This window comes from Actinoplanes subtropicus (genome assembly GCF_000721705.1).
Taxonomy (GTDB): domain Bacteria; phylum Actinomycetota; class Actinomycetes; order Mycobacteriales; family Micromonosporaceae; genus Actinoplanes; species Actinoplanes subtropicus.
Map to the genome: position 1 here is coordinate 1 of NZ_JOJL01000051.1, position 49,027 is coordinate 49,027.

The window sequence follows — 49,027 nt, forward strand, 5'->3', positions numbered from 1 at the left end:
CGCAAACCGGTCAACCAACCCATACCAACCGGCCATCGAGTGCTGCAACGGGTCGACATCGATGCTCATCGAGCAGGTCACTCAGGAAGAAACGCACCCTCCAGCGACGCGTCCTCGATCTACATCCGTATGCCAGCCGACCTCAAGCGGGCGGTCGACGACCACGCCAGGGGCCGGGGCAGCACGGTGACCGCCGCGGCGGTGGATCTGCTCGGCCGGGGCCTGCAAGCGGTCACCGACGAGAAATCGGTGGCCGACCTGGAAACCGCGCTCGCCCGCGCCGTAAAGAGAAGGCGGTCGCGGAGGCCGAATTGGTCACCGCTCGGGCGCAGCTGGCCACCCTCGGCACCTTCGTCGAGCGGGCCAGCGAGCAGGTTGGTACCTGCCCGAGCTGCGGCAAGCCAATCACCGGCCGCGACCTGTTCGCGGTCAGCCGATGCCCGTCCTGCCGCGCGCCGCTGACCGAGCTGCTCGCGCCGAGGACCACCGGCCCCGGCGGGCTCGACCCGCGGGAGATGTTGCTGATCGCCGGCGCGCTCGGCGCGTTGATCGGCCTGTACGTGTCCAGCAGGAAATAGGAGGAACCAGATGAGTAAGAAGCGAGCCCTGACCCTGATCACGCTGGCCGGCGTGCTCTATCACCTCGCCGCGTTCGTCAAGGACGGCGAGCAGTGGCTGACCAATGCGCGGCAGGCCCGGGACAACCCCTCCTTGGACACCCTGGCGACCCTGGTACTAGCCACCGGCATTGTGGTCATCGACTTCGGACGGATCTGACCGCGAGCTATCGCCACAGCGCCGCCACACCGCGGTGATCGGCGGATGCCTCCGCCTCTCGCCTCTCGGGTCAACTGGGATCGGTTCCGGACTGAATAGCCGGAGTCGGCACCGTGCTGGCCTTCGCCGGATTCGCCGTCGCTTTCCTCTGGGAGGCCAAGAAGCGTCGCCAAGACGATCCGCAACGGTGGTACCGGGACGACTGGCTTGACGGGGCGCCAAAGGGACGGTCGGAGACGAAGCCCAGGCGAAAGCAATACCTCACCGGGCCGGAATGACGTTGCGGGGTGCGGCTCGGGTTCTCCACAGGTCGTTCACAAATACGGCGCCTTGTCTGCACGGGTGATCAATAGGCTGCCGCTCGGAGGTTGGCCGGTGGGTCACGGGGGCACACCGGCGGCCTTGTCTTCGCGGGGTTAGATGCGGAGGGAGGTGGCGGTGGTGGAGGCAGCGGAGCGACGGGTGCTCGTCGTCGAGGATGAGCGGACCATTGCCGATGCGGTTGCGGCGCGGCTGCGGGCCGAGGGCTTCGTGGTGGAGGTGGCCGGGGACGGGCCGGCGGCGGTGGCGGCGGTGAAGCGGGTGCCGCCCGATCTCGTCGTGTTGGATGTCATGCTGCCGGGGTTCGACGGGCTCGAGGTGTGCCGGCGGATTCAGGCAGAGCGGCCGGTTCCTATCCTTATGCTGACCGCCCGCGACGACGAGACCGACCTGCTGGTGGGGCTGGCCGTGGGCGCGGACGACTACATGGTCAAGCCGTTCTCGATGCGGGAGCTCGCCGCCCGGGTGCACGCCCTGCTGCGCCGGGTCGCTAAGGGTGCGCCGGTGCCGGCCGGGCCGCCTACGCTGCGGTTCGGCGACCTGGAGATCAATCAGGCGGAGCGGCGGGTGCTGCGGGCCGGCGTGGAGGCGCATCTGACGCCGACCGAGTTCGACCTGCTGGTGCATCTGGCGGCGCATCCGCGGACGGTGCTGCCCCGGGAGCGGCTGCTCGCCGACGTGTGGGGCTGGGCCGACGCGTCCGGCACCCGGACGGTGGACAGCCACATCAAGGGCCTTCGGCGGAAGCTGGGTCCGGATCTCATCCGTACGGTGCATGGCGTGGGTTATGCCCTGGAGGTGGAGCGATGATGGGCGTCCGGATTCCGCTGCCCCGGCCGCTCGACCCGGTGCGGTCGATCAAAATCAAGATCGGGATGATCCTGATCGGGGCGGGCGCGGCCGGGATGGGCTGGTTCACGCTCTGGCTGCACTGGTTCCCGATCTGGACCTCGGTGACCGCGATGCTGGTGGCGCTGAGCACGCTGCAGATCCTGGCGCACGGCATGACCTCGCCGCTGCGCGAGATGACCGCGGCGGCCAAGGCGATGGCGCAGGGCGACTACTCCCGGCGGGTGCGGGCCACCTCCCGCGACGAGGTGGGCCAGCTCGCCGAGGCGTTCAACCACATGGCGGCCGACCTGCAGGCGGCCGACCGGCAGCGGCGTGAGCTGATCGCGAACGTCTCGCATGAGCTGCGTACGCCGATCACCGCGCTGCAGGGGCTGCTGGAGAACATCGTCGACGGCGTGGCCAGCGCTGAGCCGGAGATGATGCAGACCGCGCTGAGCCAGACCGAGCGCCTCGGGCGGCTGGTCACCGAGCTGCTCGACCTGTCCCGGGTGGACGCCGGCGTGGTGCAGCTCGCCCGTACACCCATCGAAGTTGCTTCGTTCTTCGACGACGTGGTCGCGGAGGCCCGGGTGAACGCGGCCGGCGCCGGACGGGACGTGCGTTTCGAGGTGTCCGCGCCGGCGGTCGTGGTGCCCGGCGACCGGGAGCGGCTGCACCAGGTCTTCGCGAACCTGCTGGACAACGCGGCCCGGCACAGCCCGCCGGGCGGCACCGTGCTGGTGCGCGCCGAGCGCCGCGACGATCATCTGCTGCTCGCGGTCGCCGACGAGGGCGAGGGCATTCCGCCGGCCGAGCGGCACCGGGTCTTCGAGCGGTTCACCCGCGGCGAGCGGCCGGGCGGCGGCGGGACCGGGCTGGGCCTGGCGATCGCCCGCTGGGTGGTGCAACTGCACCGCGGCACGATCGCGGTCGTCGACCCGGACGGGGCCCATCGCGGCTGCCACATCCACGTGACGCTGCCGCTTCAGCAGGCCGCCTGAGCTAGCCCGTATCGCCCGATGGGCGGCACAACCCTGCCCAAAGATAGCCGGAAATATGGAGGTAAAACGTGTCCGCTCCGCCGGTTCTTGCAAGACCTCCGGTCTACCCGCCCCAGCTGCACGGGCCTTGGCACTCGACCGCGCCCTGGGGACGCTACTGGCCGGGCGCCCACCGACCACCCTCCGCCGGCGGGATGCTGGCGATCGCCGGGGCCGCCGTGGTGGCCGCGATCAGCCTGCCGCTCGATCGGGCCGGCGTCGGCTGGCTGGTCGCCACGATGGCCGGCGTCGGCGCGCTGGTCCTCGCCGGCGCGATGCCCGCCGCCGCGCATCCGGACGAACCAAAACCGCTGGTCGTACGCCGAACCGCGCGCCCCGGCCCGGACCGCTACGCGTGGGCGGCGGCGACCGTCGCGCTGATCGGGGTCGGCACGATCCGCTCGGCCGGGTGGCTCTTCCTGCTCTGCCTCGCGACCGCCACCCTCACCGGCGCGCTCGCCCTGGCCGGCGGGCACTCGCTGCGCAGCATCGCGGCCGGCTACACGATGCCGGTGTTCGCCGCCTTCCGCGCGCTGCCCTGGCTGGCCCGGACCGCGGCGCGGGTGCGCAAGCCGGTCGAGGCCGCCGCGAACGTCCGGGTCGCCGCCACGGTCGCGGTCTCTATCACGCTGCTGGTCGTCTTCGGCGCGCTGTTCGCCTCGGCCGACGCCGCGTTCGCCGGGACCCTCCAGCGTCTCTCGCCGAAGGTCGACCTGCCGACCACGGTCCGCTGGGTCTTCGTCTTCGCCGTCGCGGCTTCCGGGCTGGGCGGCGCCGCGTTCCTGCGCGCCGGGCCGCCCGATCTGTCCAGGTTGGACGCGACCGAGGGCCGCAAGGTCAGCCGATTCGAGTGGGCCGTCCCGCTCGGCCTGCTCGTGCTGCTGTTCGCCGGCTTCGTCGCGGTGCAGCTCACCGTGCTCTTCGGCGGCAACCGGCACGTGCTGCGGACCGACGGGCTCACCTACGCCGAATACGCCCGATCGGGCTTCTGGCAGCTCTCCTTCGTCACCGCGCTGACCCTGATCGTGCTGGCCGGCGCCGCCCGCTGGGCGCCCCGCGCGGAGCCCGCCGACCGTACGCTGATCCGCTTGGTTCTTGGTTCGCTGGCCGCCTTGACGCTGGTCATCGTGGGTTCGGCGCTGCATCGGATGAACCTCTACGCCGACACCTACGGCCTCACCCGGCTGCGCCTGCTGGTGGCCTGCTGCGAGGCCTGGTTCGGCCTCGTGCTGCTTCTCATTCTTATTGCGGGCGTACGCGTGAAAGCTCCCTGGCTTCCCCGAGTGGCGATCGCGGCGGGGGTCCTGGCGCTGCTCGGCCTGGCTGCCGCGAACCCGGACCGGTTGATCGCCGAACACAACATCCGGCAGGCCCGTACGGTCGACCTCGACTACCTGAGCACGCTCTCGCCGGACGTGGTGCCCGGGCTGGCCGGGCTGCCGCCGAACCGCCGGGCCTGCGTGCTCGGCCGGCTCGGCACCGACCTGATGATCGATCCCGATGACTGGCGCGGCTGGAACCTCGGTCGCGAGCAGGCCCGCAAGGTCATCGCCCAAGATCTATCCGACCCCGCCTTCCGCTGTACTTGACATCCCCCCGGAGACCGGGAGACTCCGGGCATGGGCGGGGACGGGACTCCGGAGCGTACGCGGGTGGTGCTGGGTGAGGTCGCCGCCCGGCGCCGCCCCACCGACCGCAGCCACGCGGACCTCGCGGAGCAGACGCCGGTGGGTGAGGCGCTGGTGAAAGGCCTGGTCCGCGCCCAGCTCTCGCTCGCTCTCCGGCTCGCGCTGGTGGTGGTGACCGGGCTGGGCGCGCTGCCGATGCTGTTCGTGGCCGCCCCCACGGTCGGCGCGGTCAAGCTGCTCGGGGTCAACCTTCCGTGGTTGCTGCTCGGCGTGTTGTCGTTCCCGTTCCTGGTCGGCGTGGGCTGGGCGTATGTGCGCTGGGCCGAACGCAACGAACAGGACTTCATCGCGCTGATCCGGAAACCCGAGCAGTGAACCCGTACCTCGTCCCGGGTCTGATCCTGGTCGTCGTGGTGACTGTCGGCATCGGCGCGTACGGCCTGCGCTTCGCCCGTACCACCTCGGATTTCCTGGTCGCGTCGCGGGCGGTCAGCCCGGCCTGGAACGCCGCCGCGATCAGCGGCGAGTATCTGTCGGCCGCCTCCTTCCTGGGCGTGGCCGGGCTGATCTTGCGGTACGGCGTGGACGTCCTCTGGTACCCGGTCGGGTTCGCCGCCGGATATCTGGCGCTGCTGCTGTTCGTGGCCGCGCCGCTGCGTCGCTCGGGCGCCTTCACCCTGCCCGATTTCTGCCAGGTGCGGCTCAGTTCGACCGCGCTGCGGCGGCTGGCCAGCGTGTTCGTGGTCTTCATCGGCTGCCTGTACCTGGTGCCGCAGTTGCAGGGCGCCGGGCTGACCTTCACCACGGTGACCGGCGGCTCGTACGTGTGGGGTGCGCTGCTGGTCGGCGTGGTGGTGACGGCCAACGTGGCGCTCGGCGGGATGCGGGCGATCACGTTCGTGCAGGCGTTCCAGTACTGGCTCAAGTTGACGGCCCTCGCCGTACCCGTCATCTTCCTGGTCTTGCAGTGGCAGTCGGATGGGCGGCCGTCCGTCGCTCCGCCGGCCGGCGCGGTCTTCCCGGCGGCCACCTCGGTGGTGGTCGAGCAGGACGCGACCGTCGACGGCGTCGAGGTGCACAAGGGCGAGGAGTTGTACTACGACGAGGGCGACCGGGTGCCGCAGGTCAGCACGGTCGACGCGCACTTCGGGCCGGAGTGGCTGCTGCCCGGCGGCGAGCGGACGCTGTTCGCCACGTACTCGCTGATCCTGGCGACGTTCCTGGGCACGATGGGGTTGCCACACGTGCTCGTGCGCTTCTATACGAACCCGGACGGGGCTTCGGCTCGGCGTACGACATTGGTGGTCTTGGCCTTGGTCGGTCTTTTCTATCTGTTGCCGACGCTGTACGGCGTGCTCGGCCGGGTCTACACGCCGCAACTGCTGATGACCGGGCACACCGACGCGGTCGTGCTCACCCTGCCCGAGGCGGCCCTCGGCGGCGGTCACCTCGGCCGGCTGCTCGGCGCGCTGGTCACCGCGGGCGCCCTCGCCGCCTTCCTCTCCACCTCGTCGGGGCTGCTCACCAGCGTCGCCGGGGTGGTCTTCACCGACGTGCTGCGGGCCGGGCGCGGCGGCTCGGTCCGCGACTTCCGGATGGCCACCCTGCTGGCCGCGGTCGTGCCGGTCACGCTCTCGGTGTACGTCTCCAACATGGACGTTTCCCGGGTTGTCGGGCTGGCCTTCGCGGTGGCGGCGTCCAGCTTCTGCCCGCTGCTCGTGCTGGGCATCTGGTGGCGCGGGCTGACCGACCTCGGGGCGGCGGCCGGGATTCTGATCGGCGGCGGGGCGGCGATGGTGGCGGTGCTGATCACCGTGCTCGGGCCGCCGCTGGACGGCTGGGCGGCGCAGTTGATCGGTCAGCCGGCGGCGTGGACGGTGCCGCTGGCGTTCCTGGTGATGGTGATCGGGTCGCTGCTGACCAGCCGAAGGGTGCCGCACGACGTGGGCGCGACCATGCTCCGGCTGCACGCTCCGGAGTCGCTCCGCATTTAAGGTTGTTTAAGGTACGACCCCGGTCTCCTTAAGGTGGGCGCCGCGTATGACCCGGCAACCACCTAGCGAAGGAGCGGGTCATGAGGCGGTACCGGCGGAATTCGATGAGCGGGCGTACGCGGAAGATGCTGATCGGCGGGGTCGCGCTGGCGATCGCCGGCGGGGCGGTCGCGGTCGGCACCGGGGTGAGCAGCGCCGCGGAGAACTGCGTCGGTCTCGACCAGGCGCTGCGTAACAATCTGCAGTTCATCGCGGGGCAGCGAGCGAATCCGGATGCGCTGTCGGATGCCCGGATCGCGAACCGGCAGGCGGTCGTCGACCTGATCAACCAGCGTCGGGCGGTGGCTGGATGTACGGCCGATGTGGCCGCTTCCGTTCCCGGCGCGGCGGCTGGTTCGGCGGCGGGTTCACCGACAAAACCAGCAAAGCCGCCCAAGACGACCGCCCCGGCTGCTCCTCCGGCCGCCGGCACCGGCGCCGGCCAGGTCGTCTGCAAGGGTTCGACGGTCACGCTGTCGGGCGAGTCGGGCGCGCCCTTCGCGTCCAGCGGCACCTTCCCGATCGGCACCGTCCTCAAGGTCACGAACCTGGACAACAGGAAGAGCACCACCGTGAAGGTCCAGACGACCTCGGGCAGCTGCGTCCTGCTCAACAACGCCGCGTTCGAGCAGGTCCGCGAGCCGGGGAAGTTCCTGATCCGGCACGCCGTCATCGAAAAGATCGGTTGAGGGGGTAGCCCGGGCCACTCCCACGACGGGGGTGGTCCGGGCTGGATGTTGCCCGCTACCGTCGGGTCATGACGGCGCCGGCGCAACGCCAGGGTGAGCAGGCCGCGGCCATGTCGCTGCGCGGCCTGGTCAAACACTTCGACACCAAGCTCGCGGTCAGCCAGGTCAACCTGGACGTGCCGGCCGGCTCGTTCTACGGCCTCCTCGGCCCCAACGGGGCCGGCAAGACCACGACGCTCTCCATGGCCGTCGGCCTCCTGCGGCCGGATGCGGGTCAGGCATTCCTGCTGGGGTACGACGCGTGGGCGGACCCCGCGGCCGCCAAGGCACGGGTCGGCGTGCTGCCCGACGGCGTGCGGCTCTTCGACCGGCTCACCGGCCCCGAGCTGCTGGCCTACCACGGGCTGCTGCGCGGCATGGAGCAGGCGACGGTCGACCAGCGCGCCCGCGAGCTGCTCGAGGTGCTCGAGCTGGGCGTCGGCAACCGCACCCTGGTGGTCGACTACTCGGCCGGCATGAAGAAGAAGATGGGCCTGGCCTGCGCGTTGCTGCACGCGCCGCGGCTGCTCGTGCTGGACGAGCCGTTCGAGGCGGTCGACCCGGTCTCGGCGGCCCTGATCCGCGACATCCTCCAGCGGTACGTGGCCGGCGGCGGCACGGTCGTCTTCTCCAGTCATGTGATGGAGGTGGTCGAGCGGCTCTGCGACCACGTCGCGATCCTCTCCGACGGGGTGCTGCGGCTGAACGGGCCGCTCGACCGGGTGCGCGGCGATCGCTCGCTGGAGGAGGTGTTCGTCCAGGTCGTCGGCGGCCGGGTGGCGACCGGCTCCGAGCTGGCCTGGCTATGACTCCCGGGGTCCTCCCGTTCGTCCGGCTCAAACTGCGCCTGCTCGCCAACGGCCTGCGCGGCAGGCCGGCGCGCATCGCGCTGTTCCTCCTCGGGGTCGTGCTCTCCGGCGTCTTCGCGATCATCGGGTACGCGATCTTCGCGATCCCCGGCGTGGCGCACCGCCCGGGCGCGGCGGCGATCCTCCTCCCGCTCGGCGGCGCGGTCATCGTCCTCGGCTGGCTGTTCCTGCCGCTGGTCTTCTTCGGCGTCGACGAGTCGCTCGACCCGGCCCGCTTCGCGCTGCTCCCGTTGCGCCGCCGCGCGCTTCTGCGTGGGCTCTTCGCGGCCGCGCTCACCGGGCTGCCCGCGCTGGCCACGCTGGCCGCGACGGCCGGCATGGTGGAGACCGCGGCCCAGCTCGGCGGTCCCGCCGCCGCCGTGGGCGAGCTGGTCGGCGTGGTCGCCGGCTTGCTCCTGTGTGTGGCGGTGAGCCGGGCGGTGACCAGCGCGTTCGCGACCGGTCTCCGCTCGCGCCGGTCCCGCGATCTGGCGGCGATCGTGCTGGCCATGTTCGCGGCGGCGATCGGGCCGCTCCAGCTCGTGGTGCTGGCCGGCGCCCAGCGAGCCGATTGGGGCGCGGTCGGGACGGTGGCCGAGGTGGTGGGGTGGACACCGGTCGGAGCCCCGTACGAAATCGGTCTGGAAATCGCCGCGGGGCGTTGGTGGGCCGCCCTGCTGAAGTTGCTGATCGCCCTGGTCGCCATCGGCGGCCTGCTCCGGTGGTGGAGCGCCACCCTGGAGAACGCGATGATCGGCACGGTCGGCTCGGAAACGCGGCGGACGGCCACCGATCGCCACCCGGTCGCCCTGCTGCTGTTACCCCGGCTGCCGCGCACCCGCTTCGGCGCGCTGGTGTCCCGCGAGGTGCGCTACTGGTGGCGCGAGACCCGGCGGCGGGCCAGCCTGATCACGTTCACCATGGTCGGCCTGTTCATGCCGGTCGGCCTCTCGGTCAGCGACAGCTCGCCCGGTGCGCTGGTCATCTTCATGGGCGCGATGGCGGCGCTCGGGCTCGCCAACCAGTTCGGCTTCGACGGCAGCGCGTACGCCGCGAATGTCACCGCCGGCGTCCCCGGGCGCGTCGAGATCGGCTCCCGTGCGGCGGCGCACGCGATCTTCACGCTGCCGCTCCTGGAGGTGGTGTCCATTGTGGTGGGCGCCCTGTACGGCGACCCGGGGCGGATACCCTCGACGTTCGGCCTGCTGATCGCCTCGTACGGCGTCGGCCTGGGGTTGGTCTTGCCGGTCTCGGTGCGGGCGGCGTACGCGTTCCCGGCGTCGAGCAACCCGTTCGCGATGCCGTCGGGCGGCAGCCAGGCGAAGGGGTTGATCGCCTTCGGCGTCCTGCTCGGCTCGATCGTGGTCAGTCTGCCGCTCCAGATCGTGGCGCTGCTCCTCGGGCCGGTGTGGATGTGGATCGGCCTGCCGGTCGGTGTGGCGTACGGCACGGCGGCCTATCTCATCGGCTGGAACATGGCCGCCGACCTGCTGGACAAGCGGGCGCCGGAGCTGCTGGCGGCGGTCACCCCGAACCGCTGACCCCCACGAGGGCACGAAGATCCGGTAGCGTCCCCCGTCGTTCAATGTCTACGGGGAGATCTTGACGTGAAGATGCATCTTCGTGCCCATGGGATGGCTTTGCTGGCCGCCGGAGCGCTGACCACCGCTTCCCACGACTCCCGGCCGGCCTGGAGCCGCCGGCCGGAGGGTGAGCACCCGCGGAATCAGCGCCCGCGGAAACGGGCCGAGCGCGCCCGCGGCGGCCGCGCCAACCGGGCCCGAGGCTGCTAGTTCGACGCACCCTCCCAGAACGGAGATCCCATTTTGCGAACCAGCAAGCTGAACCTCATGCGCGGCGCGGTGTCCGCACTCGCGGCCTCCGTGGTCGCGGTGGTCGCGTTGCCGGCGGCGGCCATGGCCGACGACAACTACTACAAGACCTGCGGGGACAGCAACGTCATCTGCCAGACCGGCGTGACGGCCGGCCTCGTGGAGGGCGAGTGCAAGACGACGAGCGCCGCCTTGGCGTCCACGTCAGTCTGCGTCGACTACAGCGGCGACAACGTCTACGTCCGGGACGGCAAGGCCGACGGCTACGCCGCGATGGCGTACGTCTGGTCTGCGGACGGCGTCGAGATTCGCTACTGCCGGAACAATCAGGGCTACGGCACCTGGGTCAAGTGCAACTTCAACTGGGTCGAGGCAACCGACCACACCGTGGGCGGCGGGTGGAAGGTGAGCTCAACCGCAATGGAACTCGAGCAACTGTGGACCTGGTACGGCAAGTAACAGCCGACGACCCCCGCTGGTCTGCGTCCGCGCAGGTCGGCGGGGGACGTTACTTTTCCTGGTCGAGGCCCATGCGGCCAAGGGTTGGGGTCGTCGCGAGTCATCCCTCCGGTCGCCTGATCGGAAGGTTCGGTCCGATCACCCTAGTTCCCCGCCGGTTTCAGGTTGATGATGATGCCCTGATCGGCGCACGCGGACTGCAGGCCGGTCATCTGCTGCGTGAGCGGCTGAAGATAAATCAGGGCGCCCATCTGGTCCTCCTCCTTGCCGTCAAGCGTCTGCGACATCTGCCAGACCACATCCATCAGCTTCGTACCGTGGTCGCGGATGTCGTCGTAGCGGGAATCCTCGAAGACTTTCCGCGCCTGCCGGTACTGCGCCTCGGTCATCTTCTGGTTGCTGGCACTGTCGGTGCCGGCCACTGTCTTCGATCCGTCTCGCAAACCCTCGCAGGCTTTGATCCCCGAATCCTTGAAGATCAGGTTCTTGTCATATGCGGTGTACAACCCGCCGACGAGAACCAGGACCGCCGCGGCCAGCACCAGCCACGGCCAGCGGGCCTTCTTCGCAGGCGCCGGTGACGGAGCCGACTGCTGCCACAACTCAGGCGCCTGCTGTTGCCAGCCGACGCCATAGTGCTGGGCCGGCGGTCCGGACACAACCGGAGGCTGCTGCTGCGGGTACTGGTGGCCGTACACGTGGCCCTGCGACGGCCGCTGGCCCTGAGGTCCGGAGCCCCAGCTGTGCGGATTCGGGTCGTACGACATGGGGTGGACTCCACGGGCCGGTCACCTGGGCTGGTTACACGGCCGGCCACCAGCCCAGGAGGACCGGCCGCGTGCTCTACCCAACGACACTCGGTGTCCCCGCGCAGTCACCCAACCGGGCGGCATCGATCACCGACTGTCTCGGCGGATGTCACCGTTCGATGCCCCATTCCGGATCGTCGAGGGCGGGTGTCGCTCCATCTGTGGCCTGACCTGCGGAGGGCGTGGGATTCGAACCCACGATGAGTTTCCCCATACCGGTTTTCAAGACCGGACGCTGCAAGGCCCTGACCTGCACGAACATCGCGGATGGCTTGAGCATTGTCGCGCAATGGTCGTAGCCCGGCGGTTCGGGTGCGCAGCATCGAAGCCGAAGCGATCAGTCGTGTCCCAACAGCCTCCGGGGCATGAAGGCTGGTTGTCTTGTCGTCAGCCCGAGCTGGTGCTTCTTGGCGCAGTCCGCGCAGTCACCTCAAGCCTCTTGCTCTAGTTGAGCAGTCGCACGGCCAAGCCGTTCGGACACGATGGCGGCTACCTACGTCGTTGTTGCAGTCGACAGTGGAGGGATGGCCTAGTCCGGAGTCTTCTCGATACGATGCGTCAACGAGTCGGCTGGGGAGGTATCGTGCCGTACAAGGAACTTCGGCCGTCACAGGTCATCCTCGATCCGGAGAATCCACGGCTGCCCGACGGGACCTCAAGTGATCGAGAGGCGATCAACCAGCTCCTCGATGAGGGTGACGATGCTCTAATCAGCTTGGCTAGAGACATGGCCAAGACGGGTCAGACGAATCCGGCGGAGCTTCCGATCGCGATCAAGCAAGGCAGCAAGTATCTAATCCTTGAAGGGAATCGTCGGTTCGCTGCTTTAAAGCTGTTAGGCGATCCCATGCTTGCCGATAATGAAGAATACCGTGCCGCTTTTCGGCGAGCAGCACTTCTGGGCACCCCACCGAAGTCCGTATTTACCCTAATCATGACCAGTCGAGAAGAAGCCGAACATTGGATCGTTCTTCGACACACTGGGGAGAATAACGGGCGTGGGGTTAGGCGTTGGAGCGCTCCGCAGACTGCGACTCATCGCAGGCGAGCAAACCGCCCAGTCGATAGTGGCACGATACGGTCCATTGTAATGGCTGATGAGGTGGAAGAAGCTTACAGCCAGAATGACGAACTCACAGAGCTCATTCGCCAGACCCGTCGAGGTAAGCTAACCAATATCGGCAGATTCTTTTCTCCTGAAGTCCTGAATCGTCTTCACTTCTCAATCGAAGTAGACGAAGATAGCCCTTCGCGCGAACGCATGCTCCTCGTTCGGCATAGTCGCGAGCAGCTGGAGCCGTTCTTTCGTTGGGCTTTCACATTTATTCGAGACAACTCAGTGGATGCCTATAAAAATGCAAGAATTAGAGAAACTCTACTAGATGGTGTGCCCGACCTGCTGCCATCGGATACCGAGGCACGAAGGTATCCGTTCCGCCTCGCTGAAACCGCTGGCACGGCAACTAGCATGTCTGATCAGTCAGCCGCCAACGTGAGTTCATCACCTTCGACAACTTCGGTTAATTCTGGAGCGTCCCCTAACCCGAGTTCGCCGCCTGCTCCGGGATCCAGTACCCCAGCCGGCAGCGGCCAAACGGCGACATCTGGCAATGGGGCACCGGTCGGAAGCGTAGGTCGCAAACACGAGGCTAAGCCCGAGAAGTACCTGTTCCATGACCTTAGGCTTCCTAATCATCCTCAGCGGATACAGAAAGTTCTAAAAGAGTGCCGAGACCTCGTTATCGAGGATTTTTCAAGCGTTGCCTGCGTGATGGCACGAGTAGTTGTTGAGTTGTCGGTATCTTCGCCGGAGGCATTACGCCTTTCGGGTACCACTGAGAGCGACAGTCTTAAGAACAAGATCATTGCTATGCTAAAATTCCTTGATCCAGACATCGAGAGTAATCCGAAGAGAGACAGGGAATTGGCGCAGGCCTTTCTCGAAGCCTCAGAGTTGGGTATCCCGTACTTGAATGGCTTCGTCCATAATCCGAACGTTGTGCCCGATCCGCATCTTGCTCGCCGATTCAGTGCGGCTTTCCGGCCGATGCTAGAACGGATCGACGCACAGCTGTGAAGACGGAATTTATTTCGCCCCTGCGATATCCAGGCGGGAAAGCGAAGCTTGGGCCTTTCTTCGCTCGAGTTTTGTCAAGTCAACCTGATGTAATTGACTCCTACGCTGAACCGTATGCAGGCGGAGCGGGTGCCGGACTGTACCTACTAGCTGAGGGTCATATCCAAAGCCTCATTATCAATGACCTAAATCCAGGGATTGTAGCGTTCTGGCGTGCGGTGCTGTTTGATACGGACGCGTTCATAGATCGCATCCTGGAGGCGGAGGTCAGTGTCGAGGCTTGGCACATACACAGGGAGTCGTACCTAAGTCCTGCTGGACGTAGCGATATCGATCTCGGATTTGCAACCTTTTTCCTCAATCGCTGCAATCGATCGGGCATCCTGACTGCACGCCCAATTGGTGGACTCGATCAAACCGGAAAGTGGAAGATTGACGCTCGATTCAACAAGGCTAACTTGGCCGCGCGAATTCGGCGCCTTCAGACTCTCAGCGACAAGATTTCCGTGACGGAGAAATCTGCGTTGGACTTTTTGTCGAGTATCTCCCGGCGCATTAAGCCTGTCTTGCTTTACGTCGATCCACCATATCTAGTTAAGGGCGAGGAACTCTATATGAGTTCTCATTCTTGGAGTGATCACGAGAAGCTCGCTGCGAGTCTCGCCAAAACTCGGCACCCATGGGTCTTGACATACGACACAGATGACAGGGTAAGAAGCCTGTATCCGGCCAGCCGATGTCTCGCTTACAGCATCTCACACACCGCGCAAACGCAAAGAATAGGACAGGAATTTATGCTGTTCAGCGCGGGCCTACGGGTTGGCGATACTGCGGTTTCGTCGAGTCGGTTTGGCACGTGGGTTTCTTAGATAAGTCGCTGCTTCGAGCTAGAAATCGTGCGCGCGCCATCCGCCTCAACAGCCAAGACCATCCCGTCGCCCTCGACCCGCTCACCGTGGGAGTGGGCCGGGTCTGCTCGGCTTGCCCCGGGCCGAGGGTGACGGGTGCGCGGTCATCCCGAAGCCGGAGCGCCCCCGCCGGAGGCGCAGTAGCCGCAACCATGAGCTAAGTCCGCGAGTCCCATGCCTGCCCTTTCTACGTCGAGAGGTGGCCTGCATGTATAGGCTTGTCCATGGACGTACAAAGGTGGTTTAGTCGACAGGTTCGCTTTCTTGTAGGTCGTTTGGCTGCGAGAAGGCGATCTCGTGCGCTCTGTTCTCCTCGATGCCCCACTCGCCGGCGAGGACATCGCGGACATCCTCAGGCTGGCACCGGAGGGCGAAGTCGTCACCTACGGCAACAACGTCCGAGATCCCCACGATCTGATCGCCGATCAGCACGCTCAATTGAGCTCTCTTGGGAAGTTGGGATAGTTGATTGACCAGGTTTTGCCTGCGCATCGCATGACCTTTCCGAGTAGTTTTCGGCTCCTCTGTCATCGGGGCGTGTTGGTGCTGGTCGTTAGCGGCGGTGACCGGATCTGGTACATGCACGTCCTTACTTGTCCAAGTACGTAGTTAGCGGTTCGTTGTCGATGGCGCTCGTTTACGTTGAGAATGTGATCGAGCCGGACGGGCCAGTTCCGCCATATCTCCAACTCGTCGAGATCCTCGCCGAACGGATCGAGCGTGGCGCCTGGCAGCCGAATCGACCCATTCCAAGCGAGCTGCAGCTCGTTCAAGAGTTCGGCATTGCGCGTGGAACGGTCCGACGCGCGGTCGCGGTTCTCCGGGAGCGCGGGTTGGTCTTCACGGTGCCCCAACGAGGCACCTACGTTTCGCCCTCACCCGCCGCCCCGGCTGAGTGACTCCTGTTCGTCTGCCTGTTCGCACCTCCTGACCAGGGCTTCGGCGAGTGGCCCCATGCTGGTGATGACTAGGTCGGCGCTTCGGAAGGCTTCGACCTTGTGCGGGCGGTTGGCGTAGGCGATGACTCGTACTCCGGCTGCCCTCGCTCCGTCGATGTCCGACAGCGAGTCGCCGACTAGAACGGCTCTGGACGGCAGTACGTCGAGCGCCTTGACGGCGCGCGAGATCGGCTCCGGGTTGGGTTTCATCCGTGCCGGATCGGCGTACGCGCGGCCGATCACCTGGGCAAAGTGCCCGGTGAGCCGGTGCGCAGTGAGGTAGGCGGTCACCGCGCCGGCCGAGTTATTGCTGACCACCGCCACGGGGAGCCCGGCCTGCCGAGCGGCCACGATGACTTCGCGACCGTACGGCGTGGGAGCCGCTGTCTTGACCGCGCGGCGCTCTGCCTCGCAGAGAGCATCCTCGGCGAGGACCGTGACGCGCTGGTTGCCGATTGAGCCTGCCCATCGCAGAACCTCGAGCGGGTCCGTCTCGCTGGTCAGGCGGGCCGGTATGTCGATGCCTTCGCGGTGCAGCAGGTCAACCAACTCGGCCGCGACATCGTGGGCCGGATGGCCGGCGAAGATGCTGCACACCGGCCCGTCGAAGTCGAGAAGAATGGCGTCGACCTCGGCGAGCAGCGGGGCGAGTTCGGCGGTCATGCTTCGTACCGGTAGGCGATCGTCGACCACACCGAGTCGAACCACTGGCGCGATGCCTCGACGAACTGTGTGCCATGCGACGCGTCATCGTCGGCCACGGCGTAGTGGAACAGAGGCACGTCCTTGCCCATCAGGTCGTAGATCGCCATAGGTTCACCCTTGATCGAGACGGTGCGCTCCATGACCGGATAGAAGCCATAGAAGACCTCTTCGCGGTTGAGAACGTAGAGCTTGAACAGCGGCGATGCCCGGTGCATCCGTACTTCCACCGTCACTGATGGGACTAGCCCGAGGTCGCCCAGCTCGCCAACCTGGTCGAGGATGCCGTCTGCGGCACGGCGGGTGATCCGCTCGGCCCGCTCCCGGACGGCCGGATCGTCCGACTGCGTCTCGGCGCGAGCGGGCAACGCCATCGGCGCGGTCATATCCGAGATCAGCACCCGTACGGCGATCGACTCTGGGGTGAGGTAGCCGGCCCTGACCTTGTCGAGCACCTCGGAAAGCGCGTCTCGGAGCGTCTCACCAGAGAATCCCGCGAAGTCGATGGCGACGTGCGGGCGTTCGAACGCTGCCTCGATGTGCGGACGGAGCTCGACCGCGCGTTGGGTCTGAGCGCGTACGAAGGCACCACTCCCCTGACGGGTGACGATCAGCCGTTCCGCGCGGAGCAACTCCAATGCGCGTTTCACCGTTTCCCGCGCAACGCCGTAGCGGGCCGCGAGGTCAGGTTGCGACGGAAGCCTGTCGCCCGGTTGCAACCGGCGCGTGAGGATGGCCGCGCGCAGCTTGTTGGCGATCTGCTGCGAAGCCTGTTTCGGATCATCGGGGTCTAGCTGGCCAAGGAAGTCAAGGTTCTCGGTCACCGCTACACGGTAGCTCTGACTAGCCAAGTTAGGGAAGTTCGGGTTTTGGCCTTGACCTGACTAGTCATGTCGGCCTAGCTTGATCTCACGGCACCTGGCTAGCCAGGCGAGCCAAGAGGTCAGTAAGGACGGGAACGGCGGCACGAAGTTGCCGTACGCCATGACACCGCTGGGTCCTCGTCGCTCATTGACAACTGAAGACGTGATCTGCGGGGTTGCTCGGGTGTACGGCCGTTGACGTGTCCGGCCGGCCAGACCTGTCCGCCCATCGGCTCAACGTGACGTGCTGGGCAAGTGCGTCGCGCCGTACCTCGCAGATCACGGGCCGCGCCTTCTCGGTGCGAGCCATCTGCCCTCCGCATTGACCCCCTCGTTCCCGATGGTCGGCACGGCTGCTGTCGTGCCGGCCTCCGTTCCTGGAGGACTTCCCGTGAGCAAGCTTCACCGGATCGCCGACGGCCCGACGGCCGCCGACCTGGACGCGATCGAGGCCGAGTGGCCGCTGATCGCCGCCGAGCTGGACCTGTTGGACGCCGACATCAACCTCATCAACGCTGCCGACCACGGCGGCCCGACCGCGCTGGACTGGCGTCGCAAGCGCCGAGCCGAGGCCAAGGTCACCCGCGTAGCGGCCGAGTTGGCCGCGCGCCCGACCACCCGGAAGCGGGTGGCCTGATGACCATCGACCTCAACCGTCTCAAGCGGCTTGGCTGGGCCATCCGCGCTGTTTTCACGCTCGGGATCGCCGCGTCGCTGGCGGGGAACGTGCTGCACGCGGAGAACAACGCGATCAGTCAGGCGATCTCGGCGTGGTCGCCGCTGTCGCTGCTGCTCGCGGTCGAGCTGATCTCCCGGGTTCCGGTCAGCCGGGGCGCTGCGTCGGTGGCGCGGCTCGCCGCAACGGCCGTGATCGCTGGTATCGCCGCGTGGGTGTCGTACTGGCACATGGTCGGCGTGGCCGTGCGCTACGGCGAGACGGACGCGTCGCCGTACCTGATCCCGTTCAGCGTGGACGGCCTGATCGTCATCGCCTCGGTCTCACTGGTGGAGATCGGCGGCCGAATCCGCCGCCTGGTGCCCGCGCCCGAACCGGTGGCCGTATCCAAGTTGCCCCTGGTGGCCGAGCCGGAACCGATCGCCTCGATCGTCGAGCCGGAACCGATCGCCTCGATCGTCGAGCCGGAACCGACGGCCCCGGTCGTGGAGCCCGTTCCGGTTCCTGCTCCGGTCGTCAAGCAGCGTCCGAAGCGCGTCACGCCGCGTCCGGCGTCGGCGGACAAGGTTGCCAAGGCCGCCGCGAAGCTGCCCGGTGCGAGCGTCTCCGCGATCGCCGAAAAGGCCGGTGTGTCTCCGTCTACCGCCCGGCGTCACCTCGCCGCGCTACGCGCCATCGACGCATCACCATCCGCCCCGGAACCTGCCGAAACTCCCGTTCTCGCCGCTGCCTGACCCGACCACCGAAAGGAACCGCCTGATGGACACCGACCGCCTGTACCCGATGCCCGCACCCGAGGACGACCCGCGTTTCAGCTTCGGCCTGCTCGCGGACGTGGTGAGCGTGTTGGAGCGGCACGGCTACCCCCGGCCGACGCACGGCCGGGACCTGATCGATCTGCACGGGGCACTGTTCGGGTTCCTGTACGCGCTTCCCACCGAGACTGCCTCGCACTGACTTCGCCCGGCGGCACGGCCCAAACCGACCAAAGCAGCGCCGTGCCGCCGGTCCCACCCGCAAGCCCTTCACGACCCACAGGAGAGAGCCTGATGGTCCCGCACAACCCGAACCCTGACGACAACCAGTTCGATTGGACCGCGGCTGAGGCTGACGTCGCCGAGGTCGTTGACCTGGACAAGGCCCGTACCCGCCGGACCAGCGAGACGGCAGATACCCACTTTGAGGTGACTCTCGACGACGCACCGACGGCCGGCGGGATGCCCGTCGACCCGCCCCTGTCCGGGCCGGCCGGGCGGGTCCCGATCGTGCCGGTCGGTTGGTCGACGTGGCCGAACATCAAGCACAGCATCCGGCAGACCTTGGCCGTGACCGCGTATCGGTGCGGCTTTCACGCGATCCGCTCGCCGAAGTACGCGATCCTCGCCGCGTTCTGGGCAGTGGTCGGCGTGTTCCGGCTGGCTGGCTGGCAGATCCGCTGGTGGTGGGTGACCGAGCAGTACGCGCTACGTCAGGGCACGGCCGACGCCAACGATCCGGCGATGTGGCTCAAGCTGCACCGCGAGGTCAAGGCCACCCGCATGTGGCGATTCCTCGTGCTGACCTTCGAAGCCCTGACCATCGTGATCGGCGGCCCGATCCTGTGGGGGACCGGCCCGTGGTGGGCATTAGCCCTGGTCATCGGCGGTTCGATGGTGTTCCTGGCGCACCTGGGACGGCCGGACGACCGGCCGATCATCACCCCCGCCACGGTCGCGGGCCGGTTCCGGCGGGTGAACCCGGACATCATCCTTCGCGCTTACTACGCGGCGGGTCTCGGGCATCCGGACAAGCCGCACCAGCAGATCAGCTTCGGCTCGACCATGGCCCGCGACCCGTCGGGAACGGGTTCTCAGGTGTCCATCGATCTGCCGTACGGCAAGACGTTCGACGAGGCGGTCAAGGCACGCGGAGCGATCGCCTCCGGCCTGGACGTGGCGATCTCCCAGGTCTTCATCAGCCGGGACTTCAGTAGCCATCGCCGCCACACGCTGTGGGTGGCCGACCGGGACCCGCTCTCGCAGGGCGCCGGCCGGACTCCGCTGTTGCGCTGCAAGGCCACCGACGTGTGGCAGCCGGCCCCGTTCGGCCTGGACGAGCGCGGCAACAAGGTCTTCGTCGACCTGCTGTGGAACTCGATCCTGATCGGTGCCCAACCCCGCCAGGGCAAGACCTTCGCCGCCCGCCTGCTCGCGCTGTACGCGGCGCTCGACCCGTACGTGAAGCTCACCGTGCTCGACGGGGGCGGTAAGCCGGACTGGCGCAAGTTCGCGTTGGTGGCCGACCGGTGCGCGTTCGGGCTGGCGATGACCCGCGACGGCGACCCCGCCGAGATCGTCTTGGAGGCGTTGCGGGAGATCAAAGCGGACGTGCAGGACCGGTACGAGCGGCTCTCGAAACTGCCCGTGGACGTGTGCCCGGAGGGCAAGCTGACAAGGGAGATCGCCCGGGATCCGAAGTACCGCATGCCGGTCCGGCTGGTGTTCCTGGACGAGTTCCAGGAGTACTTCGACCTCGGCGAGATCTCCAAAGAGATCGCGTCCCTGCTGGTCTACCTGGTCAAGGTCGCCCCGGCGGCCGGGGTCGGGTTCGTCGATGCCACCCAGCGGCCCTCAGGGATCGGGTCGGGGCAGGTCGCCCAGCAGTTCGTATCCTTCCGCGACAACCACCAGGTCCGGTTCTCCCTGCGCACCGGTTCGTGGCAGGTGTCCGACCTGGTGCTGGGCTCCGGCGCTTACTCGGAAGGGCACGACTCGTCGACGCTGCTGCCCTCCTACAAGGGCGTGGGCATCCTACGGGGCGCGTCGGACGCCACCCCGACCGTACGCACGCACCTCGCCGACGCTGACGATGCGGAGAAGATCCTGATCGCCGCGCGGCAGCTTCGTGAGGCGGCCGGCACGCTGTCGGGGATGGCGGCCGGGGAGGACATCACCCGCGCCGCCCGGGACGTGCTCGCCGACGTCCGCTCGGTGATCGAGCGCGGCGAGACCGGTGCCCAGTGGGAGGAGATCGCCGCCCGACTGGTCGAGCGGCTGCCCGAGGCGTACGCGGACACCACGGCCGAAGCGATCTCGGCGCAGGTCCGGGCGTTCGGTGTACGCAGCGTTGACGTCAAGCGCAACGGCAAGGCGCTCAAGGGCGCCAAGACCGACGACATCGACGCCGCCATCGGCCGGCGCAAGGCCGCCTGAAGGTCGCGGACGACCCGCGACCGGTCGCGTTGACGCGACTCGACCCGCGACCGGCCTGGTCAGGCCATACATCGGCCGGTCGCGGGTCGCCCTACCCCCAGCTCAACCGCTGAAACCTGCCCTCGGAGGTCTTCCGTGGCCACCCTCGCCGCGACCGCAACCCGTGACCTGTCCCTCTCCGGCCTGCTGTTCGTCTTCCTCGTGATCGTCACCTTCTGTTATGGCGTCGGCTGCTGGATCTGGCCGTTCGGCGCGTGTCGCAAGTGCAAGGGATCCGGCAAACGCCGCTCGCCGTTCGGCCGCGCGTTCGGGCTGTGCCGCCGCTGCGGTGGCGACGGACGACGCCTGCGGATCGGCCGCCGGATCATCAACAGCCTCCGCGAGCTGCACGACAAGGGCACCCGATGAAGGCCCGCACAATGGCTCGCCTCCAACGGGCCGAGACCCCGCACACGACCTGGTGCACCCGCGATCACCGGTGCGGAGTGGCCGAGCACCGGTCGGCCGACCTGACCGCCGACGAGATCGGCGGCCGGGCCTGGCTCACCCGTGTACGCGCCGGAGATGTCGAGTACATCGAGCTCCGCGCGCGGATTCCCTTGCACCGCACCGAAAACGTGGCCCGGTGGCAGCTCGCTACCGCGCTGACGCTCATGCGTGAGCTGCTCGCCGAGGTCGCCCCTCGCCTGGCCGGGCTGGCCGGCCGCGAGCAGCGGCCGGCGATCGGCCGCCGCGCCGCCTGAACCTGCCCCTTGATCAGAGAGGACTCGACGAGGTGACTCAAGCTGGGCACGACCTGGCCGCCGAGCAGGCCGTCATCGGTGCCGCCCTGCTCGCCCCCAATCTGATGGCCGACCTCGCCGGCCTGCTGGCCCCGGCCGACTTCGGCCGCCCGGCACACGGCGTGCTTTGGGAAGCCATGTGCGGGATGCACGCGGCCGGCATCCCGACCGACCCGATCACCGTCACTGCCCACCTGGCCGAAACCGGTGACCTCGGCAAGGTGGGCGGGGCACCCTACCTACACACCCTCACCACCCAGACGCCCTCGACCGCAAACGCCGGCCACTACGCCGGCATCGTCGCCGACCTGGCCAAACGGCGCACCGTCGCCGACCTCGGGGCGCAGCTCGCCCAACTCGCCGCGTCCGGGGCCGACGCGGCCGAGGTGGTGGCGACCGGGCGGGCGCTGCTCGACAACGCCGGCGTACCGGGTGGCTGGTCGCCACTCATCCCGCTCGGCCGGGGCCGACATCTGCCGCCATTTCCGGCGGAGCTGCTGCCCGGTTGGCTGGCCGAGCAGGTGATCGCGGTCGCCGAGTTCACTCAAACGCCGCTCGACTTGGCCGGGAGTCTTGCCCTGGCCTGTCTGTCGACGGCGGCCGGCGGCCGCGCCGAGGTGGAGGTACGCGGGTCCTGGCGGGAACCGACCAACCTCTACACGGTCATCGTGCTCCCGCCCGGCTCCCGCAAGAGCGCGGTGTTCGCGGCGATGGTCGCGCCGATCCTGGCCGCGGAAAAGTCGCTGATCGAGCGGACCGCACCCGCGATAATCGAGGCCGAGATCGCCGCCAAAGTCGCCGGTAAGGCGGCCGAGAAGGCCGCCCTTGCAGCAGCCAACGCCGACAACGGCCGAGACACCCTGATCGCCGAAGCGACGGCGGCCGCGATGAACGCCGAAGCCATCACCATCCCGGCGAAGCCGCAACTGGTCGCGGACGACGTGACCAGCGAAACGGCCGCGTCCCTGCTCGCCCAGCAAGGCGGCCGGCTGGCCGTGCTCTCTCCCGAGGGCGGGATCTTCGCCACCATCGCCGGCCGCTACTCCGGCACCCCGAACCTAGAAGTGTTCCTCAAAGGCCACGCCGGGGACATGATGCGGGTTGGCCGGCTCTCCCGCGACTCCGAACACGTCGACAAACCCGCCCTGACCATGGGCCTCGCCGTGCAACCGGAGATCCTGCGGGACATCGCCGGCATGCCGGGCTTCCGAGGGTTGGGCTTGCTGGCCCGGATCCTGTTCGCGGTACCGGAGAACACCGTCGGGTTCCGCAAGGTTGGTGCTGACCCGATCCCGACCCAGGTCGCCGCCGACTACCACGCCGGGCTTCACGCCCTGGTCCTCACGCTCGCCGAGTGGACCGACCCGGCCGTCCTGGTTCTCACCCCCGAGGCCAACGATCTGGTCCTTGAGATCGAGCGACAGGTAGAACCCCGGCTTGCCCCGGGCGGTGCCTGGTCGCACATCGTCGATTGGGGATCGAAGTACACCGGGGCGGTCGTCCGGATCGCCGGCCTGTTGCACCTCGCCGAGCATTTGCGCGAGGGATGGGGCAGACCAGTCGGTGCGGACATCGTCGAGCGCGCCGCGTTGATCGGCGAGTACTACGCAGCCCACGCCCTCGGCGCGTTCGACGACATGGGCGCCGACCTGGCGACGCGCAACGCGCGGACGATCCTGGCGTGGATCGAGCGCACCGGAACCAGCGCGTTCACCAAACGCGAGGTGTTCCGGTCGCTCAAGTCGGCGCAACTGCCGACCGCTGGCGACTTCGATGCACCGCTGGCCGTGCTCGAAGCACACGGCTACCTCCGGTCGCTCGACCCGCCCGCACCGAAGCGGGCCGGCGGCCGGCCACCCTCACCGAGCTTCCTCGTCCATCCCGAGGTACACCGACCGGCCGCGACTGTGCACCCGCTTGCCCCGCGCCGCGCCTCGTAACCCCTGTGCCAGAACTGCCACAACCGCCACAACCCCACCCCGCTGAGGTTCTGGCGGTTGTGGCAGTTCTGGCAGACGCACTCCGGCCGCCGCCCGACCCGCCCGGCCGCCGGAGACCAACCCGCTGAGAGCCACGCACAACATCGGTGCATCCCTTCATACCGACTAAGCCGAAATCTTGGCTCACGGAGGCTCTCAGCGGCCCACTCTGCGGCGCTCTGCCGCATCGCTCGCTTGAACCACCACTCGACACCCCTCGCCGCTGCTGGGTGCCTAAAAGGCTGCTCAACGGTCGGCGCACCACCTCGCCAGGGAGGCCGGACCCCGATGGCACGCGCGTTTCTAACGCTTGACGAATTCCTCGAAGAGATGGACGTGGCCAAGTCGACGTTCTTCCGCTGGAAGGCCATCGGCCAGGCCCCACGGACGTACAAGCTCCCCAACCGATCGATCCGTATCCGCCGCACTGACTTCGAATCCTGGCTGTTGAGCCGTGAGGAGCCGCAAGCAGCATGAGCACCTACGACGTCAAGATCTGGGCCATTCAGGAGCACAAGGGCAAGGACCCGAAGACCGGAAAGCCGCGCAGCACGTACCGGGTTCGTTGGGTCGTAGCGGGCCAGGTATTCGGCGAGAGCTTCAAGACGAAAGCCCTCGCTGAGAGCTTCCGATCGAAACTCGTGGTCGCTCAACGCGAAGGCGTCGCGTTCGACGAGCCCAGCGGTCTACCGGAACCGATGGCGCGAGAACTCAACACCCGTTCCTGGTACGACCACGCGGTGGCGTTCGTCGACATGAAGTGGCCGCGCGCCGCCGCCAAGCATCGGAAGAGCATCGCGGAGGCATTGTCCAATGTGACTCCGGTCTTGCTCTCCGGCACGCGTGGCGCGCCGGCCGAGGCCGATATCCGGCGCGCGCTCTACGCCTGGTCGTTCAACAAGGCACGCCGTGACGCCGGACCGCCGCCCGAGGAGTTCGCCCCGGCGATTCGGTGGATCTCGTCGAACACCGTGAGTCTGAACGAGCTACGAGATGCGGCATTGGTGCGCAAAGCGCTCGATGCTCTGTCGCTCCGGCAAGACGGTAGGCAGGCAGCGGCGACGACCATTGCGCGCAAGCGGGCGGTGTTCTACGGAGCGCTTCGGTATGCCGTCGAGCTCGGCCTACTCGCCGCGCACCCCATGGCCAACGTCCAGTGGGTCACGCCGAAATCGAACGACGAGATCGATCGTCGGTCGGTCGTCAACCCCGAGCAGGCACTCACGCTGCTCGGTGCTGTGTGCGAGCGGCATCCTCGGCTGGTGGCGTTCTACGCATGCCTGTACTACGCCGCGCTGCGGCCGGCCGAGGCACTTCACCTCCGCATCGAGGATTGCGAGCTTTCCGAGGACGGGTGGGGAATGCTTCGGCTGTCCGGCTCGACTCAGCACGTGGGGGAGGGCTGGGGCGACGACATCAACGCCGTACGGGAAGACCGAGAGCTCAAACACCGAGCGAAGACCGCCGTACGCCTGGTGCCCGCCGCTCCGCCGTTGGTCCGCGCGCTTCGCTGGCACCTCGCGGAGCATGGCCACGCGCCGGACGGCCGGCTATTCGTCACCCAGGGATATGGGCACGGCCCGGTGTCGAAGGAGACGTACTCGCGCGTCTGGCGAGCTGCTCGCCGTGCCGCGCTGTCTCCCGCTCAGCAGCGCTCGCCGCTGGCCCGCCGGCCGTACGACCTCCGGCACGCGGCGGTCTCGCTGTGGCTCAACGAAGGCGTGCCGGCAACCCAGGTCGCCGAGTGGGCGGGGCACAGCGTCCACGTGCTTCTGAAGGTCTACGCCAAGTGCATCGAGGGCCAGGATCAGGCGGCCCGCCGCCGCATCGAGGCAGCGCTGAGCAGGGACGACGATGCGGCCGCGTGACCGCTGAGGTTCGACGAACTTTGTCGCGCATTTGTCGCGGTGAGCAAGATCGAGCGGGCCGCAGTGAGATCGAGTGAGACTCAAGATCTGGAGATGACGACCCCCGCTGAGCTGCGTTCGCGCAGGTCAGCGGGGGTTTTCGCTGTTCATGATCTGGCGGAGGGCGTGGGATTCGAACCCACGATGAGTTTCCCCATACCGGTTTTCAAGACCGGCGCCATCGGCCACTAGGCGAGCCCTCCCGGTGCTGCGCTCCCAGTTTGCCAGACTCGATCACGGCGCTGGGCAACCCCTCTCGTTCCAAACTTTTATCAAGTTGGCTAACAAGCATCTGAGCTGGCAAAACACGGGGATCGACGCAACCCGCGCCCATTGACATGGCATCGACGTACGTGTTTATTGTTCAGAAACCTTAGCGATCCCGGCCAGGGCCCCCACCTACGGCAAGGGAGATCTTGACATGTCCATCCCCATCCCCAAGAGGCCGCTGCTTGTCGTGGTGGCGGTCGTCGCCGGTCTTGTGGTCGCACCCCAGGCGTCCGCGGCGGGCGAGGCGGTCAACGTCTACCTGACCACGACCAGTGACTCCGGCGGGCGCACGGTCACCCGCGGGCTGCAGCAGCAGGCGCCGATCGCGTTCGGGAGCGGCGGCGGTAGCGCGAACCAGACGATCACCGTCGACGAGAACACGACCTACCAGCCGTTCGAGGGGGCCGGCGCGTCGATGACCGACACGGCCGCCTTCGACATCAAGGGGAGCGGCGCGTTGTCGTCCGCGACTCAGAACGACGTGATGACCAAGCTGTTCAGCAACAGCGGGGGGATCGGCGTCAGCGCGCTGCGCAACGTCATCGGCTCGTCCGACCTGGCGCAGAACAGCTACTCGTACGACACGACCTGTTGCGACCTGAACGACTTCTCGTTGTCGCGGGATGCCGACATCATGGCGCTGACCAAGCAGGCGTACGGCCTGAATTCTTCGATGTTCGTGCTCGCCTCGCCGTGGTCGGCGCCGCCCTGGATGAAGGACAACAACGCCTACAGCCAGGGCTACCTGCAGGCGCAGTACTACGGCACCTACGCCCAGTACTTCGTGAAGTACATCCAGGGCTATCAGGCGCAGGGCGTGCCGATCCGGTACGTGACCGAGCAGAACGAGCCCGGGTGCTGCGCCGGATACCCGTCGATGCAGTGGAACACCTCGGGCCTCCAGTACTTCGCCAAGACCAACCTGCTGCCGGCCCTGCAGAACGCGGGGCTCAGCACGAAACTCCTGGTCGGGGACTGGAATTTCGACACGTACGACACGTGGGTCGCGCCGCTGCTGGCCGACACCGCGATCCGCAATCACCCGAACTTCGGTGGCATCGCGTGGCACGATTACGCCGGTTCGCCGTCGGAGGCGACGACGGTGCACAACCAGTATCCGTCGGTGAACGCGTACATGACCGAGCACTCGGGCGGCACGTGGGTGTCGAACCAGCAGGCCGAGGACATGGGCGACCTCATCGACTACTTCCGCAACTGGGGGCGTAGCTGGACCAAGTGGTCGCTGGCGGTGGACGAGGCGATGGGGCCGCACAACGGCGGCTGCGGCACCTGCACCGGGCTGGTCACCGTGCACCGCAACGACGGCCGGCGTGGGCAGGTCGACTACACGGTCGAGTACTACACGATGGGTCACCTCACCAAGTTCGTGAAGCCGGGCGCGGTGCGGATCGACTCGACGGCCAACTCGACCGTGCCGAACGTCGCCTTCAGGAACAGCGACGGGTCCAAGGCGTTGATCGCATACAACACCAGCGGCGGTACGCAGTCAGTCAAGGTGAATTGGGGCGGTCAGTCGTTCACGTACAGTCTCCCGACCAAGACCTCGGCGACGTTCACGTGGAGCGGAACGCAGAGCGGGTCGGGCTCGGACCGGACGGGCACGATCACCGGGCTGGGTGGCAAATGCCTGGACGTGACCGACGGCTCGACGGCCAACGGGAACCAGCCGCAGATGTGGGACTGCACCGCCGACAACGCCAACCAGCAGTGGACGGTCGGCGCCGACGGGACGGTCCGGGGCCTCGGCAAGTGCCTGGACGTGGCGAACAACTCCACGTCGGACGGCGGGGTCGTACATCTGTGGGATTGTTATTCGACGGTCGCCACGCAGAAGTGGACCGCCTCCGGTGGCACCTTGATCAACTCCGCGTCCGGGAAGTGTCTGGACGTGAAGGACAACAACACCGCCAACGGGGCGAAGCTGCAGATCTGGACCTGCACCGGGGCCGCCAACCAGAGGTGGACGGTTCCGGCAGGGGCTTGATCTTCGCTGGCCGGGGGCTCGCGAGCGGTGGTGGGTGCCGCTCGCGAGCCCTCTCGTTTTTGTCACACCCCTCGGGCAAGCTGATCCCATGCAAGCGATCGTGATCGAAGACAAACGGCTCGTCCTGCGCGAGGTGCCCGACCCGGTGGCCGGCGAGGGCGAGGTGGTCGTCGACGTCACGGCCGCCGGGGTCAACCGTGCCGACGTGTCCCAGCGGCAGGGCTTCTATCCGCCCCCGCCCGGCGCCTCGGAGTATCCGGGGCTCGAGTGCGCCGGCGTGATCAGTGCGGTCGGTCCCGGCGTGCCCGGCCACCACGTCGGCGAGCGGGTGGCCGCGCTGCTGGCCGGGGGCGGTTATGCGGAGCAGGTCGCCGTGCCGGCCGGTCAGCTGCTCCCGGTGCCGACCGGCCTGTCGCTGCGGGAGGCGGCGGCCCTGCCCGAGGTGGCCTGCACGGTCTGGTCGAACGTGGTGGATCTCGCCCGGCTGCGCAAGGGCGAGACGCTCCTGGTGCACGGCGGCGGCAGCGGCATCGGCACGTTCGCGATCCAACTCGGCAAGGCGCTCGGCGCGACGGTGGTGACCACGGCTCGCGCGGCCAAGCATGACGGTCTGACCGGCCTCGGCGCCGACCTGGTCATCGACTACACGACGGACGACTTCGTGGCGGCCACAAAGGACTTCACCGGTGGCCGCGGCGCCGACGTGGTGCTCGACATCGTGGGCGCGAAATACCTGCAGCGCAACGTCGAGGTGCTCGCGCCCGACGGCCGGCTCGCGATCATCGGCTTCCAGGGCGGGCGTACGGCCGAGCTCGATCTCGGGCTGCTGATGGCCAAGCGCGGGCGCATCTCGGCGACCGGGCTGCGGGCGCGCGGGCTCGCCGACAAGGCGCGGGTCGTCGCCGGCGTGCGCCGCGAGGTGTGGCCGCTGGTCGAGGCCGGCGCGATCAAGCCGATCGTGCACGACACGCTGCCGCTCGCGGCCGCGCAGGAGGCGCACGAGTTGGTCGAGTCCAGCGAGCACGTCGGCAAGGTGCTGCTGCTGCCGTGAGGGAACGTAGCACTTTCGGGGGTATCTGGAGGGGGTTTATGCGGGGATAGGTCCGATATGCGGCGCGTCGGCGTCGTGGAGCGCAGGGTGTTGCTCAGCATGGTGGCCGCGACCCGGGCGGCGAGCCGGCGTTCGGCGTCGCACGCCTTTGTCGCCGATCCGGCTGGGGAGTGCTTGTGCGCCATGCTTCGCCGCGTCCCGCAGCGAGGTCCGGGTCCGAGCCAGTGGGCTTGGGGAGCACGGCCGGCGTCACCCGGGCGTCGGCCGCCGCAAATGCTGTGCCGGGCGCTTTCGGGGACGCTTTGAGCGCTTCCAGGGCCGCGGCGGGTGCCTCTGGCTCTGGGGCTGGGGCCCTTGGCTCTGGGACGCGGGCCTCTGGCTCTAGGGCGGGGGCCTCTGGCCCTGGGGCGGGGGCCTCTGGCTCTGGGGCGGGGGCCTCTGGCTCTGGGACGCGGGCCCCTGGCCCTGATGCGGGGGCTTCTGGGTCTGGGGCGGGGGCTTCTGCGGTCGGGGCGCGGGGTGTTTTGGCGGGGGGATCGCCTGATCCGGTGCCGCTGCGTGTCGAGGGCGGTGGGAAGCGGCGGTGGCTGTGGGTGGCTGTCGTGGTTGCGCTCGCCGCTCTGGGGGCTGGGGCGTTTGTGGTGGGGGCCCAGCCCGGTGACGCGGGCCGGAGAGTGGCGGCCGTCGGAGCCTCGGTGGGCCCGCGCGGCGGTGCTCGGGTGATCGAGGACGGCGCGGACGACGTGGCGCTCGACCGGATGGGGGCCGACGGCGCCTTCATCGTCACCGTGACCGGGGTTCGCTGCGGGGTCGAGGCGGTTGGGCCGATCGGGCTGCGGCGGCAGGCCCACGAGCAGTTTTGCCTGGTCGGCGTGTCGGTGGAGAACGCCGGGCGGGAGGCACGCGTGTTCGACGGCGGGGCGCAGCGGGCCGTCGACGCTCATGGGCGAGCGTACGCGGTCGTCGGGCGGGCCGCGGTGTTCCTCAACGAACGGGCGCCCTCGCTGCGCGAGGCGATTCCGGGTGGCGGCACGGTGCACGGGGTTCTGCCGTTCGAGGTGCCGGCCCGTGCGCGCCTCGTCGCCTTGCTGGCGCACGAGTCGGCCGGTACCCGGGGCGCGCGCATCACGCTCTCCTGACGCACGCGGCCGACAAGGGCCAAAACGCGGATCTGGAGGAGGCTCCAGGGGCGCTCTGCGCGGGCCGCGAGCGAGCGTGCGCTGACCGTGAGCGACCTGCGCGGGCCTGGTGTGCGCCTGGTGCGGCCCGCGGCCGAGCCTTGTCGCGGTCCTGGAGCGGGGCCTGGCGGCCCCGTGAACGAGTCGTGGGCCGGCCGGGGGTTCGCCTGTTACGGGGACAATACGGACAGTGACACGCCCGAAGCGGAGTGCAATTTTCGGAATCGAGCGGTGGCTATTTACAGCTCAAAACGCATTCTTTTCCTCGATGAGGTGAGGTTGATTGTTGGAATTCGGCCCCAAAGGAATCGTGTTGTGTGTTGGCATGGTCGCTGGAAATGACGAGTTGTCCGGGTTCCCATTGCCGTCCATCGACGGGCGGCGCGGGCGCGGCTGAACGTTATGCCGTGTCGTTTGGGATTCGCGCGAGTGCCCCGGGCCGATTTCGGAGGCAACGCTGCACCGTCCGTCCGCGTGCCGGGCGCTGACCGCCGGCGCCATCGCGCTGGCCGTCGTCACGCCGGCCCTTGAACCCGTCGAGCAGGGCAATGCCGCCCCGCAGGCCGTATCGCCCGCCACGCTGGCGTCTGGTGCGAATCGCCCGGAATCGGCCCGTATCGACCCCGAGTCCGCATTCCTGGTGCGGGCCGCACTCGCCCATCGGGCCTCCCGCACGATGCGGCCGGCCCTCCGGCTCGCCGCGGGCCGGAACTCCCGCGTACGCGGCAATGTCGCGCCCGCCTTCCGGCGCCCCGACCGCCGGGCTCGCGCCGTATCGGCGGACCCGCAGCGCTGGGCCGGGCTCCGTGACCCTGGGCTCCGTGACGCCGGTCTCCGTGACGCCGAAATTCGCGGCGCCGGGCTCCGTGACACCGCGTCCCGAACCGCCGAACTCCGTGGCGGCGGCTCGCTGACCAGGCGAACCATCGCTCGGCGCCCGGTCCTCCGCCTGGTCACCGAGCATGCCGCCGCCCCGCGCGCGCAGCGGGTGATGCGGCTCGGGAGCATGACCGCGGTCGTCGCCTTCGCCCGCTCGCAGGTCGGCAAGCGCTACGTCAGCGGCGGCGCGGGAGCCGGCGGCTTCGACTGCTCGGGCCTCACCATGAGCGCGTACGCCAGGGCCGGCATCCGCCTCCCGCACTCCTCCGGCCAGCAGGCCGCCCGGGCGCGCAGCATCTCGCGCCGCGAGGCCCGGGCCGGCGACCTGGTGGTCGGGCCGGGGCACGTCGGCATCTACATGGGCCACGGCATGATGATCGATGCGGGGAACCACCGTACCGGAGTCGTCTATCGGAAGATGTATTCCGGGTTGCGGGTCGAGCGTTTGTAAATGTGTTGATTGCCGGACTCGTGGGCGGAGACAATCGCGCTCATGATTGCCGATCAGTGGCCGCTGTTCGGTCTGGTGCTGCATACCCCGCGCCTGGAATTGCGGGTGCCGGGGCTGGAGCGGCTCGCCGAGTTGGCCGCGCTGGCGGCCGGCGGCGTGCACGATCCGGCCGTCCAGCCGTTCGTCGGGGAATGGACCGACGTGCCGCCCGAGCGGGTCGCCGCCAGCGTGCTGCAGTGGCAGTGGCGGAGCTGGGCGGGCTGGCGGCCGGAGGACTGGTCGCTGGGTCTGGTGGCGATCGCCGGCGGTCGGGTGGTCGGCACGCAGGGGGTGAGCGCGACCTCGTTCGCCACCCTGCGCGAGGTCGGCACCGGGTCGTGGCTGGGCCGCGCCGAGCAGGGGCGCGGCCTCGGCACCGAGATGCGCGCGGCCGTGCTCGAGTTGGCGTTCGCCGGGCTGGGGGCGAGCTTCGCGACCTCGGAGGCCTTCGAGGACAACCACGCTTCGTACGCGGTCTCCAGGAAGCTCGGCTACGCCGACGACGGCATCTCGCGGCACGTGATCCGGGGTGCCCCGCTGGTCGGCCGGCGGCTGCGGCTCGACCGGGCGGCGTGGGAGAAGGCGCGCACGGTGCCGGTGCGGATCGAGGGACTGGCGCCCTGCCTGCCGATGTTCGGGGGATGAGAGGCACAACAGCAGTCGGCACCCGCCGCCGAGGCGAGTGCCGACTTGCTGTGATCGCCACCGAGCACGGGGATCTCTGCCGTACGCACCCGGTCGGATGTCAGACAGAAGCATCGCCCCGCACCCCTGACCCCGCCCGGACCGACTGTGCGGCCACCCGAACGGGTGAAGACGGGGGTGTGCGATGGCGATCATCAGGAGCGGTTACGCTCGGCATGGTTTGGGAATGCGGAGAAGGTTTTCACCATCTCGCCGGAGGACACCGTCATGAGTCTCGACCGCCCGGTTCACCCGGATCCGTACGATCTTTTGCCCCCGGTCCCGTCCTTCACGGTGACCAGCACGGACATGACCGACGGGCAGCCGCTCGACGACATGTTCACGCACCCGAGCGTGGGCGGTAAGAACGTCTCACCCCAGCTCGCCTGGTCCGGCTTCCCGGCCGAGACGCGCGGCTTCGTGGTGACCTGCTTCGACCCCGACGCGCCGACCGGCAGCGGTTTCTGGCACTGGCTCGTGGTCAACCTGCCCGCCTCGGTCACCGAGCTCGAGCGCGGCGTCGACCCGTTGCCCGACGGCGCCTTCTGCGTGCGGAACGACTACGGCGAGCGCAACTACGGCGGGTCCGCGCCGCCGCCGGCCGATCGCCCGCACCGGTACATCTTCGCGGTGCACGCGCTCGACGTCGACAAGATCGAGGTCAGCCCGGACGCCTCCCCGGCGTACGTCGGCTTCAACCTGGCCTTCCACACCCTGGCCCGGGCCACCATCCGCCCGACCTACCAGGTGCGCGGCTGAGCAAGCGGCAAAGGCCGCCGGGCCTGCCCGGCGGCCTTTCTCGTGTCCCGTGCTATTTGTCCGTGTCAGCGGGTGGTCTGGGTCAGCGCGGGGTTCGTGCCACCACGAAGACGGACTGACCGAACGGCGGCCTTACCACCTGCTCGGCGAACTTGGTCACCGGCAGTACGACCGAGTCGTACACCTTGACCATCGGGCCCTCCTTCGGCGCCAGCTTGAAGATGCTGGTGGCGGCGTAGTAGCCGATCAGGCCGAGCGCGTTGGCGTAGTGCAACTTCTCGATCTCGAGGCCGGCCTCGCTCATCGCGGCACGCATCGACTTCTTCGTGTAGCGCCGGATGTGACCGGTGGCGATGTCCACCTGGCTCATCGCGAACATGAACGCCGGCACGATCAGGATGATCCGGCCACCCGGGCGGACCAGCTCGGCCATGCTGCGCAGCGCGCCGACGTGGTCCTCGATGTGCTCGAGGACGTTGTACGAGACGGCGGCGCTGAACTCGCCGTTCGCGTCGGCCGCGGGCAACAGCATCTCGCGGACGTCGATGTTCGGATGGGCGGCCATGCGCTCCTTGAGCTGCACGAGCCGGTCGGGGTCGGCTTCGGTCGCCGTGAACCGCGGAAGGTGCTCAGCCCACTCGATCGCGTAGTCGCCGAGACCGCTGCCGATCTCGATCGGGTTGTCTCCCAGGTACGGGAGCGCGAGCTCGACGAACCACCGGCGGTGGTTCACGGCCGTGGCGAGGCCCTCGAGCACTTCGGACTGGATCCGCTGGTCTCCAGTGATGTCTGCCATAAGTAAGGTTCCCTCGTCTTGCCGATCGAAGCTGACAGCGGGACCGAACGAGTTAACCATCCGGCGCCCGGAACCGAAAGTTGAGCGGCCCCCGCCCCCACATTATTTGCCTGATTGAGACATAGGCGGCCGGGGTACACGGGGAGGTTGGCTCGCATGTGGCACGACCTGGGGATGCCCGGAATACAACGTTCATATCGGCTCGATCACGCATGGGCCGCTCGACACAACAACGTTACCAACCTCGGTTAGGCTCGCCCACGCTATGACGATTACGGGTTATGACTCGACAGGCCAGTCGGCCGGCGGGAACGTTCTGCCGCCCCGTCAAGTGACCGACCTGGAAGACCTGGACGCGGAGCTGCGGGCCCTGGATACGGACGTCGACACGGTCGCGCCGGTCTCGCCCGTACCCGATGTTGAGGCCGCCCCTGAGCAGCAGCAGGAGCCCGGCCGGCGGCTACGGGTCTGGCGCCGGCTCAACTGGCGGGACGTCCTTGCGATAGTGACTTTCGTCGCTGTGGCGCTCTACGTCACGTCGTCACTGTGGATCCATCCGGGTCACGGATCGGCCACCGACCCGCAGGATCAGGCCTTTTTCGAGTGGATGCTCGCGCACGGCGCAAGAGTCGTCACCGACGGCGCATATCCGTTCTTCTCGGATCGCATGAATTACCCCGATGGGGTGAACATGATGGCCAACACCTCGGTGCTGGCCGTTTCCCTGCCGCTCACTCCGGTGACCCTGTTGTTCGGGCCGCATGTGGCGTTCAACGTATTCCTGACTCTCGCGTTGTCGCTCACCGGTATCTCGTGGTATTTCGTGCTCTCCCGGCAGTTCGTGCGTTCCCGGCTGGCGGCCTGGGTCGGCGCTCTCTTCTGCACATTCGCGCCGAGCATGGTGTCGCACGCCGGTGGCCACCCGAACATCGTCTCGCAATTCCTGGTGCCACTGATCATCTGGCGTACGCTGCGACTCCGCGCGGGACGCGCCCTGCGCAACGGGTTGATCCTGGCTGGTCTGCTGGTCTGGCAGGCCTTCATCAACCTCGAGATCCTCTTCATGACCGCGGTCGGCCTGGGCGTCTTCTGCGTCATCATGGCGGTGGTCCGGCGCAAGCGGTACCGCGGTGAGACACGCGCTTTCCTGCGCGGTCTACTGGTCGCGGCGACAGTGGCCGTTGCGGTACTTGCCTATCCGCTGTCCGTTCAGTTCTTCGGCCCGCAGAGCTATCAGGGCCTGCCGCAGTTCGTCCGTAACTTCGGGGCCGACCTCGGTTCGTTCACCGCCTATTCCTCGCGGTCGGTCGCCGGAAACTCGGTGGTCGCCGACCGGCTGGCCCAGAATGCGCAGGAGGAGAACGCGTTCTTCGGCTGGGGCTTGGTCATTTTGTTCTTCGGTCTGATCATCTGGATGCGGCGCCGGGCGGCCGTCGTGGCGCTCGGTCTGGTGGCGCTGCTGTACGCCGCGATGTCGCTCGGGCCGCGAATTTTCCTGAATGGGATCAACACCGGTGTTCCCGGCATCTGGGCCGTACTGCACAGCGTCCCGGTGCTGAACTCGGCCGTGCCGACCCGCTGGGCGATGGCCATCGCGCCGGTCGTCGGCATCCTGCTCGCGCTCGGCGTGCAGCGGGCCGGTGACCTGATGAAGGCGCAGCCGTCCGCCCGCGGCCCGGTCCGGCTCGCGATGATCACGGCGGTGGCCATGGCGCTGGTGCCGCTGGCGCCGACCCCGCTCAAGACCAGGCCGCAGGCGCCCACCCCGGCGTTCGTCACGTCCGGCGAGTGGAAGCAGTACGTGGACGACAACCACACCGTGGTCACCCTGCCGTTGCCGGACTCGGGCTACCCCGACCCGCTGCGGTGGAGCGCCGCCACCGGCCAGGACATGCGGATCGCCGGGGCGTACGCGCTGCTGCCCAACCAGAACCCGCTGAACCCGAACGATCACACCGCCCTCTTCTCGCCGCCGTGGCGGCCGACCAGCGGGCTGATGGCCTCGATCAAGCAGGGCAACCCGGTTCCCGAGATCAGCGACACCCGCCGGGAGATGACCCTCGCCGACCTGCGGTACTGGAAGGCCGGCGTGATCATGATGACCCCGCAGGCCCACGACGTCGAGATGCTCCGGGTGATGACCGACCTGCTCGGCTTCGAGCCGACCTGGACCGGCGGCGCCTGGGTCTGGGACGTACGCGATCTGGTGGACGACCCGAACGCGGTGCTGACCGGCCCCGACATCTCCTGAGTGGGGTGGCGGTCGCCTGACCGCCCCCCGCCGTTTCCCCGATCCGGACCTCCCGGACACCAGTGTTCGTGAGCATCGATGAGTGCCGCGCCTCGTCCAGCTTCGCTACCTCGGCCTCGCCGCCGCGGTGCTCCTCGCCGCCGTCGCCTGGCTCGGCGGGGCCCTGCCGCACGGCAATCTCGCGTCCACGCCGCTGACCATCGCCAAGGGCCCCTTCGGGGCCGTCATTCTCGGCGGCTGGCTGGTGGGCACGGCGATTTTCGCGTACGCGTGGTGGGCGGCCCGCGATCGCGTCCCGTCTGGTCGCTGGTCGTTGCGGACCGCGGCCCTGTGGACGGCGCCGTTCCTGATCGTCCCGCCCTGCGGCAGCCGCGATGTGTATTCCTACGCCTGCCAGGGTTATCTGTACGTGCACGGGATCAGCCCCTACACGCACGGCGTGAACGCGGCGGACTGCCCGTGGATCGGCGGTGTGTCGCCGATCTGGCGGAACACCGAGGCGCCGTACGGGCCGCTGTTCGTGTTGCTCTCCGCGGCGGGGGTGCGCTTCGCCGCCGGTTCGTTCCTGCTGATTGTGGTGTTCTTCCGGGTGCTCGCGCTGCTCGGCCTGCTTGGCGTCGCTGCCGGGCTGCCGGTGCTGGCCCGGCGGTGCGGCATCGCGTCGGCCCGGGCGTGGTGGGTGGCGCTGGCCGGGCCGCTCGTCGGCGCGCATCTGGTCGGCGGGGTGCACAACGACGCGCTGATGGTCGGGTTGGTGGTTGCCGGCCTGGCGCTGGTCACGCTGGGCGCGCCGCTCGACCCGGCCGGCCCGTTCGGCACGGTCGGTGGACTCGGCGGGGCTGGCCGACTGGGCGGGGCCGGCCTATTGGGGGTGGCGGGACATTTCGGTGCGGCCAACCAGGTCGGCGCGGGTGGTCATTTTGGCGTGGCCGGCCACCGCGTCGATCGGGCGGCGACTCGGCCGGGGGTGGTGGCGCGGGACGGGGCGATGGCGCGGCCGGATGCAGGGACGCCGTTGGGGGTGCGGACGGGCCCGGACGGGTGGGGTTGTCTGGTCGCGGGTGGGCTGTTGCTGGGGCTCGCCGTGGCGATCAAGGTGACCGCGATCGTGGTGGTGCCGTTCGCGGTGCTGCTCGTGCTCGCCCGGCCGTACCGGTGGCGGCAGGCGCTGCTGGCCGGGAGTCTGGTCGGCGGCGGCACGGTGGTGGCCATGCTTGGCCTGACGATCGCCTCCGGGCTCGGGTACGGCTGGATCGGCGGCATGGTCAACACGAAGGACCTCGTGCAGTTCACCTCGCCGCCGACCGCGATCGGGATGACCGCGACGTATCTCGGCAAGCTGATCTATTCCGGCTTCGACGCGGTGCCGACGGTTCGGATGCTGGCGTTCCTGCTGTTCGCGCTGCTGGTGGTCGCGCTCGGCTGGCGCAGCGCGCTCTGGGGCCGCTCCGGCGACCGGCTGGGCGCTCCCGGTCGGCTGCTCAGCCGGTTGGGCGGTCCGGCCGCGCGGGCCGCCGATCCGGGTGCCTCGGCGCTGCGTGGCGCCGCCCTCGCGCTGGCCGCCACGGTCGCTCTCTCGCCCTACTTCCACCCCTGGTACGCGTACTGGCCGCTGGCCCTGCTCGCCGCCACCTCGGTCCGCACCGACCTGATCATGGCGGCGGCCACCGCGGGACCGTTGCTGGTGCTGGCCGACGGCGGCGGCCTGGCCCGATTCGTGAAGTTCCCGGGCGCGCCGCTGATGACGCTGCTGCTGATCGGGTTGCTGGTGTGGCACCTGCGCCCGGTGGCCGGCCCGCGGACCCCCGTGATGCCGGAGTGCGCCCGGTTCGGCCGGACGGACGTGGCGTCGACCGGGTGAGCACGGCATCTGCACAGGAGCTTCACCAACCAGTGGAGATCATGTGCTTCCGTGGGGTGATGACCGACCAGATCAGCTACATGGACACGGCCGCGGCGACCGACATCGGGCTCGACTACAAGCGCCGTTCGGTGGCCGGGCTGGACCTGCGGCCGGGGCTGACCGTGGCGGACATCGGTTGTGGGCCGGGCACCGATCTGGGCCGGCTCGCCGACGCGGTCGCGCCGGGCGGCTCGGTGATCGGGGTCGACCGGGATCCGGCGATGCTGGCCGAGGCGCGGCGGCGGCATGCCGCCACGGCGGGCGTCGAGGTGCGGGCGGGCGACGTGCACGGCCTCCCGCTCGCGGACGCGTCGGTGGACCGGGCCCGGGTCGATCGGCTGCTGCAGCACGTACGCGATCCGCAGTCGGCGATCGGGGAGGTGCGCCGGGTGCTACGGCCCGGCGGGTTGTTCGGGATGGCCGAGCCGGACTGGGACACCTTCGCGGTGGCCGACGACGACGTGGCGACCAGCCGGGCGTTCGCCAGGTTCGTCGCGGGCCGGGTGCGTAACGCGACGATCGGACGGGACCTGCCCCGGCTGTGCGCGCGGGCCGGGTTCGGGGTGCGTTCGGTCGAGCCGATCCCGGTGCTCTTCCGCGACTTCGACATCGCCGACCGGCTTCTCGGGCTGCGGCGCAACGCCGAGCGAGCGGTCGAGGCGGGCGTGCTGCTGGACGCGGTGGCGGCGGACTGGGTGGGCCGGCTGGCGAGCGGGCCGGTGCTGGCCGGGTTCACCTTCTACCTGGTGGTCGCCGAGGGCTAGGTTTTGGCCATGCAGGACAGCCCGGCAGCCGCGCGCGGAGGGTGACCAACGACGGCGCCGGGCGCGTCGATGCGGGACCGGACGAAACCCCGTACTTCCGGGGTCTGATCTTGATCTTTTAGCCCTTGTCCTTGATGCAGCAGCCGCGGCAGACCTTCGGGGTGGGCAGGGTGAAGGCCAGGCAGCAGGTCTTGCGCTGGACGTCGAGCCGGCCGGACGGGTCGGGGACGAGCTCGATCAGGTCTTCGACGCCGAGGGCGCGGAGGAGGCGCGCGATCGTCTCGGCAGAGGAGCCCGGGAGGGCGTCGGCCGAGCGGAGGACGCCGTAGGCGACGCCGGACGAGAGCGAGCCGAGCAGGGTGCGTTTGCCCAGGTGTACGCGGTCGTGGAGGGCGTTGAGCAGCGGGGTCAGGTGCTCGGCGAGCAGCGAGCGGCGGAACTCGGCGAGCAGCGCCTCCTCGTCGGGGACCACCCGGACCTGCGGGAGGTGCGAGAGGGCGAGCGGGTCGTTCGGCAGGACCGCGATCGGGGTGCCGGGGCGCAGGCCGAGGGTGAGCAGCGGGCGCGGGTCGCGGAAGTGCATGAGCACGTTCGTGCCGGTCAGCAGCGGGATGCGGCGGGCGCTCGCGAAGCCCAGCACGGCGGGCAGGGCCAGCCAGTAGGTGTACGCCTTCCAGGCGAGCGCGGCGGCGGCGGGCGGCTGCGCCTTCCAGCGGGCGCCGGCCGACTCCAGCAGCAGGTCGAGACCCTCGCCGGCGAGCAGCGACGCGGGGCGCCAGGCCGCGGTGTCGTGGACCAGGAGGTCGGGGGCGAGGCCGGGGATCGCCGTGCTGGTGCCGAACATCGACCGTAGCGTGGCGGTGATCGGGGAGAGCGGCTGGAGCGACCGAGTCTCGAGGGTAGTGGTCACTGAGTAGTAGTCACCCCTTCACCTCCGGCTCAAGACGCCCCACCGTACACCTCTAAGGGTAGCCTAACCAACAGCTGCAACCCCGATCTTTCGGACGAATACCCTCGGCAAGGGTTGCCTAACTCGGCGTTGACGCGTTGCCGGATTTGTCAAGGTACCTGTCGGCAACGCGCTACTAGCACCTTGCGGACACGACGCGGCGGGGACACTGAAGTTCTCGTCGCGAAGGGGACATCGATGATGACCACCTCGCCCGTCGAGCGGGCCGCTGACCAATTTGTGACGGCGCTGGCGCACTGGCGAGTCGAGCGCGGGATGAGCAAGAAGCAGCTTGCCGCGCGCATGGGGTTCGATCCCTCCTATGTGAGCCATGTCGAGGGGCGGCGACATAAGCCGACCGAAGACTTCGCCCGCCGGGCCGAGGCGGTGTTGGGCGCCGGCGGGGTGATCTGGCAACGCTTCCAGGAGTACGACGAGCTTCGCCACGCCCGCGGGGCGGCCCTTCATCGCGACCCGCCGGTGCCGGTCCAATGGCTGCCGCCGGGCACCGGGCTGATCGTCGAGCAGGAGGTCGCCGAGCTGCGGTACGAGGACGGCCTCTACCGCTGCCGGGTGCGGCGCAACCTGTACAACGCGGGCGCCGAGCCGGTCACCCGGTACCTCGTGAAGATCGCCGTGGACCGCTACCCGCACGACCCGGCCGGCTCCAACCGGCACCACCGCGAGCACCCGCTGACCTTCGACGAGATGGCGCTCGAGGCGCTGGCCGGCGAGGGCGCGGCGACCGAGCTCATGCAGTGGCGGGTCAAGCTCGACCGGGACGCGGCCAAGGAGGTCTGGCTGCTGTTCGCCAACGACCGGGGGCAGTTCCCGCTCTATCCGGGCGAGCGGACGGTGATCGAGTATTCGTACTCGGTCGGCATCGAGAAGTGGGGGCAGTGGTTCCAGCGGGCGGTGCGGCTGCCGACCCGCCGGCTGACCGTACGGCTGGACTTCCCGGCCGGCTTCGACCCGCAGGTCTGGGGCGTGGAGACGTCGCTGGCGGCCGAGGTGCCGGTACGGACCCCGCTGGAGCGCCACGAGGAGCGGAACCGGGCGATCTTCGAGTGGTCGACCGACGCGCCGCAGCTGAACGCGCGCTATCGGCTGGAGTGGCGGTTCCGGGGGCCGGGGGCGCCGTCGTACGCCGAGTTCGCCCCGGCCGAGCCGAACGGGCGGCCGCGAGCCTCGCAGCAGATGCGCGGGATCGGCATCGTGCAGCGCGGCTCCGACCTGCTGCGCCAGCGAGCCCGGCACTTCCAGCTGCCGCGCGAGGAGGCCGCCGCCCGGGAGGTGGTGACCGCGCTGCTCGGCTCGCTGCGCCGGCTCGAGGAGCTGCACGACTTCAGCAAGGGAGTGGGGCTGGCGGCGCCGCAGATCGGCCGGTCGGTGGCGGCCGCCGCGGTGCGCGGGCCGGAGTCGGGAGCCGAGCCGATCGTGCTGCTCAACCCGCGGGTCGTCGGCGAGTCGATCGAGCGGGACGAGCAGTACGAGGGGTGCCTGTCGTTCTTCGACTATCGCGGGATGGTGCGCCGGCCGTTGCGGGTCGAGGTGGAGCACGCGCGGTACGACGGGACGCGGGTGATCACGACGTTCGAGCGTGCGATGGCCCGGCTGGTGGCGCATGAGATCGACCACCTGGAGGGGCGGTTGTACGTGGATCGGATGAGCGCGGAGTCGAACCTGGTGCCGGTGGCGGTGTATCAGCAGACCGGGAAGCCGTGGGACTACTGAGCTGCCTAATCGACATCGCTGAAGCTGTCGTATTTTATGCGGATTGAGGGGACCTGCAGTTCGGCGAGCGTCTTCAGGGTCGACTTGACCATCTGGCCGGAACCGGAGACGAAGAAGTCGTGGTCGCTCCACGGGCCGTAGCGGGCGACCACCTCGGAGATGTTGCCCTGCTCTCCGGGGAAGGTCGGGTCGTCGCTGCACGCGGTGACCACCGACAGCCAGGGGTAACGGGCCGCCAGCCGGTTGAGGTCGGCCAGGTCGTAGAGGTCCTCCCGGTTGCGAGCGCCGAAGAAGACGTGCACCCAGCGGGTCCGGTTGTACCGGGTCAGCTCCTCGAGCAGCGACTTGATCGGCGCGAGCCCGGTGCCGCCGGCGATGAACACCGCGTCCCGGGTCGACCGCCGGTCCAGGGTCATCGAGCCCATCGGGGCGGCCAGCTTGATCATGTCGCCGATCGCGAGCCGGCGGACCAGCGCGCTGGACACCCAGCCGGCGCCGATCGCGCGGACATGGAAATCGAGAGTGTTGTCCCGGCGAGGAGCGTTGGCGATCGAGTACGTGCGCCAGAGCCGCGGCTGGTACTTCGGCGTCTCGATGCTCAGGTACTGGCCGGCACGGAATTCGAGCGGCTGAAGCGGCTGGACGGTGAGGACGGCGATGTCCTGGGAGCGGCGCTCGTGCGCCACCACCTCCGCGTACCAGTAGGGCGGGTTCGGGTCGGCGTCCGCGCCGGCGAGCATCCGAGCGGCGATCACGGCGTACGCGTCGGCCCAGGCCTGGTCGTACTCGATGCTCCACTGCTCGCCGGCGTACGTCCGCATCGACTCGATCAACGCGCCCCCCACCACCTCGTAGTGTTCTGGTTCCACGTGGAACTTGCGGTGGTCCCGGCCCAGCCCCCGCAGGTAGTCGTCGAACTTCTCCGGGTCGTCCAGGGTCTGCACCGCGGTCACGATCGCGTGCAGCAGGCGGGAGCGTTGCAGGTCCATCTGTACCGGGAACAGGTCACGCAGGTCCGGGTGGGACAGAAAAATCCGGGCGTAGAAGTAACCGGCGACCTTCTCCTGATGCTCCTCGACGAGACTCCAGCTCTCTTTGAGCGTGCGTGCGAGGTCTGCCATGGGGTTCAGACTGAGGCATCTCAATCGGGTAGCCGACGTACGAAAAGTGCGACTCGTCTCAGTGTCCGGCGCGTCGCTTGCCCTGATAGGTCCGTTTGTGCTTAGGGGAGCGGTCTCCTTCGAGTGATCGCTCCTAGAGTGGTCGGCGTGACCCTTGATCGAGTCCAGCCCACGCGGCGCTTGCTCACCGTCGAAATCGTCATCGTGTTGCTGCTGTCGCTCGGTCAGTCGGCGGTCTACGCGGTGGTCTCGCTCATCGCCAAGCTGACCGCCGGCAAGCCGCTCTCCCAACAGGCGGCGGTGCTCAACGCCTCCCAGTCGCCGCGGCCGTACCTGGACCTGACGTACCAGCTGCTCGGGATCTTCTTTTCCCTGGTGCCGGTGGCGCTCGCGCTCTATTTACTGAGGCGCGACCAAGTCTCGATCGGCCGAACCCTGGGCCTGACGGCCACGAAACCCCGCTTCGACCTGGGCTGGGGTGTGTTGCTTGCCGCCGGCATCGGGATTCCCGGGCTGCTTCTGGTGTACGTGGCGCAACTCCTCGGCATCAACGCCCAGATTGTGCCGTCCGCCCTGAATCCGGCCTGGTGGACGGTGCCGGTGCTGATCCTGTCCGCGATCGAGAACGCGGTGCTGGAGGAGGTGATCGTTGTGGGGTACCTGATCACCCGGTTGCGGTCGCTGTCGGTGCCGCTCGGATGGGTCGTGGTGGCGTCGGCGGTGCTGCGCGGGTCGTACCACCTTTATCAGGGGTTCGGAGCGTTCGTGGGGAACGCGGTGATGGGGGTGGTGTTCGCCCTGTTCTTCCTGCGGTTCAAGCGGGTGACGCCGCTGATCGTGGCGCACAGCATTCTGGATATCGCGGCGTTCGTGGGGTACGCGTTGTTGCCGCATTCGTGGCTGAGTTGGGTCTAGGGCTGTTTGTAGTAGGCCTCCGCGCGGGCGGCGGTCATCCGGGCCGACGCGGTGCTGCCCAGGACGGCCGCCAGCAGGCTGGTGCCGGGGAAGTAGCGGTTGGCGGCGCGTAGAGCGGTCCAAGCGCCGGTTTGCGTGGCGACCGCTCGGCCCAGGCGCCAGAGCGCCGTGCTGAGGCCGCCGTTCTCGTCGGCGGCGGCCAGGGCTTCCTCGGCATCGGCCCTGGTGGGGTGGACGCGGGTGATGACCAGCAGGTCGGCGGCGCGCCGCGGGTCGGTGGGATCCAGGCCGTACGCGGCGGCGACGTGCAGCACGATCTCGGCGTGCGTGATCGCGGCGGTGCCGAGCAGCGTGATCGGGGCGTAGGAGCCGGCCACCGCGCCGAAGACGCTGGTCAGGCTGCCGAAGCGGGTGAACTGCTGCGTGGCCAGGCGGGCCAGGGCACGGTCGGAGGCGGCGGGGTAGGCCTCCCGGGTGCGGAGGGACCAGTCGCGGGCGCGGGGGCCGATGGTCTGGACGGCGGCCAGGGCGAGGAGTTCGGGGGTGCGGCCGGGGGTGGCTAGGAGTTTGGCCCAGGCTTCGATGCGGGTGGGCTGGTCGGCGGGGAGTTCGGCGGACCCGGTGGTGGCCGGGTCGGGTCGGATGGCGACCTCGGGCGCCGGCTGGGGAGGAGTGGGGAGCTCGGTCTCCGGCTTGGGAGGAGCGGGGAGCTCGGGCTCCGGCTCGGGAGGAGCGGGGAGCTCGGTCTCCGGCTCAGAAGGAGCGGGGAGCTCGGGCTCCAGCTTGGGAGGCGCGGGGAGCTCGGCGAGGGTTGGCTCTGGTTGCGGGGCGACCTCGGGCTCCTCGAGTCTTGTCGGCTCGACCGGCTCGGCGGCGTCGGGCTCGGGCTGCTCGGCGGCCGGCGGGGTCGGCTGGGGCTTGGGTGCGGCCGTGGGCTCGGGCTGCTCTGCGGCCGGCGGGGTCGGCTGGCGCGGGGGTGCGGCCTCGGGCCTGGGCTCGGGCGCGGTGGTGGCGACGGTGTCCGGCTCGGGCGGAGTCGGGGTTGTGGGCTTGACCTCGGGCTCTGGTGGCGCGGCGGCCGTTGTGGGGGTGGCCTTTCGAGGGGCTCGCTTGGCGGGGGTGGCCTTCTTGACCGGGGTGGCCTTCTCGATGGGGGCCTTCACCGGGGTGGCCTTCTTGACCGGAGCGGCCTTGACCGGAGCGGCCTTCTTTGCGGGGGTGGCCTTCTTGACCGGGGTGCGCTTGGCGGCCGTCGCCTTGGTGCTGTCGGGCTTGGGGGCCGGGCTCTCCGCTGGCGGGGCCGCCGATGCGTCGGCGCGAGGCTCCGCGGGGTTCGTCGGCGACTCGGGGACCTGCTCGTCCTCGGGAGGGCGGCGGGGCGGGCGCACCCTTCGGGGCGGTTCGGAGTTTCGGGGGGATTCGTCGGGCCGACGGCGCTGCGTACGGGAAGGTGGTTTTGTGGAGGAACGGGCCGGAACGTCGCCGGACGCCGGAGTCTCACCCGGGTGATCCTCGGCACTCGGCGGCCGGAACGTGACCGCCGGAGCCGACTTCGCCGGCCGGCGCGGCGCCGGCGCGGGCGACTTCTCCTCCGGCGTGGGCTGTGCGGGCGCACTGAACGCGGGCCCGACGGAACGACCGCGACGCTCGCTGGGCGGCTTCTCCTCCATGCCGAGGCAGCCTAGTCGCAAAGGCGGCGTTTCACCTGCTGGAGTCCCGTGCGCATGCCCGCGGCGCGCGAGGTGGGCAACCTCTTTGTGCGCCCGTGACCGGGTCCGGTATCCTCAAGCGTCGGCAGCTCACGAGCCGCCGGGGAGACTTCGCCTAGTCTGGTCTATGGCGCCGCACTGCTAATGCGGTTGGGGTTTTAAAGCCCCTCCCGGGTTCGAATCCCGGAGTCTCCGCGTGTAAAGCCGGTGTGTATGCTGGCGGAGCACCGAGCGCCCGTAGCTCAATGGATAGAGCATCTGACTACGGATCGAAAGGTTTACATCCTTTCTCGGTGTCACCATCTTACATGCCTTGTGGCCCGTGAACTGCGGAAACGCGGATCGCGGGTCTTTTTCGTGTCCCATTTTTCGAGGGGAATTTCCCAAAATGTGGGACGGTGGTGCTCGGATGGTGATCGGCTGTTTCGGAACGGTCCGTGCTCGCCCCGGGTGATGCGGCTCGGCTGGTGTCGTTGCGTCTACCGGCCCCCAGACGCGTTGACTAGCCCGTCGAGGCCTGGAGCCATCGTTCTCGGCCGTCCGGTCCGGTAGCGGCCTGGCCGGCTACGGCCGGACGGGGGTGCTCGCGTGGAACCCGCGAACCGCCGCCGGGATCGGTCTGGGGTGGCCGACCGCTTGGTATCAGCACGGGCGAGGTCGACGCGCGCCGAGGCTGAGGCCCGCGCGGCTCGTCCGGCCGCGTACCGGGCAAGTGTGCGCCACTGGTCCCTGGCCATGGCCACGGTCCTGGCGGCAGCCGCCTCGAGTTTGGCTACGGCGGATCCGTCGGGTCCCTTACCGATCGGGGTGGACTGACCGAGCGGCACAACTGTTGCCCGCACTCGGGGCAGCCGACATCACCCGAAACGAGACCCGAGGTTGGGATGACCCGGCCAGGAGGGGCGTCACGCTACGTGGCCAACATGCCGGCGCCAAACATGCTCATTTGCCGATGACCGCGCACTCGATTTTTCGCCGGGATTGTAGGGCGGAGCGACGCCCCATCCCCAATGCAGGACCGGTGCCTGGTAATCGAGATTGGCGCCCGGCGTGGAGTTGATCACCGCGAACCGGGTTCCCCACTCGACGTAGCCCATGAACGCGGCTCGGAACTCCGGGTCGGCGGGCAGTTCCGCGTCGTCGGCGGCCAAACTCATCAGCGACGCGAAACGGAACCGCTGCTCGGGTGTGATGGCGAGGTTGGCGTGCCGGTTGATCATGTGGTGGTGACCACCGAAGTTCTCGGTATATCCCTCCACGCCGCCGAAGACCTCGATCCACCACGCGACGACGTGCCGGCGGTGCTCGGCGGACACGCCTCCGGGGAACAACGGGGAGATCAGTTCATCGTTCTCGACTCGGTCGTAGAACGCGTTGATCAGCCTGGTGAAGGCGGCGTCCCCGCCAGCCCACTCGTGGAGGCTCGGCAACTCTGACATGCTGGGCAGCTCCCGGTTCGTAGGTAGCGCCTTGGTGGCTAACCGAGCGGGTCGGGGACGATGACGGCGGTCGCGGCAGCGTGCAGCTTGGCGGTGTCCGGACCGCGCAGGGCCCGGCCGTGGCCGAAGCAGACGGTATCGACGTCGATGGTGGCAAACCGGCGGAAGGATTCGCGGGCTTCGGGACGATCGTTGTTGAATGGGCCGAGGATGACCTGGCCTTCGTGCTCGGTCGCGACGTCGCCGGTGAACAGCACCCCAGCTTCGGTGAACAGCAGTGCGATGCTGCCGTCGGTGTGCCCAGGGGTGGAGAGGACCCGTGCGTGCAGCGCGGGGAGGTCTTCGTCGTCGCCGAGTTCGCGGTCCACTCGGCAGGTCGGCGCCGCGGGGATCGAGCCCGCGATTTTCGCGTAGAACCCCTCCTCGGAGTGCGTCAGGGCCGGCAAAGATCCGTCTTTGTCGCCACGGATGATCGGGGCGTCGGCATGGTGGGCCCAGACTTGAACTGCTGGCCAGGAAGCCAGTTCAGCAGCTGATCCCACGTGATCGGGGTGCCAGTGGGTCAGCAGCACGTGAGTCAGTGCCCCGCGGTCGAGGCCCCAGTCCAGCAGCGCGGCGGCGATCGCGTCGCCCTGCCCAGCTATGCCGGTGTCGACGAGCACAACCTGCCGGCCACGGCGCAGCAGATAGGCCTGTCCCGGGCCGCTGTCGAGCACCATCCGCAGGTCGGGGCGCAGATCGATGACATTCACGAGTAGCTCGATTCTCTCCGAGGTGCGAGCCGGTTCAGCTCACGGTTGTGAGGTTACGGGTGGGAGTATGGAAGCGGCAACCCCCCATTCCGGTTTCCCGCCGGAGCTAAGCCGCTGCCCGCAGTCGATGGACGCAGGGATCGGGGACTGAACGAGATAAGCTCACGGCCGTGAGCACAACGGCTGCCCGGTCCCGGCGACGCAATCCGCGCGGGTCCGGCCAGGCTCTACGGGCCGAGATCGTGTCGGCGGCCCGGGCGATCCTGATCGAAGAGGGCTACGAGAGCGCGGTGACGCTGCGCGGCGTTGCGCGGCGGGTCGGCATCGCCCCGCAGTCGATCTACCCGCATTTCGACGGGCCGGACGAGATCGTGCAAGCGGTCACTGTCGAGACCTTCGCCGAGCTGGGCCGTTTCATCGCCCATGCGAAGACCGGTATCGAGGCTCCCCGAGATCGGCTTCTCGCCGGTTGCCGGGCGTACATCGCGTTCGGCCTAAGCAACCCGAACCTGTACGGATTGCTCTTTCGTCGAAATCGCCTGCTTCGCGGCGAGGAAGCGGGCCCGGCCGACACCGCACAGCCCGATACCCGCGACCCGGACGGCGGACCGTTCGCCTACCTGATGGACGGTATCCGACAGTGCATCGCCGACGGTTCCTCGGCAGCGACCTCGGTGCTTTCCACCGCCGTACAACTGTGGACCGCCATGCACGGCCTGGTCCTGCTGCGGGGAAGCGGCTACCAGTTCCCCTGGCCCGACCTCAGCCAGACCGAAACCGAACTCATCAGTTCGATCGCCAAGCTGCGCTAAACGTAAACGCGCTACGTGGCCGGGTCGAGGAGGACGCCGTCGTCCTCAATCGCTCATGCGCGAGGAACTCGGCCGGGTGACCTCATTGGCCGCGATCAGCTCAGTACTTGGGCGTGTTCCCCACTCGGCTTGCGGGTGCCTGCTCGTTCCGATCGGCGAGCGTCATGCTCAGACGGCGCCCGGCGTGGATCGTGAACGGTGGTCGACGGCGGATGCGGTCCGAGTGTTCAAGCCAGGTCGACGGCGAGGTCGCTTACGGCGGCGTCCACGGTGCCCCCGTACGTCTCGCCGGCCGCCGCCACCGCGATCTGCGGGTCGGTTCCGGGCCAGAAATGAGTCAGGAGCAGGCGATCTGCGCCTGCCTCGGCGGCTTGCCGGCCGGCTGTGCGTGCGCTCGACAGGTACCGCCGTGAATGGTCTGGCACGTGAACCGGGTAGGTGGCCTCGGTCAGCAGCAGGTTCGCCTCCCTGGCCAGATCTACGACATGTCGGCTCGGCCCCGAGTCGCCGGTATAGGCAAGTGTTCGACCATCGGCGTCCAGGCGGATACCAGCGTTGGGTACCCAATGTGGCAGGAGGCGGGCTTCGGCTCGGAACGGCCCGAGTTCGAACACCGCGTCGGGGATCACGTCGTGCACCACGTATGCGTCGTCGAGCATGCCGGGACGGTCCAGTGCCAGGACGGCGTCGAGCGCACCCGCCGGTGCGTAGACCGGTAGAGGTGATGAGGATCGGCCGCCCAGCGAGCGGGCGCGCAGCAGTGGATTGAGGTCCGCGCAGTGGTCGGGATGGCCATGGCTGATGAATACGGCATCGATCTCTTCCGCGGAGACTCGCGTCAACAACCGCGGGACGGTCGCATAACCGAGGTCGAGAAGGAGCCGGAACCCGTCGTGCTCGATGAGGAATCCGCTGCACGCCTCGCCAGCCTGAGGCCATGCACCGCACGCGCCGAGAACCGTGAGCCGCATTCAAGGAATGCTATCTACAGGACCTTCTTCACGCGGCCACCGACATCCTCATCTGCCGCAATCCGGTGCGACACGATGTCGCACGTTATGAGTAGTTTCGTCGACAAGGAGGTTCGACGCGATGTCGAAGACGTGACTCCGGTCAGTGTCCTGGACCGGTCCCCGCTCCTGGTGTTGAACGACGTCCTGCATGACGACGGTGGTGCCGGGTGGCGACGTTCCCGGCGATGATGAGCTTGAGGGCTGTCTGCGGGTGGCCCTTTGTT

46 protein-coding genes and 2 tRNA genes are annotated in these 49,027 nt (G+C 68.6%); 36 read left to right on the plus strand and 12 right to left on the minus strand.

Annotated elements, in window-relative coordinates; genetic code table 11:
• The first annotated feature begins 311 nt into the window (after nucleotides 1-311).
• From IH26_RS0147435 to IH26_RS0147485, 11 genes are all read left to right on the plus strand, one after another.
• Nucleotides 312-578 (plus strand): hypothetical protein, encoded by a 267-nt coding sequence (locus IH26_RS0147435; protein WP_030442904.1) that lies wholly within the window; start codon nucleotides 312-314, stop codon nucleotides 576-578.
• Between the two features lie 10 nt (nucleotides 579-588).
• Nucleotides 589-777 carry a hypothetical protein gene (locus tag IH26_RS0147440; protein ID WP_030442905.1) on the plus strand — a complete coding sequence of 63 codons (189 nt, stop codon included), beginning with the start codon at nucleotides 589-591 and terminating at the stop codon, nucleotides 775-777.
• 420 nt (nucleotides 778-1,197) lie between these two features.
• Nucleotides 1,198-1,908 carry a response regulator transcription factor gene (locus IH26_RS0147445; protein WP_030442906.1) on the plus strand — a complete coding sequence of 237 codons (711 nt, stop codon included), beginning with the start codon at nucleotides 1,198-1,200 and terminating at the stop codon, nucleotides 1,906-1,908.
• The gene (locus IH26_RS0147450) at nucleotides 1,905-2,930 is read left to right on the plus strand and encodes a HAMP domain-containing sensor histidine kinase (protein ID WP_030442907.1); all 1,026 of its coding nucleotides are present in this window, start codon (nucleotides 1,905-1,907) and stop codon (nucleotides 2,928-2,930) included. Before IH26_RS0147445 ends, IH26_RS0147450 begins: the two co-directional genes overlap by 4 nt.
• Nucleotides 2,931-3,124: 194 nt before the next feature.
• The gene (locus IH26_RS0147455; RefSeq protein ID WP_245666015.1) at nucleotides 3,125-4,558 is read left to right on the plus strand and encodes a DUF4153 domain-containing protein; all 1,434 of its coding nucleotides are present in this window, start codon (nucleotides 3,125-3,127) and stop codon (nucleotides 4,556-4,558) included.
• A gap of 30 nt (nucleotides 4,559-4,588) precedes the next feature.
• Nucleotides 4,589-4,972 (plus strand): DUF485 domain-containing protein, encoded by a 384-nt coding sequence (locus IH26_RS0147460; RefSeq protein WP_030442909.1) that lies wholly within the window; start codon nucleotides 4,589-4,591, stop codon nucleotides 4,970-4,972.
• Nucleotides 4,969-6,591, plus strand: a complete 1,623-nt coding sequence (locus IH26_RS0147465; RefSeq protein ID WP_030442910.1) for a sodium/solute symporter — start codon at nucleotides 4,969-4,971, stop codon at nucleotides 6,589-6,591. The genes IH26_RS0147460 and IH26_RS0147465 overlap by 4 nt, the downstream gene beginning before the upstream one ends.
• 80 nt (nucleotides 6,592-6,671) lie before the next feature.
• Complete coding sequence (locus tag IH26_RS0147470; RefSeq protein ID WP_030442911.1) at nucleotides 6,672-7,319, plus strand: RlpA-like double-psi beta-barrel domain-containing protein; 648 nt, start codon at nucleotides 6,672-6,674, stop codon at nucleotides 7,317-7,319.
• Nucleotides 7,320-7,387: 68 nt separating this feature from the next.
• Nucleotides 7,388-8,167, plus strand: a complete 780-nt coding sequence (locus tag IH26_RS0147475; RefSeq protein ID WP_030442912.1) for an ABC transporter ATP-binding protein — start codon at nucleotides 7,388-7,390, stop codon at nucleotides 8,165-8,167.
• Nucleotides 8,164-9,747: a hypothetical protein gene (locus IH26_RS0147480; RefSeq protein ID WP_030442913.1), complete on the plus strand. Its 1,584-nt coding sequence runs from the start codon at nucleotides 8,164-8,166 to the stop codon at nucleotides 9,745-9,747. The genes IH26_RS0147475 and IH26_RS0147480 overlap by 4 nt, the downstream gene beginning before the upstream one ends.
• 285 nt (nucleotides 9,748-10,032) lie before the next feature.
• A complete protein-coding gene (locus IH26_RS0147485; protein WP_030442914.1) occupies nucleotides 10,033-10,497 on the plus strand; it encodes a hypothetical protein in 465 nt (154 codons plus the stop codon).
• Nucleotides 10,498-10,640: 143 nt separating this feature from the next.
• Here IH26_RS0147485 and IH26_RS0147490 read toward each other — a convergent pair whose 3' ends face one another.
• Nucleotides 10,641-11,264, minus strand: coding sequence for a hypothetical protein (locus tag IH26_RS0147490; protein WP_030442915.1), 624 nt, complete (start codon nucleotides 11,262-11,264; stop codon nucleotides 10,641-10,643).
• Between the two features lie 625 nt (nucleotides 11,265-11,889).
• Here IH26_RS0147490 and IH26_RS60680 point away from each other — a divergent pair.
• Nucleotides 11,890-13,383 (plus strand): ParB N-terminal domain-containing protein, encoded by a 1,494-nt coding sequence (locus tag IH26_RS60680; RefSeq protein ID WP_157437774.1) that lies wholly within the window; start codon nucleotides 11,890-11,892, stop codon nucleotides 13,381-13,383.
• Nucleotides 13,380-14,252, plus strand: coding sequence for a DNA adenine methylase (locus tag IH26_RS64825; protein WP_084599776.1), 873 nt, complete (start codon nucleotides 13,380-13,382; stop codon nucleotides 14,250-14,252). The genes IH26_RS60680 and IH26_RS64825 overlap by 4 nt, the downstream gene beginning before the upstream one ends.
• A gap of 282 nt (nucleotides 14,253-14,534) precedes the next feature.
• Here the strand turns inward: IH26_RS64825 and IH26_RS0147495 are convergent, their stop codons facing one another.
• On the minus strand, nucleotides 14,535-14,729 hold the full coding sequence (locus IH26_RS0147495) for a hypothetical protein (RefSeq protein WP_030442916.1): 195 nt from the start codon (nucleotides 14,727-14,729) through the stop codon (nucleotides 14,535-14,537).
• A 188-nt stretch (nucleotides 14,730-14,917) separates the two neighbouring features.
• Here IH26_RS0147495 and IH26_RS59035 point away from each other — a divergent pair, with 188 nt between their 5' ends.
• A complete protein-coding gene (locus IH26_RS59035) occupies nucleotides 14,918-15,190 on the plus strand; it encodes a GntR family transcriptional regulator (RefSeq protein WP_084599777.1) in 273 nt (90 codons plus the stop codon).
• Here the strand turns inward: IH26_RS59035 and IH26_RS0147500 are convergent.
• Nucleotides 15,167-15,892: an HAD family hydrolase gene (locus IH26_RS0147500; protein ID WP_051809818.1), complete on the minus strand. Its 726-nt coding sequence runs from the start codon at nucleotides 15,890-15,892 to the stop codon at nucleotides 15,167-15,169. The two genes, IH26_RS59035 and IH26_RS0147500, sit on opposite strands and share 24 nt — an antisense overlap.
• Nucleotides 15,889-16,755 carry a GntR family transcriptional regulator gene (locus tag IH26_RS0147505; RefSeq protein WP_030442918.1) on the minus strand — a complete coding sequence of 289 codons (867 nt, stop codon included), beginning with the start codon at nucleotides 16,753-16,755 and terminating at the stop codon, nucleotides 15,889-15,891. Before IH26_RS0147505 ends, IH26_RS0147500 begins: the two co-directional genes overlap by 4 nt.
• 430 nt (nucleotides 16,756-17,185) lie before the next feature.
• On the opposite strand from IH26_RS0147505, the gene IH26_RS0147510 reads away from it, so the two are divergent.
• The 9 genes from IH26_RS0147510 to IH26_RS0147550 all read left to right on the plus strand — a co-directional run bounded on the left by IH26_RS0147510 (nucleotide 17,186) and on the right by IH26_RS0147550 (nucleotide 25,290).
• A complete protein-coding gene (locus tag IH26_RS0147510; protein WP_034217688.1) occupies nucleotides 17,186-17,431 on the plus strand; it encodes a DUF6284 family protein in 246 nt (81 codons plus the stop codon).
• A complete protein-coding gene (locus tag IH26_RS0147515) occupies nucleotides 17,431-18,204 on the plus strand; it encodes a DUF2637 domain-containing protein (protein WP_030442920.1) in 774 nt (257 codons plus the stop codon). The genes IH26_RS0147510 and IH26_RS0147515 overlap by 1 nt, the downstream gene beginning before the upstream one ends.
• A 25-nt stretch (nucleotides 18,205-18,229) precedes the next feature.
• A complete protein-coding gene (locus tag IH26_RS54925) occupies nucleotides 18,230-18,427 on the plus strand; it encodes a hypothetical protein (RefSeq protein WP_034217689.1) in 198 nt (65 codons plus the stop codon).
• A 92-nt stretch (nucleotides 18,428-18,519) separates the two neighbouring features.
• Nucleotides 18,520-20,661 (plus strand): cell division protein FtsK, encoded by a 2,142-nt coding sequence (locus IH26_RS0147525; RefSeq protein WP_030442921.1) that lies wholly within the window; start codon nucleotides 18,520-18,522, stop codon nucleotides 20,659-20,661.
• Between the two features lie 135 nt (nucleotides 20,662-20,796).
• Complete coding sequence (locus IH26_RS0147530) at nucleotides 20,797-21,069, plus strand: hypothetical protein (protein ID WP_030442922.1); 273 nt, start codon at nucleotides 20,797-20,799, stop codon at nucleotides 21,067-21,069.
• A gap of 11 nt (nucleotides 21,070-21,080) precedes the next feature.
• Nucleotides 21,081-21,404 carry a hypothetical protein gene (locus IH26_RS0147535; RefSeq protein WP_034217690.1) on the plus strand — a complete coding sequence of 108 codons (324 nt, stop codon included), beginning with the start codon at nucleotides 21,081-21,083 and terminating at the stop codon, nucleotides 21,402-21,404.
• Between the two features lie 32 nt (nucleotides 21,405-21,436).
• Nucleotides 21,437-23,383, plus strand: coding sequence for a DUF3987 domain-containing protein (locus IH26_RS0147540; protein ID WP_030442924.1), 1,947 nt, complete (start codon nucleotides 21,437-21,439; stop codon nucleotides 23,381-23,383).
• Between the two features lie 327 nt (nucleotides 23,384-23,710).
• The gene (locus IH26_RS0147545) at nucleotides 23,711-23,899 is read left to right on the plus strand and encodes a helix-turn-helix transcriptional regulator (RefSeq protein ID WP_030442925.1); all 189 of its coding nucleotides are present in this window, start codon (nucleotides 23,711-23,713) and stop codon (nucleotides 23,897-23,899) included.
• Complete coding sequence (locus tag IH26_RS0147550; protein ID WP_030442926.1) at nucleotides 23,896-25,290, plus strand: tyrosine-type recombinase/integrase; 1,395 nt, start codon at nucleotides 23,896-23,898, stop codon at nucleotides 25,288-25,290. The genes IH26_RS0147545 and IH26_RS0147550 overlap by 4 nt, the downstream gene beginning before the upstream one ends.
• Nucleotides 25,291-25,444: 154 nt before the next feature.
• Here the strand turns inward: IH26_RS0147550 and IH26_RS0147555 are convergent.
• A tRNA-Ser gene (locus IH26_RS0147555) sits at nucleotides 25,445-25,532 on the minus strand.
• A gap of 218 nt (nucleotides 25,533-25,750) precedes the next feature.
• Between IH26_RS0147555 and IH26_RS0147560 the strand changes: the two genes are divergently transcribed.
• The 6 genes from IH26_RS0147560 (at nucleotide 25,751) to IH26_RS0147585 (ending at nucleotide 32,645) form a co-directional block, all read left to right on the plus strand.
• Nucleotides 25,751-27,604, plus strand: coding sequence for a ricin-type beta-trefoil lectin domain protein (locus IH26_RS0147560; RefSeq protein WP_030442927.1), 1,854 nt, complete (start codon nucleotides 25,751-25,753; stop codon nucleotides 27,602-27,604).
• A gap of 88 nt (nucleotides 27,605-27,692) precedes the next feature.
• The gene (locus IH26_RS0147565; protein ID WP_030442928.1) at nucleotides 27,693-28,655 is read left to right on the plus strand and encodes an NAD(P)H-quinone oxidoreductase; all 963 of its coding nucleotides are present in this window, start codon (nucleotides 27,693-27,695) and stop codon (nucleotides 28,653-28,655) included.
• 719 nt (nucleotides 28,656-29,374) lie between these two features.
• Nucleotides 29,375-29,794 (plus strand): DUF4352 domain-containing protein, encoded by a 420-nt coding sequence (locus IH26_RS56775; protein WP_157437775.1) that lies wholly within the window; start codon nucleotides 29,375-29,377, stop codon nucleotides 29,792-29,794.
• A gap of 679 nt (nucleotides 29,795-30,473) precedes the next feature.
• Nucleotides 30,474-31,163, plus strand: a complete 690-nt coding sequence (locus tag IH26_RS63615) for a C40 family peptidase (protein WP_245666016.1) — start codon at nucleotides 30,474-30,476, stop codon at nucleotides 31,161-31,163.
• A gap of 42 nt (nucleotides 31,164-31,205) precedes the next feature.
• On the plus strand, nucleotides 31,206-31,847 hold the full coding sequence (locus IH26_RS0147580; protein WP_030442931.1) for a GNAT family N-acetyltransferase: 642 nt from the start codon (nucleotides 31,206-31,208) through the stop codon (nucleotides 31,845-31,847).
• Between the two features lie 267 nt (nucleotides 31,848-32,114).
• The gene (locus IH26_RS0147585; RefSeq protein WP_030442932.1) at nucleotides 32,115-32,645 is read left to right on the plus strand and encodes a YbhB/YbcL family Raf kinase inhibitor-like protein; all 531 of its coding nucleotides are present in this window, start codon (nucleotides 32,115-32,117) and stop codon (nucleotides 32,643-32,645) included.
• Nucleotides 32,646-32,727: 82 nt separating this feature from the next.
• On the opposite strand, the gene IH26_RS0147590 is transcribed toward IH26_RS0147585, so the two are convergent.
• Nucleotides 32,728-33,441: a class I SAM-dependent methyltransferase gene (locus tag IH26_RS0147590; protein ID WP_030442933.1), complete on the minus strand. Its 714-nt coding sequence runs from the start codon at nucleotides 33,439-33,441 to the stop codon at nucleotides 32,728-32,730.
• Between the two features lie 265 nt (nucleotides 33,442-33,706).
• Between IH26_RS0147590 and IH26_RS0147595 the strand changes: the two genes are divergently transcribed.
• The 3 genes from IH26_RS0147595 to IH26_RS0147605 all read left to right on the plus strand — a co-directional run bounded on the left by IH26_RS0147595 (nucleotide 33,707) and on the right by IH26_RS0147605 (nucleotide 38,359).
• Nucleotides 33,707-35,692 carry a DUF6311 domain-containing protein gene (locus IH26_RS0147595; RefSeq protein ID WP_034217692.1) on the plus strand — a complete coding sequence of 662 codons (1,986 nt, stop codon included), beginning with the start codon at nucleotides 33,707-33,709 and terminating at the stop codon, nucleotides 35,690-35,692.
• 82 nt (nucleotides 35,693-35,774) lie between these two features.
• On the plus strand, nucleotides 35,775-37,553 hold the full coding sequence (gene mptB, locus IH26_RS61725) for a polyprenol phosphomannose-dependent alpha 1,6 mannosyltransferase MptB (RefSeq protein WP_030442935.1): 1,779 nt from the start codon (nucleotides 35,775-35,777) through the stop codon (nucleotides 37,551-37,553).
• 59 nt (nucleotides 37,554-37,612) lie between these two features.
• A complete protein-coding gene (locus tag IH26_RS0147605) occupies nucleotides 37,613-38,359 on the plus strand; it encodes a methyltransferase domain-containing protein (protein WP_245666017.1) in 747 nt (248 codons plus the stop codon).
• Between the two features lie 118 nt (nucleotides 38,360-38,477).
• On the opposite strand, the gene IH26_RS0147610 is transcribed toward IH26_RS0147605, so the two are convergent.
• A complete protein-coding gene (locus IH26_RS0147610) occupies nucleotides 38,478-39,203 on the minus strand; it encodes an IucA/IucC family C-terminal-domain containing protein (protein WP_051809830.1) in 726 nt (241 codons plus the stop codon).
• Between the two features lie 306 nt (nucleotides 39,204-39,509).
• On the opposite strand from IH26_RS0147610, the gene IH26_RS0147615 reads away from it, so the two are divergent.
• Entirely contained in the window at nucleotides 39,510-41,042 is a 1,533-nt protein-coding gene (locus IH26_RS0147615) for a peptide deformylase (protein WP_030442938.1), read from the plus strand.
• 5 nt (nucleotides 41,043-41,047) lie between these two features.
• On the opposite strand, the gene IH26_RS0147620 is transcribed toward IH26_RS0147615, so the two are convergent.
• Nucleotides 41,048-42,163 carry a globin domain-containing protein gene (locus IH26_RS0147620; protein ID WP_030442939.1) on the minus strand — a complete coding sequence of 372 codons (1,116 nt, stop codon included), beginning with the start codon at nucleotides 42,161-42,163 and terminating at the stop codon, nucleotides 41,048-41,050.
• Between the two features lie 147 nt (nucleotides 42,164-42,310).
• Here IH26_RS0147620 and IH26_RS0147625 point away from each other — a divergent pair, with 147 nt between their 5' ends.
• On the plus strand, nucleotides 42,311-43,078 hold the full coding sequence (locus IH26_RS0147625) for a CPBP family intramembrane glutamic endopeptidase (RefSeq protein ID WP_030442940.1): 768 nt from the start codon (nucleotides 42,311-42,313) through the stop codon (nucleotides 43,076-43,078).
• Here IH26_RS0147625 and IH26_RS61730 read toward each other — a convergent pair.
• Entirely contained in the window at nucleotides 43,075-44,466 is a 1,392-nt protein-coding gene (locus IH26_RS61730) for a hypothetical protein (RefSeq protein WP_051809822.1), read from the minus strand. The genes IH26_RS0147625 and IH26_RS61730 overlap by 4 nt on opposite strands.
• Nucleotides 44,467-44,891: 425 nt before the next feature.
• On the opposite strand from IH26_RS61730, the gene IH26_RS0147640 reads away from it, so the two are divergent.
• Nucleotides 44,892-44,982: transfer RNA gene (locus IH26_RS0147640), tRNA-Ser, on the plus strand.
• Between the two features lie 710 nt (nucleotides 44,983-45,692).
• Here the strand turns inward: IH26_RS0147640 and IH26_RS0147645 are convergent.
• Nucleotides 45,693-46,226, minus strand: a complete 534-nt coding sequence (locus IH26_RS0147645) for a group II truncated hemoglobin (RefSeq protein ID WP_063763889.1) — start codon at nucleotides 46,224-46,226, stop codon at nucleotides 45,693-45,695.
• Between the two features lie 38 nt (nucleotides 46,227-46,264).
• The gene (locus IH26_RS0147650; protein ID WP_030442942.1) at nucleotides 46,265-46,978 is read right to left on the minus strand and encodes an MBL fold metallo-hydrolase; all 714 of its coding nucleotides are present in this window, start codon (nucleotides 46,976-46,978) and stop codon (nucleotides 46,265-46,267) included.
• Nucleotides 46,979-47,220: 242 nt separating this feature from the next.
• Here IH26_RS0147650 and IH26_RS0147655 point away from each other — a divergent pair, with 242 nt between their 5' ends.
• Nucleotides 47,221-47,790 carry a TetR/AcrR family transcriptional regulator gene (locus IH26_RS0147655; protein ID WP_051809824.1) on the plus strand — a complete coding sequence of 190 codons (570 nt, stop codon included), beginning with the start codon at nucleotides 47,221-47,223 and terminating at the stop codon, nucleotides 47,788-47,790.
• Between the two features lie 227 nt (nucleotides 47,791-48,017).
• Here the strand turns inward: IH26_RS0147655 and IH26_RS0147660 are convergent, their stop codons facing one another.
• Nucleotides 48,018-48,761: an MBL fold metallo-hydrolase gene (locus tag IH26_RS0147660; RefSeq protein ID WP_030442944.1), complete on the minus strand. Its 744-nt coding sequence runs from the start codon at nucleotides 48,759-48,761 to the stop codon at nucleotides 48,018-48,020.
• Between the last annotated feature and the right edge of the window lie 266 nt (nucleotides 48,762-49,027).

Excerpts from the sequence above, each read along its gene's own strand:
- IH26_RS0147610 (WP_051809830.1), bottom strand. The coding sequence starts at position 39,203 with ATGTTCGGCACCAGCACGGCGATCCCCGGCCTCGCCCCCGACCTCCTG.
- IH26_RS0147615 (WP_030442938.1), top strand. The coding sequence starts at position 39,510 with ATGACCACCTCGCCCGTCGAGCGGGCCGCTGACCAATTTGTGACGGCG.
- IH26_RS0147475 (WP_030442912.1), top strand. The coding sequence starts at position 7,388 with ATGACGGCGCCGGCGCAACGCCAGGGTGAGCAGGCCGCGGCCATGTCG.
- IH26_RS0147605 (WP_245666017.1), top strand. The coding sequence starts at position 37,613 with ATGACCGACCAGATCAGCTACATGGACACGGCCGCGGCGACCGACATC.
- IH26_RS54925 (WP_034217689.1), top strand. The coding sequence starts at position 18,230 with ATGGACACCGACCGCCTGTACCCGATGCCCGCACCCGAGGACGACCCG.
- IH26_RS0147490 (WP_030442915.1), bottom strand. The coding sequence starts at position 11,264 with ATGTCGTACGACCCGAATCCGCACAGCTGGGGCTCCGGACCTCAGGGC.
- IH26_RS0147550 (WP_030442926.1), top strand. The coding sequence starts at position 23,896 with ATGAGCACCTACGACGTCAAGATCTGGGCCATTCAGGAGCACAAGGGC.
- IH26_RS0147445 (WP_030442906.1), top strand. The coding sequence starts at position 1,198 with ATGCGGAGGGAGGTGGCGGTGGTGGAGGCAGCGGAGCGACGGGTGCTC.
- IH26_RS0147660 (WP_030442944.1), bottom strand. The coding sequence starts at position 48,761 with ATGCGGCTCACGGTTCTCGGCGCGTGCGGTGCATGGCCTCAGGCTGGC.
- IH26_RS0147645 (WP_063763889.1), bottom strand. The coding sequence starts at position 46,226 with ATGTCAGAGTTGCCGAGCCTCCACGAGTGGGCTGGCGGGGACGCCGCC.
- IH26_RS0147565 (WP_030442928.1), top strand. The coding sequence starts at position 27,693 with ATGCAAGCGATCGTGATCGAAGACAAACGGCTCGTCCTGCGCGAGGTG.
- IH26_RS0147470 (WP_030442911.1), top strand. The coding sequence starts at position 6,672 with ATGAGGCGGTACCGGCGGAATTCGATGAGCGGGCGTACGCGGAAGATG.
- IH26_RS59035 (WP_084599777.1), top strand. The coding sequence starts at position 14,918 with ATGGCGCTCGTTTACGTTGAGAATGTGATCGAGCCGGACGGGCCAGTT.
- IH26_RS0147460 (WP_030442909.1), top strand. The coding sequence starts at position 4,589 with ATGGGCGGGGACGGGACTCCGGAGCGTACGCGGGTGGTGCTGGGTGAG.
- IH26_RS0147535 (WP_034217690.1), top strand. The coding sequence starts at position 21,081 with ATGGCTCGCCTCCAACGGGCCGAGACCCCGCACACGACCTGGTGCACC.
- IH26_RS0147620 (WP_030442939.1), bottom strand. The coding sequence starts at position 42,163 with ATGGCAGACCTCGCACGCACGCTCAAAGAGAGCTGGAGTCTCGTCGAG.
- IH26_RS0147500 (WP_051809818.1), bottom strand. The coding sequence starts at position 15,892 with ATGACCGCCGAACTCGCCCCGCTGCTCGCCGAGGTCGACGCCATTCTT.
- IH26_RS0147590 (WP_030442933.1), bottom strand. The coding sequence starts at position 33,441 with ATGGCAGACATCACTGGAGACCAGCGGATCCAGTCCGAAGTGCTCGAG.
- IH26_RS0147580 (WP_030442931.1), top strand. The coding sequence starts at position 31,206 with ATGATTGCCGATCAGTGGCCGCTGTTCGGTCTGGTGCTGCATACCCCG.
- IH26_RS0147585 (WP_030442932.1), top strand. The coding sequence starts at position 32,115 with ATGAGTCTCGACCGCCCGGTTCACCCGGATCCGTACGATCTTTTGCCC.
- IH26_RS0147545 (WP_030442925.1), top strand. The coding sequence starts at position 23,711 with ATGGCACGCGCGTTTCTAACGCTTGACGAATTCCTCGAAGAGATGGAC.
- IH26_RS0147525 (WP_030442921.1), top strand. The coding sequence starts at position 18,520 with ATGGTCCCGCACAACCCGAACCCTGACGACAACCAGTTCGATTGGACC.
- IH26_RS0147440 (WP_030442905.1), top strand. The coding sequence starts at position 589 with ATGAGTAAGAAGCGAGCCCTGACCCTGATCACGCTGGCCGGCGTGCTC.
- IH26_RS0147560 (WP_030442927.1), top strand. The coding sequence starts at position 25,751 with ATGTCCATCCCCATCCCCAAGAGGCCGCTGCTTGTCGTGGTGGCGGTC.
- IH26_RS0147480 (WP_030442913.1), top strand. The coding sequence starts at position 8,164 with ATGACTCCCGGGGTCCTCCCGTTCGTCCGGCTCAAACTGCGCCTGCTC.
- IH26_RS0147450 (WP_030442907.1), top strand. The coding sequence starts at position 1,905 with ATGATGGGCGTCCGGATTCCGCTGCCCCGGCCGCTCGACCCGGTGCGG.
- IH26_RS0147455 (WP_245666015.1), top strand. The coding sequence starts at position 3,125 with ATGCTGGCGATCGCCGGGGCCGCCGTGGTGGCCGCGATCAGCCTGCCG.
- IH26_RS0147595 (WP_034217692.1), top strand. The coding sequence starts at position 33,707 with ATGACGATTACGGGTTATGACTCGACAGGCCAGTCGGCCGGCGGGAAC.
- IH26_RS0147515 (WP_030442920.1), top strand. The coding sequence starts at position 17,431 with ATGACCATCGACCTCAACCGTCTCAAGCGGCTTGGCTGGGCCATCCGC.